58 protein-coding genes (2 of these 58 only partly in view) are annotated in these 54,889 nt (G+C 59.0%); 36 read left to right on the top strand and 22 right to left on the bottom strand.

The window, feature by feature from the left end; genetic code table 11:
* Positions 1-116, bottom strand: partial view of a molybdenum cofactor guanylyltransferase MobA gene (gene mobA / locus ACOZK9_RS08215; RefSeq protein WP_421555609.1) — the beginning only. The gene continues 487 nt to the left of window position 1, outside the view; 116 of the gene's 603 nt are visible here — the first part of the coding sequence; its start codon is at positions 114-116; the stop codon falls past the left edge of the window.
* Between the two features lie 76 nt (positions 117-192).
* Here mobA and moaB point away from each other — a divergent pair, with 76 nt between their 5' ends.
* Both moaB and ACOZK9_RS08205 read left to right on the top strand, forming a co-directional pair.
* Positions 193-732 (top strand): molybdenum cofactor biosynthesis protein B, encoded by a 540-nt coding sequence (gene moaB, locus ACOZK9_RS08210; RefSeq protein ID WP_058411759.1) that lies wholly within the window; start codon positions 193-195, stop codon positions 730-732.
* Positions 725-1,942: a molybdopterin molybdotransferase MoeA gene (locus ACOZK9_RS08205; protein ID WP_421555608.1), complete on the top strand. Its 1,218-nt coding sequence runs from the start codon at positions 725-727 to the stop codon at positions 1,940-1,942. Before moaB ends, ACOZK9_RS08205 begins: the two co-directional genes overlap by 8 nt.
* Before the next feature lie 70 nt (positions 1,943-2,012).
* Here ACOZK9_RS08205 and ACOZK9_RS08200 read toward each other — a convergent pair whose 3' ends face one another.
* Both ACOZK9_RS08200 and fliK read right to left on the bottom strand, forming a co-directional pair.
* Positions 2,013-2,342 (bottom strand): EscU/YscU/HrcU family type III secretion system export apparatus switch protein, encoded by a 330-nt coding sequence (locus ACOZK9_RS08200; RefSeq protein ID WP_058411757.1) that lies wholly within the window; start codon positions 2,340-2,342, stop codon positions 2,013-2,015.
* Positions 2,339-3,916 carry a flagellar hook-length control protein FliK gene (fliK, locus tag ACOZK9_RS08195; protein WP_421555607.1) on the bottom strand — a complete coding sequence of 526 codons (1,578 nt, stop codon included), beginning with the start codon at positions 3,914-3,916 and terminating at the stop codon, positions 2,339-2,341. Before fliK ends, ACOZK9_RS08200 begins: the two co-directional genes overlap by 4 nt.
* Positions 3,917-4,113: 197 nt before the next feature.
* Here fliK and ccmA point away from each other — a divergent pair, with 197 nt between their 5' ends.
* From ccmA to ACOZK9_RS08145, 10 genes are all read left to right on the top strand, one after another.
* Entirely contained in the window at positions 4,114-4,749 is a 636-nt protein-coding gene (gene ccmA / locus ACOZK9_RS08190) for a cytochrome c biogenesis heme-transporting ATPase CcmA (protein ID WP_421555606.1), read from the top strand.
* A complete protein-coding gene (ccmB, locus tag ACOZK9_RS08185; RefSeq protein WP_421555605.1) occupies positions 4,746-5,414 on the top strand; it encodes a heme exporter protein CcmB in 669 nt (222 codons plus the stop codon). Before ccmA ends, ccmB begins: the two co-directional genes overlap by 4 nt.
* Positions 5,415-5,514: 100 nt before the next feature.
* The gene (locus ACOZK9_RS08180) at positions 5,515-6,270 is read left to right on the top strand and encodes a heme ABC transporter permease (RefSeq protein WP_058411753.1); all 756 of its coding nucleotides are present in this window, start codon (positions 5,515-5,517) and stop codon (positions 6,268-6,270) included.
* Positions 6,267-6,443, top strand: coding sequence for a heme exporter protein CcmD (gene ccmD, locus ACOZK9_RS08175; RefSeq protein WP_058411752.1), 177 nt, complete (start codon positions 6,267-6,269; stop codon positions 6,441-6,443). The genes ACOZK9_RS08180 and ccmD overlap by 4 nt, the downstream gene beginning before the upstream one ends.
* The gene (gene ccmE / locus ACOZK9_RS08170) at positions 6,440-6,907 is read left to right on the top strand and encodes a cytochrome c maturation protein CcmE (protein ID WP_099239014.1); all 468 of its coding nucleotides are present in this window, start codon (positions 6,440-6,442) and stop codon (positions 6,905-6,907) included. Before ccmD ends, ccmE begins: the two co-directional genes overlap by 4 nt.
* Before the next feature lie 3 nt (positions 6,908-6,910).
* Positions 6,911-8,899, top strand: coding sequence for a heme lyase CcmF/NrfE family subunit (locus ACOZK9_RS08165; protein ID WP_122252054.1), 1,989 nt, complete (start codon positions 6,911-6,913; stop codon positions 8,897-8,899).
* The gene (locus ACOZK9_RS08160; RefSeq protein ID WP_058411750.1) at positions 8,896-9,432 is read left to right on the top strand and encodes a DsbE family thiol:disulfide interchange protein; all 537 of its coding nucleotides are present in this window, start codon (positions 8,896-8,898) and stop codon (positions 9,430-9,432) included. Before ACOZK9_RS08165 ends, ACOZK9_RS08160 begins: the two co-directional genes overlap by 4 nt.
* On the top strand, positions 9,429-9,902 hold the full coding sequence (locus tag ACOZK9_RS08155; protein ID WP_058411749.1) for a cytochrome c-type biogenesis protein: 474 nt from the start codon (positions 9,429-9,431) through the stop codon (positions 9,900-9,902). The genes ACOZK9_RS08160 and ACOZK9_RS08155 overlap by 4 nt, the downstream gene beginning before the upstream one ends.
* On the top strand, positions 9,895-11,079 hold the full coding sequence (gene ccmI, locus ACOZK9_RS08150; protein ID WP_421555604.1) for a c-type cytochrome biogenesis protein CcmI: 1,185 nt from the start codon (positions 9,895-9,897) through the stop codon (positions 11,077-11,079). The genes ACOZK9_RS08155 and ccmI overlap by 8 nt, the downstream gene beginning before the upstream one ends.
* 16 nt (positions 11,080-11,095) lie before the next feature.
* The gene (locus tag ACOZK9_RS08145; protein ID WP_058411747.1) at positions 11,096-11,488 is read left to right on the top strand and encodes a hypothetical protein; all 393 of its coding nucleotides are present in this window, start codon (positions 11,096-11,098) and stop codon (positions 11,486-11,488) included.
* A gap of 255 nt (positions 11,489-11,743) precedes the next feature.
* Here ACOZK9_RS08145 and ACOZK9_RS08140 read toward each other — a convergent pair whose 3' ends face one another.
* The 4 genes from ACOZK9_RS08140 to ACOZK9_RS08125 are packed head-to-tail and all read right to left on the bottom strand — an operon-like array spanning position 11,744 to position 14,176.
* On the bottom strand, positions 11,744-12,274 hold the full coding sequence (locus ACOZK9_RS08140) for a hypothetical protein (RefSeq protein WP_152747299.1): 531 nt from the start codon (positions 12,272-12,274) through the stop codon (positions 11,744-11,746).
* Positions 12,271-12,999: an alpha/beta hydrolase gene (locus ACOZK9_RS08135; protein WP_152747300.1), complete on the bottom strand. Its 729-nt coding sequence runs from the start codon at positions 12,997-12,999 to the stop codon at positions 12,271-12,273. The genes ACOZK9_RS08140 and ACOZK9_RS08135 overlap by 4 nt, the downstream gene beginning before the upstream one ends.
* A gap of 4 nt (positions 13,000-13,003) precedes the next feature.
* On the bottom strand, positions 13,004-13,501 hold the full coding sequence (locus tag ACOZK9_RS08130; RefSeq protein WP_421555603.1) for a PAAR domain-containing protein: 498 nt from the start codon (positions 13,499-13,501) through the stop codon (positions 13,004-13,006).
* 21 nt (positions 13,502-13,522) lie between these two features.
* Positions 13,523-14,176, bottom strand: coding sequence for a hypothetical protein (locus tag ACOZK9_RS08125; protein ID WP_152747302.1), 654 nt, complete (start codon positions 14,174-14,176; stop codon positions 13,523-13,525).
* Between the two features lie 380 nt (positions 14,177-14,556).
* Between ACOZK9_RS08125 and ACOZK9_RS08120 the strand changes: the two genes are divergently transcribed.
* A complete protein-coding gene (locus ACOZK9_RS08120) occupies positions 14,557-15,147 on the top strand; it encodes a histidine phosphatase family protein (RefSeq protein ID WP_152747303.1) in 591 nt (196 codons plus the stop codon).
* Positions 15,148-15,155: 8 nt separating this feature from the next.
* On the opposite strand, the gene ACOZK9_RS08115 is transcribed toward ACOZK9_RS08120, so the two are convergent.
* Both ACOZK9_RS08115 and ACOZK9_RS08110 read right to left on the bottom strand, forming a co-directional pair.
* Positions 15,156-15,560 (bottom strand): NUDIX hydrolase, encoded by a 405-nt coding sequence (locus ACOZK9_RS08115; protein ID WP_152747304.1) that lies wholly within the window; start codon positions 15,558-15,560, stop codon positions 15,156-15,158.
* 166 nt (positions 15,561-15,726) lie between these two features.
* Positions 15,727-16,002 carry a DUF6124 family protein gene (locus tag ACOZK9_RS08110; protein ID WP_152747305.1) on the bottom strand — a complete coding sequence of 92 codons (276 nt, stop codon included), beginning with the start codon at positions 16,000-16,002 and terminating at the stop codon, positions 15,727-15,729.
* A gap of 265 nt (positions 16,003-16,267) precedes the next feature.
* Here ACOZK9_RS08110 and phnN point away from each other — a divergent pair, with 265 nt between their 5' ends.
* The 3 genes from phnN (at position 16,268) to ACOZK9_RS08095 (ending at position 17,785) form a co-directional block, all read left to right on the top strand.
* The gene (gene phnN / locus ACOZK9_RS08105) at positions 16,268-16,837 is read left to right on the top strand and encodes a phosphonate metabolism protein/1,5-bisphosphokinase (PRPP-forming) PhnN (protein ID WP_421555602.1); all 570 of its coding nucleotides are present in this window, start codon (positions 16,268-16,270) and stop codon (positions 16,835-16,837) included.
* Between the two features lie 343 nt (positions 16,838-17,180).
* Positions 17,181-17,369: a type II toxin-antitoxin system HicA family toxin gene (locus ACOZK9_RS08100; RefSeq protein ID WP_421555601.1), complete on the top strand. Its 189-nt coding sequence runs from the start codon at positions 17,181-17,183 to the stop codon at positions 17,367-17,369.
* Positions 17,370-17,380: 11 nt separating this feature from the next.
* Positions 17,381-17,785, top strand: coding sequence for a type II toxin-antitoxin system HicB family antitoxin (locus tag ACOZK9_RS08095; RefSeq protein ID WP_053130578.1), 405 nt, complete (start codon positions 17,381-17,383; stop codon positions 17,783-17,785).
* A 6-nt stretch (positions 17,786-17,791) separates the two neighbouring features.
* On the opposite strand, the gene ACOZK9_RS08090 is transcribed toward ACOZK9_RS08095, so the two are convergent.
* Positions 17,792-18,988, bottom strand: coding sequence for an MFS transporter (locus ACOZK9_RS08090; protein ID WP_152748473.1), 1,197 nt, complete (start codon positions 18,986-18,988; stop codon positions 17,792-17,794).
* Positions 18,989-19,166: 178 nt separating this feature from the next.
* Here ACOZK9_RS08090 and ACOZK9_RS08085 point away from each other — a divergent pair, with 178 nt between their 5' ends.
* The gene (locus tag ACOZK9_RS08085) at positions 19,167-19,790 is read left to right on the top strand and encodes a DUF5666 domain-containing protein (RefSeq protein ID WP_058411739.1); all 624 of its coding nucleotides are present in this window, start codon (positions 19,167-19,169) and stop codon (positions 19,788-19,790) included.
* A gap of 66 nt (positions 19,791-19,856) precedes the next feature.
* Here ACOZK9_RS08085 and ACOZK9_RS08080 read toward each other — a convergent pair whose 3' ends face one another.
* The 5 genes from ACOZK9_RS08080 to gcl form a co-directional block, all read right to left on the bottom strand.
* Complete coding sequence (locus ACOZK9_RS08080; protein WP_058411738.1) at positions 19,857-20,861, bottom strand: sulfate ABC transporter substrate-binding protein; 1,005 nt, start codon at positions 20,859-20,861, stop codon at positions 19,857-19,859.
* A 105-nt stretch (positions 20,862-20,966) separates the two neighbouring features.
* A complete protein-coding gene (locus ACOZK9_RS08075; RefSeq protein ID WP_058411737.1) occupies positions 20,967-21,791 on the bottom strand; it encodes an ion transporter in 825 nt (274 codons plus the stop codon).
* 103 nt (positions 21,792-21,894) lie between these two features.
* Positions 21,895-22,785 carry a 2-hydroxy-3-oxopropionate reductase gene (locus ACOZK9_RS08070; RefSeq protein WP_152747310.1) on the bottom strand — a complete coding sequence of 297 codons (891 nt, stop codon included), beginning with the start codon at positions 22,783-22,785 and terminating at the stop codon, positions 21,895-21,897.
* Positions 22,786-22,804: 19 nt separating this feature from the next.
* Positions 22,805-23,587 carry a hydroxypyruvate isomerase gene (gene hyi, locus ACOZK9_RS08065; RefSeq protein WP_152751851.1) on the bottom strand — a complete coding sequence of 261 codons (783 nt, stop codon included), beginning with the start codon at positions 23,585-23,587 and terminating at the stop codon, positions 22,805-22,807.
* 10 nt (positions 23,588-23,597) lie between these two features.
* Entirely contained in the window at positions 23,598-25,373 is a 1,776-nt protein-coding gene (gene gcl / locus ACOZK9_RS08060) for a glyoxylate carboligase (RefSeq protein WP_152751853.1), read from the bottom strand.
* Between the two features lie 238 nt (positions 25,374-25,611).
* Between gcl and ACOZK9_RS08055 the strand changes: the two genes are divergently transcribed.
* Positions 25,612-26,052, top strand: a complete 441-nt coding sequence (locus ACOZK9_RS08055) for a GlcG/HbpS family heme-binding protein (protein WP_122251112.1) — start codon at positions 25,612-25,614, stop codon at positions 26,050-26,052.
* A gap of 137 nt (positions 26,053-26,189) precedes the next feature.
* On the opposite strand, the gene ACOZK9_RS08050 is transcribed toward ACOZK9_RS08055, so the two are convergent.
* Together ACOZK9_RS08050 and ACOZK9_RS08045 are read right to left on the bottom strand one after the other, a co-directional pair.
* Positions 26,190-26,648 (bottom strand): REP-associated tyrosine transposase, encoded by a 459-nt coding sequence (locus ACOZK9_RS08050; RefSeq protein WP_152751897.1) that lies wholly within the window; start codon positions 26,646-26,648, stop codon positions 26,190-26,192.
* 210 nt (positions 26,649-26,858) lie between these two features.
* Positions 26,859-27,464: a TetR/AcrR family transcriptional regulator gene (locus tag ACOZK9_RS08045; RefSeq protein WP_421555600.1), complete on the bottom strand. Its 606-nt coding sequence runs from the start codon at positions 27,462-27,464 to the stop codon at positions 26,859-26,861.
* Positions 27,465-27,598: 134 nt separating this feature from the next.
* On the opposite strand from ACOZK9_RS08045, the gene ACOZK9_RS08040 reads away from it, so the two are divergent.
* Complete coding sequence (locus ACOZK9_RS08040; RefSeq protein ID WP_421555599.1) at positions 27,599-28,513, top strand: DUF808 domain-containing protein; 915 nt, start codon at positions 27,599-27,601, stop codon at positions 28,511-28,513.
* Positions 28,514-28,593: 80 nt separating this feature from the next.
* Here the strand turns inward: ACOZK9_RS08040 and ACOZK9_RS08035 are convergent, their stop codons facing one another.
* Positions 28,594-29,382 (bottom strand): MlaA family lipoprotein, encoded by a 789-nt coding sequence (locus ACOZK9_RS08035; protein WP_172979884.1) that lies wholly within the window; start codon positions 29,380-29,382, stop codon positions 28,594-28,596.
* Positions 29,375-30,673 (bottom strand): serine/threonine protein kinase, encoded by a 1,299-nt coding sequence (locus tag ACOZK9_RS08030; RefSeq protein ID WP_152747316.1) that lies wholly within the window; start codon positions 30,671-30,673, stop codon positions 29,375-29,377. The genes ACOZK9_RS08035 and ACOZK9_RS08030 overlap by 8 nt, the downstream gene beginning before the upstream one ends.
* A gap of 235 nt (positions 30,674-30,908) precedes the next feature.
* On the opposite strand from ACOZK9_RS08030, the gene ACOZK9_RS08025 reads away from it, so the two are divergent.
* Positions 30,909-31,277 carry a hypothetical protein gene (locus ACOZK9_RS08025; RefSeq protein ID WP_122251039.1) on the top strand — a complete coding sequence of 123 codons (369 nt, stop codon included), beginning with the start codon at positions 30,909-30,911 and terminating at the stop codon, positions 31,275-31,277.
* 97 nt (positions 31,278-31,374) lie between these two features.
* Here the strand turns inward: ACOZK9_RS08025 and ACOZK9_RS08020 are convergent, their stop codons facing one another.
* Entirely contained in the window at positions 31,375-32,928 is a 1,554-nt protein-coding gene (locus ACOZK9_RS08020) for a glycoside hydrolase family 17 protein (RefSeq protein WP_421555598.1), read from the bottom strand.
* 333 nt (positions 32,929-33,261) lie between these two features.
* Between ACOZK9_RS08020 and ACOZK9_RS08015 the strand changes: the two genes are divergently transcribed.
* The 3 genes from ACOZK9_RS08015 to ACOZK9_RS08005 all read left to right on the top strand — a co-directional run bounded on the left by ACOZK9_RS08015 (position 33,262) and on the right by ACOZK9_RS08005 (position 36,334).
* Positions 33,262-34,113 (top strand): glycine betaine ABC transporter substrate-binding protein, encoded by an 852-nt coding sequence (locus ACOZK9_RS08015; RefSeq protein WP_058411725.1) that lies wholly within the window; start codon positions 33,262-33,264, stop codon positions 34,111-34,113.
* Between the two features lie 254 nt (positions 34,114-34,367).
* The gene (locus ACOZK9_RS08010) at positions 34,368-34,679 is read left to right on the top strand and encodes a DUF485 domain-containing protein (RefSeq protein WP_058411724.1); all 312 of its coding nucleotides are present in this window, start codon (positions 34,368-34,370) and stop codon (positions 34,677-34,679) included.
* Positions 34,676-36,334 (top strand): cation acetate symporter, encoded by a 1,659-nt coding sequence (locus ACOZK9_RS08005; RefSeq protein WP_122250930.1) that lies wholly within the window; start codon positions 34,676-34,678, stop codon positions 36,332-36,334. The genes ACOZK9_RS08010 and ACOZK9_RS08005 overlap by 4 nt, the downstream gene beginning before the upstream one ends.
* 177 nt (positions 36,335-36,511) lie before the next feature.
* Here the strand turns inward: ACOZK9_RS08005 and gltA are convergent, their stop codons facing one another.
* Complete coding sequence (gene gltA / locus ACOZK9_RS08000; RefSeq protein WP_058411722.1) at positions 36,512-37,801, bottom strand: citrate synthase; 1,290 nt, start codon at positions 37,799-37,801, stop codon at positions 36,512-36,514.
* Positions 37,802-38,164: 363 nt separating this feature from the next.
* On the opposite strand from gltA, the gene sdhC reads away from it, so the two are divergent.
* From sdhC to ACOZK9_RS07945, 11 genes are all read left to right on the top strand, one after another.
* Positions 38,165-38,539, top strand: coding sequence for a succinate dehydrogenase, cytochrome b556 subunit (sdhC, locus tag ACOZK9_RS07995; protein WP_058411721.1), 375 nt, complete (start codon positions 38,165-38,167; stop codon positions 38,537-38,539).
* Entirely contained in the window at positions 38,533-38,901 is a 369-nt protein-coding gene (sdhD, locus tag ACOZK9_RS07990) for a succinate dehydrogenase, hydrophobic membrane anchor protein (RefSeq protein ID WP_058411720.1), read from the top strand. The genes sdhC and sdhD overlap by 7 nt, the downstream gene beginning before the upstream one ends.
* 3 nt (positions 38,902-38,904) lie before the next feature.
* Positions 38,905-40,677: a succinate dehydrogenase flavoprotein subunit gene (sdhA, locus tag ACOZK9_RS07985; RefSeq protein ID WP_058411719.1), complete on the top strand. Its 1,773-nt coding sequence runs from the start codon at positions 38,905-38,907 to the stop codon at positions 40,675-40,677.
* An 11-nt stretch (positions 40,678-40,688) separates the two neighbouring features.
* Complete coding sequence (locus tag ACOZK9_RS07980) at positions 40,689-41,393, top strand: succinate dehydrogenase iron-sulfur subunit (RefSeq protein ID WP_034102931.1); 705 nt, start codon at positions 40,689-40,691, stop codon at positions 41,391-41,393.
* Between the two features lie 258 nt (positions 41,394-41,651).
* Positions 41,652-44,483, top strand: a complete 2,832-nt coding sequence (locus ACOZK9_RS07975) for a 2-oxoglutarate dehydrogenase E1 component (protein WP_421555597.1) — start codon at positions 41,652-41,654, stop codon at positions 44,481-44,483.
* Between the two features lie 44 nt (positions 44,484-44,527).
* Complete coding sequence (gene odhB, locus ACOZK9_RS07970; RefSeq protein WP_058411717.1) at positions 44,528-45,751, top strand: 2-oxoglutarate dehydrogenase complex dihydrolipoyllysine-residue succinyltransferase; 1,224 nt, start codon at positions 44,528-44,530, stop codon at positions 45,749-45,751.
* A 109-nt stretch (positions 45,752-45,860) separates the two neighbouring features.
* Positions 45,861-47,297: a dihydrolipoyl dehydrogenase gene (lpdA, locus tag ACOZK9_RS07965; RefSeq protein WP_058411716.1), complete on the top strand. Its 1,437-nt coding sequence runs from the start codon at positions 45,861-45,863 to the stop codon at positions 47,295-47,297.
* 202 nt (positions 47,298-47,499) lie between these two features.
* Complete coding sequence (sucC, locus tag ACOZK9_RS07960) at positions 47,500-48,666, top strand: ADP-forming succinate--CoA ligase subunit beta (RefSeq protein ID WP_058411715.1); 1,167 nt, start codon at positions 47,500-47,502, stop codon at positions 48,664-48,666.
* The gene (sucD, locus tag ACOZK9_RS07955; RefSeq protein ID WP_028621692.1) at positions 48,666-49,547 is read left to right on the top strand and encodes a succinate--CoA ligase subunit alpha; all 882 of its coding nucleotides are present in this window, start codon (positions 48,666-48,668) and stop codon (positions 49,545-49,547) included. The genes sucC and sucD overlap by 1 nt, the downstream gene beginning before the upstream one ends.
* A gap of 377 nt (positions 49,548-49,924) precedes the next feature.
* Complete coding sequence (gene brnQ / locus ACOZK9_RS07950; RefSeq protein ID WP_058411714.1) at positions 49,925-51,238, top strand: branched-chain amino acid transport system II carrier protein; 1,314 nt, start codon at positions 49,925-49,927, stop codon at positions 51,236-51,238.
* A 234-nt stretch (positions 51,239-51,472) separates the two neighbouring features.
* Positions 51,473-52,213, top strand: a complete 741-nt coding sequence (locus ACOZK9_RS07945; RefSeq protein ID WP_058411713.1) for a DUF599 domain-containing protein — start codon at positions 51,473-51,475, stop codon at positions 52,211-52,213.
* Positions 52,214-52,330: 117 nt separating this feature from the next.
* Here the strand turns inward: ACOZK9_RS07945 and ACOZK9_RS07940 are convergent, their stop codons facing one another.
* Entirely contained in the window at positions 52,331-52,591 is a 261-nt protein-coding gene (locus tag ACOZK9_RS07940) for a hypothetical protein (RefSeq protein WP_058411780.1), read from the bottom strand.
* A 312-nt stretch (positions 52,592-52,903) separates the two neighbouring features.
* Between ACOZK9_RS07940 and htpG the strand changes: the two genes are divergently transcribed.
* Together htpG and ACOZK9_RS07930 are read left to right on the top strand one after the other, a co-directional pair.
* The gene (htpG, locus tag ACOZK9_RS07935) at positions 52,904-54,808 is read left to right on the top strand and encodes a molecular chaperone HtpG (protein ID WP_058411779.1); all 1,905 of its coding nucleotides are present in this window, start codon (positions 52,904-52,906) and stop codon (positions 54,806-54,808) included.
* Positions 54,809-54,874: 66 nt separating this feature from the next.
* Positions 54,875-54,889, top strand: the 5' portion of a protein-coding gene (locus ACOZK9_RS07930; RefSeq protein WP_421555596.1) for a dienelactone hydrolase family protein. It continues 714 nt past the right edge of the window; the window shows 15 of its 729 coding nt (coding positions 1-15); it begins with the start codon at positions 54,875-54,877; the stop codon falls past the right edge of the window.

The following is a 54,889-nucleotide window of genomic DNA, read 5'->3' as shown; positions in this document are numbered from 1 at the left end:
ATCAGCGGTTGGCCGTGCCATCGCAGCAAGCCTTTGTCCTGGCCGCCCATGCGTTGGCCACGGCCACCGGCCAGCAGTAAAATCGAACAGGGCAGGTGGGTCGAATCGAAAGACATGGCGGTTTCGCTGCGGCAGGTAAACAGGGGCCTGTGATATAACATCGGGCTGTTCCTTCGACAACCGGACCGAGCCATGAACGCCAAGGCTGATGCGCCCTTTGTACCCCTGAATATTGCTGTACTGACCGTCAGCGACACCCGTACGCTGGACACCGACACCTCCGGCCAGGTGTTCGTCGACCGCCTGACTGCCGCCGGCCATAACTTGGCCGAGCGCGTGTTGCTCAAAGACGACCTCTACAAAATTCGCGCGCAAGTGGCCCACTGGATCGCCGAAGACGTGGTGCAAGTGGTGCTGATTACCGGCGGCACCGGCTTCACCGGCCGCGACAGCACGCCCGAAGCGGTGAGCTGCCTGCTGGACAAACAGGTCGACGGGTTTGGCGAACTGTTCCGCCAGATCTCCGTGGCCGATATTGGCACCTCTACCGTGCAATCGCGTGCCCTCGCTGGCCTGGCCAATGGCACGCTGGTGTGCTGCCTGCCGGGCTCGACCAACGCGGTGCGTACCGGCTGGGACGGCATCCTCGCCGAGCAACTGGATAACCGCCACCGCCCGTGCAACTTCGTACCGCACTTGAAGCAGGCCGAACCCTGCCAGTCCCGTGGGTAAGCCTGGCAAAACCGGCAACTTGCTGCCGGTAGAAGACGCGCTGGCGCAACTGCTGGCGATGGCCGACGCCACGCCGATCAGCGAACAGGACAGCGTGCCGCTGGCGCAAGGTGATGGCCGCGTACTGGCGCAAGACCTGATCTCCACCCTCGACCTGCCGCCGTGGCCCAACAGCGCCATGGACGGTTACGCCGTGCGCCTGGCGGACTGGACCGGCGAGCCGCTGGTGGTGAGCCAGCGCATCTTCGCCGGTCAGGCGCCGCAGCCGTTGGCCGCCGGCACCTGCGCGCGCATTTTTACCGGCGCGCCGGTGCCCGAAGGCGCAGATTGTGTAGAGATGCAGGAAAACGCCGTGGTTCACGCCGATGAGCGCGTGAGTTTTACCGAGCCGTTGCAGGTAGGCCAAAACATCCGCCCCCAAGGCCAGGAAACCACTGCTGGCGAGTTGGTGTTGCAGGCCGGCACGCGCTTGGGGCCAATCGAGCTGGGCTTGGCCGCCTCCCTCGGGCGTGATCGTCTGAGCGTGGTGCGCCGCGTGCGCGTGGCGGTGCTGTCCACCGGCGACGAGTTGATCGAGCCCGGTTTGCCGCTCGGCCCGGGCCAGATCTACAACAGTAACCGCCGCGTGCTGTGCAGTTGGCTGGCGCGCATGGGCTGTGAAGTGATCGATGCCGGGATTCTGCCGGATGACCTCGAAAAAACCCGCACACGGCTGGCGGAGCTGGGCAGTGTCGACTTGATTCTATCGACCGGCGGTGTGTCGGTGGGTGAGGCGGACTTCCTCGGCATCGCGCTGCGCGAAGAGGGCGAGCTGGCCCTGTGGAAGCTCGCGATCAAGCCCGGCAAGCCGCTGACCTTCGGCCATTTCCGGGGTGTGCCGGTGATCGGCCTGCCCGGTAACCCGGCGTCGACGCTGGTGACCTTCGCCTTGTTGGCGCGGCCTTACCTGCTACGCCGCCAAGGCGTGCAAGACGTGGCGCCGCTGCGCTTCGAAGTGCCGGTAGGGTTCACCTGGCCCAAGCCTGGCAACCGCCGCGAATACCTGCGTGCGCGCATCGAGCAGGGCAAGGCGATCATCTATCGCAACCAAAGCTCCGGCGTGCTGCGCAGCGCGGCATGGGCGCAAGGGTTTGTGGAAGTGCTGGAAGGCACGACGCTGGCGCCAGGCGATCGGGTCAACTTCATCCCGCTGAGCGACATCCTCAACTGACCTGCCGGCTTTGGTGGCCGACGGGCTTGTGTGGCAAGCCCGCTCGCCACAGTGGGCGACTTGTTACCGGCTAGTAATCATCCCCGCGTTCGGTCACGTCCCGTTCCACTGGCGCCGCATTCGGGTCGTACCCTGCCGGGAACTTGCCTTTCAGCGTCCAGGCAAACGCAATGATCTCGGCGACTGTGCGGTACAACTCCTCGGGGATGCTGTCGCCCAACTCCATTCGCGCTAGCAGCTTCACCAGCTCGGCGTTCTCATAGATCGGCACTTCATTTTCCCGCGCCAACTTCAAAATCGCTTCAGCCAAGGCATCGTCGCCTTTGGCCGTCAGAGTCGGCGCTTGCTGGCCGTCGTATTTGAGGGCAATTGCCTGGCGCGGCGGGTCAGTGTTGTTCATGCCGTTTCATCCACCCAACGTTGCTCCAGCCCGGTTTTTGGCCCGCGTGGCGGGGTGCCGAGGTGGCAATCGAGGTCACCGACGTTGATGCCCGATGTCACCAGACGCTCGCGCAAACTGCCTAGGTGGCTTTCGATCAAACTGGCCGTGAACGGCCGGGCGGCCCAGAGCTGGCTGGACAGTTTGCCCTGCGTCAATTGCGCCTGAACCTGTAACGGCCCCAACGGCTCCATGTCGAACGCCAGCTCGACGCGCCAGAGCATCTGTTTGGGGTCTTTCTTGTCTTTGCGTTCGGGCGTGTCCTTGTCTGGCACCGGTTCTTCGCGCTGGAACTTGAGCTGCAACGGCACGATGTCCTGCAAGGTGCGCATCGGGATTTCCAACTGCCAGGTGCTTTGCAGCCGACCATCGGCGGTCAAGCCGGTTTGTTCCAGGCTCGACAACTGATGGCTCTGCAACCGCGAGATCGCCCCTGCGGCCAGGCGCAGCAGGTTTTCCAGGTCGCCTTCGCCTTCAAGGCGCGCCACCAGCCGTGCCGGCAGCGGGAAACCTGCGGGGGCTTGCCGGGCGCCGATTTGGCCGAGGGTATTCAGCGGATTGCGCACAAAATTCGGCATCACTTGGGCCAGGGTATTGGCGGCGAGGATGGCATTGAGGTTGGTGCCGGCGGGCAGCGCAGGCAGCAAGTCGGCGACCAGCCGCAGCAGGGCGCCTTTCATGTCCAGCGGGGGTATTTGCGGGTTTTGCCCGACCAGCAATTTGGCTTCAAGAAACGCACCGCTGTTCTGTACCAACTGTGCCAGCACCTTGGGGTTGCTGACTTGTGCCAGGTCGGGCAAGGCCGCGAGCAAGCGGTCGGCCGCAGCACGCAGGTCGGTGGACGTACTGTCATCGCCAGGCAGGTTTTGCAAGGCGTTAAACACCACATCCAGTGAGCCTTGGCGACTTTGCTGGGTCGAGAGCTGCTGGGTGACGGCCAATTGATCCTGGCGCCCGCTCAGCGGCACAAAATTCAAGGTCTGTGCGCTCTGCACCACCGCGCTGAGCAAACTGCCGACCCGCAGTGGCTGCGGGCTTTCCACGGTCAGGCTCGCACCGGCCAGGGCGTTATTGAGCACTGTCACCAGCGAGCGGTAGACCGCCGGTTGCGCCGTGCCCTGAGGCAGCATTTGCGTGGTCAGCACCTTGCCTTGCAACAGCGTGCCCACCGGCATTTGCGTGGTGTCGATGCGGGTGAGGGCGGCCACGTTGGCGCTCAAGGCTTGCTGCAGCGAGAGGGTCAGGTTGCCGGTGGGCGTTTGGCTAACGGCCACGTTACTGCCCAACGGCAACGGCTGCGCGCTGCTCGCTTGGACCAATGTCTGGCGGCCCCCTTCGAGGGTCAACTTGAGCAACAACTGAAATGCATCGCCGCCTTGTTTAAGCGCAATCACCTCGGCGTTTGCGGTTTTGCCAGGGTCGATCAGCCCGGTCTGCGGCTCAAGCAGTTTCAGCAACTCGCCGCTGGCGGGCAGCGGCGCAGGCCCGGTGGCCGGGGCAGGCGGCAGCGTAGGAAGGTTGATCTCACCGGTCATCGTGCGCGTCGTCTCTGGGAAATTGCGCTCTTTAGAGCAGGGCATCGCATGTATAATGCCGCTCCTGTGCGACGAGAGCGGTAAAAACCTCACAACTATTTGATCCAGCTCTCTAAAATCGGTCGCCAAAGCCGGTATTGTGCATCTCTATAACGGCTGCTACACCGCCGACTTGAACCGTAAAGGCCCTCGATCTTTTGACCAGCCCTCTTCTTGAAGCCGTAGCGCTTGCCTGTGAACGCGACCTGCGGATGCTCTTCGAACACCTCGAACTGCGCTTGGCGGGCGGCGACATGGTGCAAATCAGCGGCCCGAACGGCAGTGGCAAGACCAGCCTGTTGCGGCTGCTGGCCGGTTTGATGCAGCCGACCGCCGGTGAAGTACGCCTCAACGGTAAACCCCTCACCGAACAACGCAGCACACTGGCGCGCAACCTTGTGTGGATCGGCCACGCCGCCGGCCTCAAGGACGTGCTGACGCCTGAAGAAAACCTCGTTTGGCTCAGCGCCCTGCATCACCCGGCTGGCCGCGACGCTATCTGGCAGGCGCTGGCCGCGGTCGGCCTCCAGGGTTTTGAAGACCAGCCCTGTCACACCTTGTCTGCCGGCCAACAGCGCCGCGTGGCCCTGGCCCGTTTGTACTTGCCCGGCCCGCCGCTGTGGATTCTCGACGAGCCGTTCACCGCCCTCGACAAACACGGCGTCGCCCAACTTGAAGAACACCTGGCCCGGCACTGCGAGCAGGGCGGCCTGGTGGTGCTCACCACCCATCACACCTTGGCGCGCATGCCCGCCGGTTACCGTGACCTCGATTTGGGCCGGTGGTCGCTGTGAGTGTGTTTGCCCTGCTGGTGGCCCGCGAAGCACGGTTGTTGTGCCGTCGCCCGGCCGAACTGGCCAACCCTTTGGTGTTCTTTGCCATCGTTATTGCGCTGTTCCCGTTGGCAGTCGGCCCCGAGACCAAACTGTTGCAAACCTTGTCTCCAGGGCTGGTGTGGGTCGCCGCGCTGTTATCGGTGCTGCTCTCGCTGGACGGGCTGTTTCGCAGTGATTTCGAAGACGGTTCCCTCGAACAGTGGGTCCTTTCGCCGCACCCGCTGCCACTTCTGGTACTGGCCAAGGTGCTGGCACACTGGGCGTTCTCCGGCTTGGCGCTGGTGTTGCTCTCACCGTTGCTGGCGATGATGCTAGGGTTGCCGACCGAATGCTTGCCGGTGTTGCTGTTGTCATTGTTGCTCGGCACGCCGACGCTCAGCCTGTTGGGCGCAGTGGGCGCGGCGCTGACCGTGGGTTTGAAGCGCGGCGGCCTGTTGCTGGCGCTGCTGATTCTGCCTTTGTACATCCCGGTGTTGATTTTGGGCAGCGGAGCTATGCAAGCCGCGCTCATGGGCATGCCGGCGACCGGTTACCTCTTGTGGCTTGGCAGCCTGGCCGCCCTGGCGGTAACCCTGACACCCTTTGCTATAGCCGCCGGCCTGAAGATCAGCGTCGGCGAATGAATGAGGTCTGGTTAAGCGTTGTAACTTTAACCCGCTCTTCAACATAAGAAACACCCTAAGCTTGCCGCCAAGACGGCAAGCACCCGTGATGGAAACAGCAATGAACTGGACCTGGTTTCACAAGCTCGGCTCGCCCAAGTGGTTTTACGGCATCAGCGGCAAGCTGCTGCCGTGGTTGAGCCTGGCCGCCTTATTGCTGATCGGCATCGGCCTGGTCTGGGGCCTGGCCTTCGCGCCGCCGGACTACCAGCAAGGCAACAGCTTTCGCATCATCTATATCCACGTTCCTGCCGCGATGCTGGCGCAGTCCTGCTACGTGATGCTAGCGGTGTGCGGCGTTGTCGGCCTGGTGTGGAAGATGAAGCTGGCGGACGTCGCCCTGCAATGCGCCGCACCGGTCGGCGCGTGGATGACCGCCGTGGCGCTGGTCACCGGCGCGATCTGGGGCAAACCGACCTGGGGTTCGTGGTGGGTGTGGGATGCGCGCCTGACCTCAATGCTGATTCTGCTGTTCCTGTACTTCGGCCTGATCGCGTTGGGCAATGCGATCAGTAACCGCGACAGCGCCGCCAAGGCCTGCGCGGTGCTGGCAATCGTCGGCGTGATCAACATCCCGATCATCAAATACTCGGTGGAGTGGTGGAACACGCTGCACCAGGGCGCCACCTTCAGCCTTACCGAAAAACCGGCTATGCCCGTCGAAATGTGGGCGCCGCTGCTGGTGATGGTGCTGGGGTTCTACTGCTTCTTCGGCGCCGTGCTGTTGATGCGCATGCGCCTTGAAATACTCAAGCGTGAAGCCCGCGCCAGTTGGGTCAAGGCACACGTGCAGGAAAGCCTGGGAGCGCGTGGATGAGTTTTGCGTCTTTCAGTGACTTTATCGCCATGGGCCATCACGGCCTGTATGTCTGGACGGCTTATGGCATCTGCCTGGCAGTGCTGGCCCTCAACGTCGCCGCGCCGATCCTGGCCCGCAAGCGTTACCTGCAACAAGAGGCGCGTCGTCTGCGCCGGGAGACCGAAAAGTGAATCCGCTGCGTAGAAAGCGTCTGTTGATCATCCTCGCCATTCTCGCCGGGGTGAGCCTTGCCGTGGGCCTGGCGATGAGCGCCCTGCGAGAGAACATCAACCTGTTCTACACCCCGACCCAAATCGCCAACGGCGAAGCCCCGCAGGGCAAGCGCATTCGCGCCGGTGGCATGGTCGAGAAGGGTTCACTGCAACGCTCCGGCGACTCCCTCGACGTCACCTTCGTCGTCACCGACTTCAGCAAGTCTGTAACCATCACCTATCGCGGCATTCTCCCGGACCTGTTCCGCGAAGGTCAGGGCATCGTCGCGCTGGGCAAGCTGAATGCCGATGGCGTGGTAGTGGCCGATGAAGTGCTGGCCAAACACGACGAAAAATACATGCCGCCGGAAGTCACCAAAGCCCTGAAAGACAGCGGCCAGTCGGCACCTTCTACTCCTGCATCCCCAGCCAGGGAGGGCTGAGCCATGACCTCTGCACTGTTTATTCCGGAGCTGGGCCAGTTGGCGATGATCCTCGCCCTGTGTTTCGCCGTCGTCCAGGCCGTGGTCCCGTTGCTCGGCGCCTGGCGCGGCGACCGACTGTGGATGAGCCTCGCGCAGCCGGCCGCCTGGGGCCAATTTGCGTTCCTGGTGTTCGCGTTTGGTTGCCTGACCTACGCCTTCATGACCGACGACTTTTCCGTCGCCTATGTGGCCAATAACTCCAACAGCGCGCTGCCTTGGTACTACAAGTTCAGCGCCGTGTGGGGCGCGCACGAAGGGTCGTTGCTGCTGTGGGCGTTGATCCTCGGTGGCTGGACCTTCGCCGTGTCGGTGTTCTCGCGCCAACTGCCGCAAGTCATGCTGGCGCGGGTGCTGGCGGTGATGGGCATGATCAGCATCGGCTTCCTGCTGTTCCTGATCATGACCTCCAACCCGTTCACGCGCATCCTGCCGCAGATACCGGTCAACGGACATGACCTTAACCCGCTGCTGCAAGACATTGGCCTGATCGTGCACCCGCCGATGCTCTACATGGGTTATGTGGGTTTCTCGGTAGCCTTTGCCTTCGCCATCGCTGCCTTGCTCGGCGGGCGCCTTGATGCCGCATGGGCGCGCTGGTCGCGGCCGTGGACCATCGTCGCCTGGGCCTTCCTCGGTATCGGCATCACGCTGGGCTCATGGTGGGCCTATTACGAACTTGGCTGGGGCGGCTGGTGGTTCTGGGACCCGGTGGAAAATGCCTCCTTTATGCCGTGGCTGGTCGGCACCGCGCTGATTCACTCGCTGGCCGTCACCGAAAAACGCGGCGTGTTCAAAAGCTGGACAGTGCTGCTGGCCATCGCGGCGTTTTCCCTCAGCCTGCTCGGTACTTTCCTCGTGCGTTCGGGGGTTTTGACTTCGGTGCATGCGTTTGCCTCCGACCCGGCGCGCGGCGTATTCATCCTGATTTTCCTGCTGTTCGTGGTCGGCGGCTCGCTCACGCTGTTCGCCCTGCGCGCGCCAGTGGTCAAGAGCCATGTGGGCTTCAACCTGTGGTCGCGGGAAACCCTGTTGCTGGGCAATAACCTGGTGCTGGTGGTGGCGGCGTCGATGATCCTGCTCGGCACGCTGTATCCGCTGGTACTGGATGCCCTCAGCGGCGCCAAGCTGTCGGTTGGCCCGCCGTACTTCAACGCGTTGTTTATTCCGTTGATGGGCCTGTTGATGGTGGTGATGGCCGTGGGCATGCTGGTGCGCTGGAAAGACACCCCGGTGAAATGGCTGGCGGGCATGCTGATGCCGGTGCTGCTGGGCAGTGTGGCCTTGGCGGTGATCGCAGGCTTTGCCTACGGTGACTTCAACTGGGCGGTACTCGCGACCTTCCTGCTCGCCGCCTGGGTCATGCTCGCCGGCCTGCGCGACATCGTCGACAAAACCCGCCACAAAGGCCTGATCAAAGGGTTACCAAGCCTGACCCGCAGCTACTGGGGCATGCAAGTCGCGCATATTGGCATCGCCGTGTGCGCGCTTGGCGTGGTGCTTTCCAGCCAGAACAGCGCCGAGCGCGACCTGCGCCTGGCACCGGGCGAGTCGATGGACCTGGCCGGTTACCACTTCATCTTCGAAGGCGCCAAGCACTTCGAAGGCCCAAACTTTACGTCGGACAAAGGCACTGTTCGCGTCGTCCGCAACGGCAAGGAAGTGGCGGTGCTGCACCCGGAAAAACGCCTGTACACCGTGCAGAGTTCAATGATGACCGAAGCCGGCATCGACGCCGGTTTCACCCGTGACCTCTACGTAGCGCTGGGTGAACCGCTGGGCGACGGCGCGTGGGCGGTGCGTGTGCATGTAAAACCGTTCGTGCGCTGGATCTGGTTCGGCGGTTTGCTCACCGGTTTCGGTGGTTTGCTGGCGGCGATGGACCGGCGTTATCGGGTCAAGGTCAAGAGCCGGGTGCGTGAAGCCCTCGGCCTTTCAGGAGCACCGGCATGAAGCGTTGGTTGATGGTGATGCCGCTGGCAGTGTTTCTGGTGGTGGCGGTGTTCCTGTATCGCGGCCTTTATCTGGACCCGGCAGAGCTGCCGTCGGCGATGATCGGCAAGCCATTCCCGGCGTTCGCGCTGCCGACTGTGCAGGGCGACAAAACCCTGACTCAAGCGGACCTGTTGGGCAAACCGGCATTGGTCAACGTGTGGGCGACCTGGTGCATCTCGTGCCGCGTCGAACACCCGGTGCTCAACGCGCTGGCCGAGAAAGGCGTGCTGATCTACGGCATCAACTACAAGGACGACAATGCAGCGGCGCGCAAATGGCTGGCGGAATTTCACAACCCGTACCAGTTGGACATTCGCGATGAAGACGGCAACCTTGGCCTCAACCTCGGTGTGTACGGCGCTCCGGAAACCTTCTTCATCGACGCCAAAGGCGTGATCCGCGACAAGTATGTCGGCGTGATCGACGAAGTGGTCTGGCGTGAACAACTCGCCGCCAAGTACCAGGCGCTGGTCGATGAGGCCAAACCATGAAGCGCCTGTTAGCCGCTGCGGTTCTGGCGCTGGGCTTGGCCAGTGTGGCCCACGCCGCCATCGACACCTACGAATTCGCCAACGACGCCGAGCGCGAGCGCTTTCGCGAGCTGACCAAAGAGCTGCGCTGCCCCAAGTGCCAGAACCAGGACATCGCCGACTCCAACGCACCCATCGCCGCCGACCTGCGCAAAGAGATTTTCCGCATGCTGGGGGAGGGCAAGGACAACCAGCAGATCATCGACTTCATGGTCGACCGCTACGGTGATTTTGTGCGCTACAAACCGGCGCTCACCGGCAAGACCGCGCTGCTCTGGTTCGGCCCCGCCGGGCTGTTGCTGGCCGGTATTGTCGTCATGGCCGTGATCGTCCGCCGTCGCCGCGCCGCGCCTACCGATGGCTCCGACGCGCTATCCGCTGAAGAGCGTAAACGCCTCGACCAATTGCTGGACACCCAGACTGATGATTGATTTTTGGCTCGCAGCCGGCTTGCTGCTCCTGATTGCCCTGAGTTTTCTGTTGATCCCTGTGTTGCGCGGCCGCCGTGCCCAGCGTGAAGAGGACCGCACCGCGCTGAACGTGGCGCTTTACCAGGAACGCGTGGCCGAGCTGCAAGTGCAGCAGGACGAAGGCGTACTGAATACCACGCAACTCGACACTGGCCGCGCCGAAGCTGCGCGTGAATTGTTGGCCGACACTGAAGGTGTGGAAAAACCTCGTGAATCGCGCCTGGGCAAACCGCTACCGTTTTTGGCGGCGTTTCTGGTGCCGATTTTGGGCGTTGCGCTGTACCTGCACTACGGGGCCATCGACAAGGTCGAACTGACCCGCGAATTTTCCCAGCCGCCGGTGTCCATGCAAGACATGACCCGCCGCCTGGAACGCGCCGCCGCCGCGCAACCGGACTCGCCGGAAGGCCTCTACTTTCTCGGCCGCGCCTACATGGCGCAGGACCGCTCCGCCGATGCCGCGAAAATCTTCGAACGCACCGTCGCGTTAGCCGGGCGCCAGCCGGAACTGCTCGGCCAGTGGGCGCAGGCGCAGTACTTTGCCGACAATAAACAGTGGTCGCCCAAAGTGCACGCGTTGACCGATGAAGCCTTGAAGCTCGACCCCAAAGAAGTCACCAGCCTGGGCCTGCTCGGCATCGCCGCCTTTGAAGGCCAGCGTTACCAGGAAGCCATCGACTACTGGAACCGCTTGTTGGCCCAACTGGCGCCGGAAGATAACTCGCGCGTCGCGCTGCAAGGCGGCATCGACCGCGCGGCCGAAAAGCTCAAGGAAAACGGCGGCAGCGTCGCGCAAAAAGCCGTGATCAAAGTGCGCGTAGACCTGTCCAGCGAGGTAAAAGCCAACGCCCTGCCGAGTGACAGCGTGTTCATCTTTGCCCGCGCGGTAAACGGCCCACCTGCGCCGTTAGCGGCCAAGCGCGTCAGCGTCGCCGAGCTGCCCATCACCGTCGAACTCGGTGATAGCGACGCGATGATGCCGCAGTTGAAACTGTCGAACTTCGCCGAAGTCCAACTGGTTGCGCGCCTATCCCGGGCAGGTCAACCGACCGCTGGCGAGTGGATCGGCCGCAGCCAACCCTTGGCCAGCACCACCACTGCCACGCAGCAGCTGACCATCGACCGTCCGGATAAATAAATTCGAGGAAACGCCCATGACCGCACTCGCACGAATCACCCTGCTCAGCCTGGTATTGGGCCTGAGCGCCTGTGCGGTCCACCGACCTCCCGCGCCCACCGGCCCGACCATCCCGCCGTCCGGCCCGTCGACCCAGCCGAGCACCCAACCCTCGGCCCCGGTCACCCCGCCACCGAAAGCATTGCCAAGTTCGTCGCCAACCTTCGCCCCGCCACCGGGCGCCGCCAGCCACTGGGACGGCAAGATGCAGGTGTACGTGCTGGAAGAACAGCCCGACACCTTCTACCGCCAGCGCACGTATTACCGCTGGAGCAACGGCTGGAGCCGCTCGATCAGCCCGAACGGCCCGTGGGAAGAGACCAACGTGCAAGGCGTGCCGCCGGGGTTGAGCAAGCAGTACGCGCAATGACAAAAGGCGACCTTCGGGTCGCCTTTTTTTGGCCTTGAAATACAACCCTTCAAACACCCCAGGGCAACTGTGGAGCGCAGCTATTATTGTTCCCATGCTCTGCGTGGGAATACACCCCGTGACGCTCCGCGTCACCTTGCGTAGTCCTACGCAAGTAACGCCGGCAAAAAGTAATAGAGCATATTCAGGCGAAATTATTGCTTCCGGAAAAGTAGCGGTCATTAAGCAATTAATGGGGGTGTTCAGCCGCACTGCTTATTTTTTTAGATGTGTAATCAGTTCTGCGGTAGGAATATACACAGTATTGGTGTAATAAGCTTTGAATCCATAAGCAGTGATGTACACCTGGCAGGGGATGCTCTGTTGTCCCGCTAACAGATTCTCCAATACGGCGCCCGAGGTGATTGAGGTTGGGATAGGTACCTCTCGCTCTTCGGTCGCATTGAATGATAGCGAAGACCGGAAGTAAAATTTCCCAGTGTTATTGGGTGTGGCATCAGCTTCCAGGAGGCCTACGCCTCGCGCTTTAATTGTATGGTTTACATCGAAATTTTTATCGTGATTCAACGTGCATACAAGTTTAGGCGTATTCTGGTTCTTTTTTTCATAGAGGGTGAAGACTTTGCTCAGGTTTTGATCTGATTCCAGCGTCACGTAAAGTAGCGAGTCTTCACGGCGTTCAAACCCTTTAAATGTTAATGATGCCGGCGGTATGTTTGGTGTCCGAGCGCATGCGCTGAAAATCAGTGCAGTGGCGAATATTAGTAACTTTTTAAGTTTAATCATTTTATATTTTTCACGTACGCTTCATAAAGGAAGTCCAGAGCACATTTTGTACCCTGGATCGGTGCAACCATCATGTGACTCGCAAACGCGTGATGTATGTTTACTGTGGTATTGATCGCTGGGCCTTGGCTCACAATCCAGCGTTCTCCAAAGTTTGCAACGTGGTCTGACGCATCTGGCTTCACTGGGTTAGCGCGGATATTGATCCACATGTCAGCCACTGGAGCTGGTTCAGAGTAGTAGATATCAGAACCTAACCACACCAAAAATCCTTTTCCTACAGGGTCTAAGGTTATTAGAAGTGCGATTTTGTAACCTTCATCAGACAGCATCTTTGAGAGGTGAGCGCCATTCCACGCGCCTAGGCTGTGTCCGACTATATAGATAGGGCACGACTTGCTAGGAATGAGATTGGTGATGTGTTCTTTAATGTCGCGCCCCCCACGCGCTTCATTATATCCCCATACGTATTTTGTGTATTTTTCGGAAAGTTGTGCGACTGCCATCCTTTTTGACATCAGCAAGTCGACATCATCGATGTTGTGAAAAGCACCTTGAGAGTAATAGCTTTCTTGGTCTCCAGCGCCACCAATGTAAAAAATAATAGGTTTAGTCGCAGGTACAGGTACGATTTTTATTTGTGGATCGTTCACCGCTGTCAATGTGTGCGTTGCCGCCAGACTTGCAGTGTTGCCATTAGGTAAAATTATTTTCTCTGCTTCCATGCTCTCAATCTTCCAAAAATAATTTGATACTTTCAGCCAGATGCGAACTCACTACATGGGTGTAGCCCAGCGCATCACTGACGCCATGTTCAATGCTACCGTTAGCGCGCTGGATACAGTAAGCATGTTTGGGCATGGGTTCACCCGTAGCTTCGTCGACCAATTTTATCTTGTCGCTGAAGTGTACCGGCATCGACGATAACCCACTGAAGGGCGCTGGCACAAAGGTGTCACCGATAATGATGGTGCTGGCGCCTGCCGTTACAGTGTTGCCATGAGCGCCAACGCTGCCGACGGTGGCGGCATTGAAACCATTGATAAAAACAGTTGAAGATACGCCGCTGGTAATCGGGCTTCCGCAAGCTGAAGTGTCGTTTAAGCGGGCAGCGCCCAAGCCTTCGAAGATCACATCTGATGAGCCGGTTACCAGCGAATTGGTACCGTGACCCGGAACTGGGCACGCTGTAGGGTCTGTGATGCGCGCAGCAGGTTTGCCACTCATGAGAACGTCCTTTTCAGCTATTCACAGGGGGGAGAAGAGGTCAATCGGGATTTCTGAAAGTCGCCAGCTTTCATCCATGAGGTTGTACATAGCTCGATGGTTTTCTTGGGTCGGACTGCAGTCCTCAAGTGCTCGCCATGCGATCTCAACGCAGTTATCCATGGCGTAAGTTGAGTAATCATCGAGCTGGTTTAGCCACTCGTTGTAATTGGGCATGCCAACGCTGCGGTAGGCATCAAGCAGTATCTGCGCGACTTCCTCACCCCAATGCAAAAATCGACCGGGGGTCCACGGGCCGGTCTGTGTGTGGACAAACCAACCAAGGCTCTTTAATCCACCACTTTCGAGGTACAGGGAGCCACCCTGTGAACTCAGTCCGCAGCACAGAAAGACGCTGAGCCAGCCCTGGTGGGCGTGAATAACATCAGTGGGATCGAATCGGGCTAAAGGGATGACGCGGTAGCCGCTGGTTAGCATTGAGCGGGCGACTAGCTCGGCGTCCAATCGCGACACGAATGCTTGTACGGCATTACCCTTACCGCAGGGTGTGCAAAGAATCTCGACTGGCGCGCGGGCTGGGGTATCGCTGCTTCCCACTATACGAACCAACCCGTAAAGGCGGAGCGAGCTCTTCAAACCGCTTGGGTGTTGTACCACAGGTGCCAGCGTCGGCATGGCACTTCGTGAGGAGTCCATTAACTAATAACGTCCGTGTAATTTCAGGCGATGTCTGCACCGGATGGTGCGTGGGTTCAATTACTTTTTCCGGGTGTAGCGAGCTGTACGCAGGTTGGTCGACCAGGGAATGGAAACCCGGCAGGGCCTAAGCCCTCCCATGCACAGCCCGCCATAACGCGAGCACGATAATGCCGCTTGCGCGGCACTGTGCGCCATTCTAACCCGGGCGATCAAGCCCGATCGCTGATGAGCAGCGACTGCGAAAGGCTAACGGTGACTTATAGCAACTGCAAGCCACAGAGTTCGTAGGAAAAGTCGCGGAAGCACCAAGACTTTGTTATCTGTATTCCTCTTTCCCTTTTAACGAGACGGGCTTCATGGACCTCTATGTCGTACGCCACGGTGAAACCTGGGCTAATGCCGAGCACCGCTATCTAGGCGCACTCGATCCGGAACTGACCGAACGGGGCAGGGAACAAGCCTTCTCGCTCAGCAAGAAACTACCCTGCGGAATCGATGTAATGATCGTCTCCCCACGCTTACGGGCGCAGCAAACCGCGCAGATTCTTAACCATGACTTGAACCTTGAATCACTGACGATGGACGGCTTTCGCGAGCGTGACGTTGGCGTATTTGAAGGGCTGAATCAGGCAGAAGCAAAGGCAATGCATCCGCTGCTATGGGTGCAAAACATCACGCGGCAATGGACGGTTGGGCCAACAGGTGGCGAGTCGATTGCGCAGGTGGTCGCCCGAGTGCACCAAGGTCTGGTCGAACTGGCGGGGCTCTATCCAAAGTCCGTCGTGTTGTTAGTGGCCCATGGCTTTGTAGCAAAGGTGATTCGCGCGTTAGGGCGAGCTGACTTTTCGGATTTTTTTAATTGGCAGCTTTCAAATGGAGAGATGCTGGTTTTAGAGGACTTCAGCGTTGCAGCGCCCCCGCTCATATCTCCTTTGGAAAGTCACTAAGAAACGGCTCATCTTACTCGAGTCCTCAAAAAGGCCATCGCGCCCTGAAAAATCGGGTGCCACTCCTGGGTGAGTTCGCTGCTCAATGGATGCCAGAAAAATCGAAACTGATGGCCTCCATCATCCTTGGTGAAATGGACCCAGCTCTCTGGAAGGTCTGCCGAGATCTGGCACTGGTGAAATGCCCAAGTGTCCCCTGTGATCTCTGCATGCCAGGTTCCTAATTCCCGAATGAAGTTGCCGGTTATTCCCGCTTCTTCATGCAACTCGCGAATAGCGGCGGCGGCTGTGGTTTCGCCGCTTTCTACACTGCCTTTGACCAGTTGGAAGCCAGCCAGGGGATGTTCGAAAACCAGAATTTCCAAAGATTGCTTGGTTCGAAGGACTACAGGGCAAGCCTTGACGATGCTCATTGAGTGTTGTCTTCCATACTTTTTGGCTCCCGCTAAGTTTACGCGTGCCCTTAGAGTCTCGGTGGCGAGGGGCTTGCTCCCGATGGCGGTGGTTCAGTGGGTGAATATCCAGCTGACACACCGCCATCGGGAGCAAGCCCCCTCCCACAGGGGATCTGCTCAGCCGTCAGGCTACTGGGCACTCCCGATTCAGCGCTTCATTCACCAACAACTGTGCAATCTCAATCATCTGCACCACCGCCAGCACTTGCTTGCGACCTGAGCCAGCCAGATGCTCGGCGCAGTCGTAAGCACACACAGTCGCCGATTCAAGCATCTCGCTGGCGTTGCTTAATGCAGCTTCGGTGCTGAGGCCGGGGCGGACGGTGAAGATTGTTTGAGGTGGAGATTGTGGGGTGATTTCCGAGGTGGACGACAGTGGGTCAGGCGTTACTTTTTTCATACGGATGCTCCGGGAGTGATGAAAAAAGCGCCCACTAAAGGCTATGGGCGCTTATACGCCTGGAGAGTTCGGGCTTCCACACCCGTTCGCTGATTTTGCAGCGACCCGCGAAGGTTAGCGGCGAGGTTGATCAGACGCAACCTGAAATCGGTGTAGGGCAGATCTTCACGCCCATCTTCCGGTTTATGCTGGATACTGAGGCCAAAAGCCGCGAACGGCTTTTTGTAATGCAACACATCTGGCACCAGGCGAAGAGGAATTTTTAATGGCAGGCAGGTTGATCTATCTCATCGGACCCTCGGGTTCGGGCAAGGACAGCCTGCTGGATGCCGCACGCCCGCGCTTGGCCGAGCGTGGCTGCCGCATCGTGCGCCGCGTGATCACCCGCTCGGCGGAAGCTGCCGGCGAAGCGGCCCAAGGCGTGAGCCCGGAGCAGTTTGCCGCGATGCAGGCCGAGGGCGCGTTTGCTCTCAGTTGGCACGCGAATGGGTTGGCCTATGGCATTCCCAAGGTCATCGACGCGTGGCTGGCGGCGGGTGACGACGTGCTGGTCAATGGCTCGCGCGCGCACTTGGCGCAGACTCGTGAGCGTTACCCCACATTGCTGGTGTTGCTGCTGACAGTGGATCAAGGCGTGTTGCGCGAGCGCTTGATAGCCCGCGGGCGCGAGTCGTTGGCGGACATCGACGCGCGCCTGGCGCGTAATGCGCGGTTCACGGCTGAGGTGGCCGCGGGCAACGGTTGCGAATTATTGGTGCTGGATAATTCCGGCCCGCTTGAGCATACGGTCGAGCGCTTGCTGTGCTGGCTTCACGCACACTCGGCGTGCACCTGAAGTGTTCTCATACTCCTATGCCAAACCGGCTCGCTAACGCTTTACGGCCTTTGGGCGTGACGCCCAACGCACGGCTGTCCATGTCCTGAGTCAGCCAATCACGCGTAATCGCATTCTGCAGGCTGCCGCGCCCAACGCAAACAGGCGTATTTCCCGTTTTCACACGGCTGTGCAGAGCCAGTAAACCTTACAGATCCCTCGCAAACGCTCGCGCCTTCTTGGAAGTAAGTCAGCTGGTTTCCAATATTCCGCAATACACCCGTCAATCCGCTTTCGCTATCCTGTGCTTGAATTAATATAACTCTAGGGTTACTTTTATTCAGGCCAAGCCAAGGAGGCTGAGGTGCAAAGCAGGTTATTGATCAAGGAGCTGCAAGAGGCGGGTTGGGTACTGGATCGGGTCACGTGCAGTCATCGTATTTTTACTCACCGCTATAACCCGTACACGATCCCGGTGCCGCATCCGAAAAAAGACCTGCCCATGGGCACCGTCAGCAGCATCAGGAAACGCGCCGGGCTGCTTCAGTTTTAAGGAGAGCATTCATGCAATACCCAATCTGTATTGAATGGGGCGATGACTTCACCGCCACCGGTATTCAGATCCCCGACATCCCAGGCGCAGTTACCGCCGGGGACAGTTTTGAAGAGGCCTATAACGCGGCGGTCGAAGTCGCGCACATCCTGTTGCAAGAAATAGCCGCCGAAGGCGGGGTGATTCCGATGCCAACGTCAGTGGCCAATCATCATGCCCACGAAGACTACGCCGGGATGGGCTGGGGGATGTTGGAGTTGGACATCTCGCCCTATCTGGGCAAGACCGAGAAGGTCAATGTGACCTTGCCCGGTTATGTCATCCAGCGAATCGACCGTTATGTGCGCGAGCACAAGGTCAAAAGCCGCTCGTCATTTCTGGCGGATGCGGCCTTGGAGAAGTTGGTGCGCTCTTGACGGCAATCAGGCGGTGGCGACCGATGTTTGCCGCGACGCACTCATGAACCGCAACAACGCAATCAACGGCAGGGCACTGCCTATCAGCACCACGCCCAGCCAGCCGCCGTGTTGATACACGCTGCTGGCAATCGCCGAGCCGAAGGCTCCGCCGATGAAGATGCTGGTCATGTACAGCGCGTTCAGGCGGCTGCGGCTGTTGGCGTCCAGGGTGTAAATGGCGCGTTGGCCGAGGACCATGTTCATCTGCACGCAAAAGTCCAACACCACGCCGGTGACCGCCAGGCCGATCACGCTGTACAGCGGGTGCACGAAGGCAGGTAGAAAGCTCAACGCGGCAAACAGCATGGCCAGCAGCGAGGCGCGGTGAGTGTGGCCAGCGTCCGCGAGGCGGCCGGCGACAGGCGCGGCGATGGCGCCCAAGGCACCGACCAGGGCAAACAGTGCGATTTGGCTTTGGCTCAGGCCGTGGTTGCGCGCCAGTTCCAAAGGCGCTGCGGTCCAGAACAGGCTGAAGGCGGCGAACATGCAGCCCTGATAGAACGCGCGTTGGCGCAGTATCGGTTGCTCCCGCAGCAGCGTGCCCAGCGAGCGCAGCAGTTGGCCGTAGCTGGCGCTGTGGTCAGGCTGTCGCTTGGGGATGGTCAGCAGCAGTACCACGCTGATAAACGCCATCAACGCGGCGGCGGCCATGAACATCGCGCGCCAGCCGAAGTGGTCGGCCACAAGGCTCGACACCGGCCTTGCCAGCAGGATACCGAGCAGCAGGCCGCCCATGATGCTGCCGACCACGCGGCCACGCGATTCGGCAGGGGCCAGGTGGGCGGCCAGCGGAATCAGAATTTGCACCGAGACGGAACTGAAACCGATCAGCAGCGACACAAGCAGGAACAGGTTCGGTTGCTCGGTGAACGCTGCGCCCAGCAGGCTGGCGATGGCCACTACGGTGGTGGTGATCATCAGCCTGCGGTTTTCCAGCAGGTCGCCCAGTGGCACCAAAAAGAACAAGCCCAGCGCGTAGCCGATTTGCGTCAGCGATACGATCAGGCTGGCCATCGCCGGGGTGAGGCCAATGTCTGGCGCGATCAGCTCGATAATCGGTTGGGCGTAGTAGATGTTGGCAACAATGGCGCCGCAACAGAACGCAAACAGCATCACCATGCCTCGGGTCATGGTGCTTGTAGCAGGTGGAGTAGCGTTCATGGTGTTCTCGTTAAAGCGAAGGAAGGTGGCGTGCGAGATTAAAGACAACGCCGCAGCGGGAGTAGGGCGCCAGCATCGATAACATTCATGCCGGGAATTAATGACTGAAACGTTAATTGTTGAGTCGAACGCCAATGATACATTCAGGCACAACTGCCGAAACAGGAAATCTACGTTCATGAAAATCACGCTGAACAAGATGCTTATGGCTTCAACCCTCGCCGCGGCCATGGCGATGGGCTTGGCCAATGCCGCCAATGCCGCCGACGCCCCGCGCGTCGGCGTACGCGGCGCCATCACCGCGATGGACGGCGACGCGATGCACGTCAAGGTCAACAGCGGTGAACAAGTCACCGTGCACCTGACCAAAGACACCCAAGTGCGCGCCGTCACCTTGGCCAGGATCGATGAGATCAAGCCTGGCAGCTACATCGGTTCCGCCGCCATGCCCAACGCCGACGGCACCCTGACTGCGCTCGAAGTACACGTATTTCCACCGGCCATGGCCGGCACGGGTGACGGGCATCGCGCATTCGACTTGAAAGAAGGCAGCAGCATGACCAACGGCACCGTCGGCGACCTGGTGGTCAGCAACGGGCGCACGTTGACCGTCAAATACAAAGGCGGCGAGCAGAAGATCGTGGTGCCGGAGGATGTGCCGATCGTCAACCTTGAACCTGGGGATCGCAGCTTGCTCAAACCGGGGGTGAAGGTGGTGATGTTTGCGGCGCAAGGCGCGGACGGGACCATCACCGCTGAAGCTATTTCGGCCGGTAAAGACGGCGTAACACCGCCGATGTAACGGCAACACCCAAAGCCAAATGTGGCCAAGTGTGGGAGGGAGCAAGCCCCCTCTCACAGTTTGAGCTTACTGACCGCTGTAAATCTGATCAAAAACCCCGCCATCATTGAAGTGGGTTTTCTGCACGGTGCGCCAGTCACCAAAGGTCTTCTCGACCGACAGGAAGTCGACTTTCGGGAAGCGGTCGGTGTACTTGGCCAACACCTTGGGGTCACGCGGGCGCAGGTAGTTGTTGGCTGCGATTTCCTGGCCTTCCGGCGACCAGAGGTATTTCAGGTAGTCTTCGGCGGCCACGCGGGTGCCTTTTTTCTCGACCACTTTGTCGACCACCGACACTGGCGGCTCGGCTTCGGCGGAGACACTTGGGTAGATCACTTCGAACTGGTCACGGCCGAACTCACGCGCGATCATTTCCGCTTCGTTTTCAAAAGTCACCAGCACGTCGCCGATCTGGTTGGTCATGAACGTGGTGGTGGCTGCGCGGCCGCCGGTATCCAGCACGGGCGCGTGCTTGAACAGCTCGCCAACAAATTTCTTGGCTTTGTCTTCGTCGCCACCGTTCTTCAGCACATAGCCCCACGCCGACAGGTAGGTGTAGCGGCCGTTACCCGAGGTTTTCGGGTTAGGCACGATCACTTGCACGCCATCTTTAAGCAGGTCCGGCCAGTCTTTCAGGGCTTTGGGGTTGCCCTTGCGCACGATAAACACGGTGGCCGAGGTGAACGGTGCGCTGTTGTTCGGCAGGCGCGTGACCCAGTTGTCGGGCACCAGTTTGCCGTTGTCTGCCAAGGCATTGATGTCGGTGGCCATGTTCATGGTGATGACGTCAGCCGGCAGGCCGTCGATCACCGAGCGGGCTTGCTTGCTGGAGCCGCCGAAGGACATCTGCAAGGTCAGTTTGTCGTCCGGGTGCTCGGCTTCCCAGTGTTTCTGGAAGGCGGCGTTGTAGTCTTTGTAGAAATCGCGCATCACGTCATAAGAGACGTTGAGCAGGGTGACCGGTGCAGCCTGAACGGCACCGGCCAAGGCCAGGCCGGCGGCCAAGAGAGACGCGCTGAGGATTTTTTTCACTGCTCATTCCTTGTTGTTCGGGAAGGTTGTCGATTGCGTGGGGGCAATTTGCCAGCGACTATAGCCGGGCCTGCATAGACGCTTAAAGATTAAAACGAACTGTGCTTATTCCAATTTTGGGAAAAGATTATTGCCGCAGCGTGAGCAAAACGCCGCGTTGGGCTCATGGTTGTTCTTTTTGCACACCGGGCAGTCGTGCTGCAGTTGTTCGCCGCGCATCGCGCTCGCCAGTTCGGCGGTGAATATGCCAGTAGGCACGGCGATGATCGAATAGCCGGTAATCATCACCAGCGACGAAATCACCTGGCCCAGCGGGGTTTTCGGCACGATGTCGCCAAAGCCTACGGTGGTCAGCGTGACGATGGCCCAATAGATGCCCTTGGGAATACTGGTAAACCCGTGTGCCGGGCCTTCAATCACGTACATCAGGGTGCCGAATACGGTCACCAGCGTGCACACGCTGACCAGAAACACCACGATCTTCTGCTTGCTGCCGCGCAGCGCCGCCATCAGGTAATTGGCTTGTTTGAGATACGGGCTGAGCTTGAGCACGCGGAAAATTCGCAGCATCCGAATGATGCGGATGATCAGCAGGTACTGCGCGTCGCTGTAATACAGCGCGAGGATACCGGGCACGATGGCCAGCAAATCCACCAGCCCATAAAAGCTGAAGGCGTAGCGCAACGGTTTAGGCGAGCAATACAGGCGCAACCCGTACTCGATGGCAAAAATGATGGTGAAGCCCCACTCGATGTAGGCCAGCACGTTCGCGTAGTTGTCGTGGACGGTTTGGATGCTGTCGAGGATTACGATCACCAGGCTTGCGAGGATGATCAGTAACAGGGTGCTGTCGAAGCGCCGCCCGGCGGCAGTATCGCTCTGGAATACCATGACGTAGAGCCGCTGACGCCAGTCGTTGTTGCTGCGCATAAATCCCGCCCGAATCGAATGTCGAGCAAGCCTAGGGGGATTCGAACGGGCTGTCCACGCGGGCTGCCACGTCGACAGCCAAACAGGACCCAATGTGGGAGGGTTATTGATCGCGAATCGAAAAATTCGCCATATGCTCCAGCCCCTTGATCAGCGCGGAATGGTCCCAGTTGCCGCCGCCAATCGCCGCGCAGGTGCTGAACACTTGCTGGGTGCTGGCGGTGTTCGGCAAATTGATCCCCAGTTCCTTGGCGCCAGCCAATGCCAGGTTCAAGTCCTTCTGGTGCAGGTTGATACGAAAGCCCGGGTCGAAGGTGCCGTTGATCATGCGCTCGCCGTGTACGTCGAGGATCTTCGACGAAGCGAAGCCGCCCATCAGCGCTTCACGCACCTTGGCCGGGTCGGCGCCGTTCTTCGCGGCGAACAACAGCGCTTCGGCGACTGCCTGAATGTTCAGTGCGACGATGATTTGGTTGGCGACCTTGGCGGTCTGCCCGTCGCCATTGCCGCCGACCAAGGTGATGTTTTTGCCCATACTTTGAAACAGCGGCAGGGCGCGTTCAAACGTCTGCGGCGTGCCCCCGACCATGATGCTCAAGGTGCCGGCCCTGGCGCCGACTTCACCACCGGACACCGGCGCATCCAGGTACTGCGCGCCGGTTTGGATGATTCTGGCGGCAAATGTTTTGGTGGCGGTGGGCGAGATCGAACTCATGTCGATCACCACCTTGTTCGGTGCCAGGCCTGCGGCCACACCCTCGGCGCGGAACAGCACGTCATCGACCTGCGGGGTGTCGGGCACCATCACAATGATGAACTCGGCTTGCTGCGCGACCTGCTGTGGGCTGGCCAGCGCCACGGCGCCAGCATCAAGCAATGCTTGCGCAGCCTTGCCGTGGTGTTCGGACAGAAACAGTTGGTGACCGGCTTTTTGCAGGTTCGCCGCCATGGGTTCGCCCATGATTCCGGTGCCGATAAATCCGATGTTAGCCATGTTCAATATCCTCGTGGGTCTACTGTGGGAGGTGGCTGTTGAGCCAACCCAAACCGGCTTCGGTGGTGGTCAACGGCTTGTATTCACAGCCGACCCAACCGGCATAACCGATGCGGTCCAAATGGTCGAACAGGAAGCGGTAGTTGATCTCGCCAGTGCCTGGTTCATTGCGCCCTGGGTTGTCGGCCAGTTGAATGTGGTTGATCGCGCCCAAGTGCGCCGCCAGGGTGCGGGCCAGGTCGCCTTCCATGATTTGCATGTGATAGATGTCGTATTGCAGGAACAGGTTGGTGCTGCCGACCTGTTCGCGAATCGCCAGGGCTTGCGCGGTGTTGTTCAGATAAAAGCCCGGAATATCGCGGGTGTTGATCATCTCCATCACCAGCTTGATGCCCGCTGCTTGCAGCGCGTGCGCAGCATATTTGAGGTTGGCGACGAAGGTTTTTTGCAGGGTTGCGTCATCCACATCGGCGGGACAAATGCCCGCCAGGCAGTTGATCTGCGTATTGCCCAGCACGTGCGCGTAGGCGATGGCCAGCGTGACCCCGGCGCGGAATTCCTCGACGCGGTCGGGGTGGCACGCCAGGCCGCGTTCGCCTTTGGCCCAGTCACCGGCCGGCAAGTTGAACAGCACTTGTGTGAGGCCGTTGGCGTCCAGTTGCGCTTTGATCTCGGCGGCGCTGAATTCATACGGGAACAGGTATTCGACACCTTCGAAATTTGCGTCGGCGGCCGCTTTGAAACGGGCAAGAAAGTCCTGTTCGGTAAACAGCATGGACAGGTTGGCGGCAAAGCGCGGCATAGGGCTCTCCTTAATCGAGCAGTGAAATGGCAGTGGGCGCGTCGTTGCCCACCAGCGCCAGGTCTTCGAATTCGTTGACGGCGTTGATCTCGGTGCCCATCGAAATATTGGTCACGCGCTCCAGAATAATCTCTACGATCACCGGAACCTTGAATGCTTCGAGCATGTGCTGAGCCTTGCGCAACGCCGGTGCGATCTCGCCCGGCTCGAACACACGCAGCGCCTTGCAGCCGAGGCCTTCGGCGACCGCCACGTGGTCCACGCCATAGCCATTCATTTGCGGCGCGTTGAGGTTGTCGAACGCCAACTGCACGCAGTAGTCCATTGCAAACCCGCGCTGGGCCTGGCGGATCAGCCCAAGGTATGCATTGTTCACCACCACGTGGATGTACGGCAGCTTGAACTGCGCGCCCACGGCCAGTTCTTCGATCATGAACTGGAAGTCATAGTCGCCCGACAGCGCGACCACTTGGCGCGTCGGGTCGGCCTTGACCACGCCGAGCGCCGCGGGAATGGTCCAGCCCAACGGCCCGGCCTGGCCGCAGTTGATCCAGTGTCGGGGCTTGTACACATGCAGAAACTGCGCGCCGGCAATCTGCGACAGGCCTATGGTGCTGACATAGCAGGTGTCTTTGCCGAACACTTGGTTCATCTCTTCGTACACCCGTTGCGGCTTGACTGGCACGTTGTCGAAGTGGGTCTTGCGCTGCAGCGTCGCTTTGCGCTGCTGGCAGTCATGCAACCAGGCGCTGCGGTCCTTGAGTAAGCCTGCGGCTTTCCACTCGCGGGCCACCTCGATGAACATTGTCAGCGCGGCGCCAGCGTCGGAGACGATGCCCAAGTCCGGGGTAAATACGCGGCCAATCTGCGTCGGCTCGATGTCGACATGAATGAACCTTCGGCCTTCGGTGTACACCTCCACCGAACCGGTGTGGCGGTTGGCCCAACGGTTACCAATGCCCAGCACTACGTCCGACTTGAGCAATGTGGCGTTGCCGTACCGGTGCGAGGTTTGCAGCCCGACCATGCCCACCATTAGCGGGTGATCGTCGGGGATCGTGCCCCAGCCCATCAACGTTGGGATCACCGGTATGCCGGTCAATTCGGCGAACGCCACCAGCAGTTCGCTGGCGTCAGCATTGATCACGCCGCCGCCGCTCACCAGCAAGGGGCGTTCCGCCTGGTCCAGCAGCGCCAGGGCTTTTTCGACCTGAATGCGCGTGGCCAGTGGCTTGGCCAGAGGCAGCGGTTGGTAGGCGTCAATGTCGAATTCGATCTCGGCCATCTGCACGTCGAATGGCAAGTCGATCAGCACCGGCCCAGGGCGGCCGGAGCGCATTTCATAGAAGGCTTTCTGGAACGCGTACGGCACCTGGCCGGGCTCCATCACCGTGCTCGCCCATTTGGTCACCGGCTTGACGATGCTGGTGATGTCGACGGCCTGGAAGTCTTCCTTGTGCATCCGCGCCCGCGGCGCTTGCCCGGTGATGCACAGGATAGGAATCGAGTCGGCCCACGCGCTGTAAAGACCCGTGACCATGTCGGTACCCGCCGGGCCTGACGTGCCGATGCACACGCCGATATTACCGGCCTTGGTGCGCGTATAGCCCTCGGCCATGTGCGAGGCGCCTTCAACGTGGCGAGCAAGCACGTGATCGATGCCACCGACCTTTTGCAATGCCGAATACAGCGGGTTGATTGCTGCGCCCGGGATGCCGAAGGCGGTATCGACACCTTCACGCCGCATCACCAGGACGGCGGCTTCGATTGCTCTCATTTTAGTCATTGTATTGGCGCCTCTTTGTTTTTGTAATTGTATACAATATTTTCTGTATTGAGTGTATTCATGGGCGGAGGCACAGGTCAATGCATTTTATTCAACGGTGTCTGCGTGAGATACAGGGTGATTTAAGCTATTTTTTAAAGATTTTTGGTCGATATAAGAAAATATCGTATACAAATTATAAAAATATTGTGTTCTATTTACTGAGTTGAGTATCTCCATAAAAATCAGGACCACACCCATGAGCGCTTTAACCTTGACACTCGCCACCCACTTGACCAGTCAGGCCCTTACCGCAGGGCGTGGTCTTTCGGCTGCACCGCTGACCATTGCGGTACTCGACAGCGGCGGGCACTTGATCACCTTGCAACGCGAAGACGGTGCCAGCCTGCTGCGCCCTTACATCGCCATCGGCAAGGCCTGGGGCGCGATTGCGTTGGGCAAGGGCTCGCGACTGCTGGCACTCGACGCGCAGCAACGCCCGGCGTTTATCGCGGCGCTCAACAGCCTGGGGCAGGGCAGCGTGGTGCCTGCGCCGGGAGGGGTGTTGATTCGGGACCAGGACGGCCGGGTGCTGGGCGCGATGGGAATCAGCGGGGACACGTCGGATATTGACGAGCAGTGCGCGATTACAGCGATCGAGGGGGTGGGGTTGTTGGCGGATGCCGGGCTGCCGGTCTGATGGTTGGGTGAATGGCAGGGCCTCATCGCGAGCAAGCCCGCTCCCACAGTGGATCAGCGTCGGACACACAATGTATGAACACTGCAGCCCACTGTGGGAGCGGGCTTGCTCGCGATGGGCGCAACGCGGTCTCTGTTCTACACCCAAACCGCGTCCCATAGCGGGTAGTCGCCGATGCGCTTTACCAGCCCTGCGCGCAATGGATTGGCCACCACGTACCTGGCCATTTTTACCAGATCATCTTCCTTGCGCAGTGCTCGGTCATGAAAACTGGTTTGCCACAGTCGACCTTTACGCCCTGTGGCGCCGTTCACGCTTCGTGTGCTCTTGGACTTCACCTTGCACATCAAGTCGCTCAGTGAGCCCTTTTGTAGCTCGATCAGCCAGTGGAAGTGATCGGGCATGATGACCCACGCCAGTGAGTGGGCCAGCCCTTGATGTTGAGCGATTCGAAATTGAGAGACCACTAATCGACCGAGATGAAAATCAGTGAATATTGGCACCCTTTCGTGGAGGTTGGTCGTGATGAGGTAGGTGCGGTTGTGTTCGCTGAACCGGCCAATACGCAGGCGGTGTGAAGCGGGGAGGTCAGCCATTCCTTGGCCTCTCTTCAGTGGGTGTTCTGAGAGGCTAGATGAGGGAGCCTGAGGTTGATCTACGGGCTTTGGGCAGGATGTGTCTGAACGCGCGCTATCGCGAGCAAGCCCGCTCCCACAGGGGATTTGCAGTGTTCATACAATGTGTGTCTAACGCTGATCCACTGTGGGAGCGGGCTTGCTCGCGATTAGTGCAGGCAGCGCGGTCTATCAGTCCGGCTCACAGCCTTTGAGCACCAACCGGATAATCGTCTGCGCCGCCGCCTCGTAATCGGCTTCATCGAGCTTGGCCTTGCCGGTCACCGCGGAAATCTGCCAGTCAAAATCCGCGTAGGTCTGGGTCGCGGCCCAGATGCTGAACATCAAGTGATTGGGGTCAATCGTCGCGATCAGGCCGCGATCCACCCAGTGCTGGATGCAGTTGATGTTGTGTTTGGCTTGGGCGTTGAGCTGCTCGACCTGCTCGGCGCTCAAGTGCGGCGCGCCGTGCATGATTTCGCTGGCGAATACCTTGGAGGCAAACGGCAGGTCGCGCGAGATGCGGATTTTCGAGCGGATGTAATTGCTCAACACCACCGAAGGCTCACCCGCAGGGTTAAACGGCGTGGACGCCGCCAGGATCGGCTCGATAATGCTTTCGAGCACCTCGCGGTAGAGGTTGTCCTTGGACTTGAAGTAGTAATAGACGTTGGGCTTGGGCAGCCCGGCCTTGGCGGCGATGTCGCTGGTTTTGGTCGCGGCGAAGCCCTTGTCGGCAAACTCCTCGCTGGCCGCCCGCAAAATCTTTTCTTTGTTGCGCTCGCGAATGGTGCTCATAGACCAGCAGTTTCCTTGCCAAGACAGGCGGTTGCGCATGGTAGCACCGGCTTTGCGCCAGCCTCAACAATGTGCCCGCAAAGCGCTGGGCCGCGCTATGCTCGCCCCCTCTCTCCCTAATGGAAGCCCGATTCATGGCAGGAAGCAGCTTGTTGGTTTTGATCGACGATATCGCCGCGGTACTCGACGACGTTGCACTGATGACAAAAGTGGCGGCAAAAAAGACCGCCGGTGTGCTGGGCGACGATCTTGCGCTTAACGCCCAGCAGGTTTCCGGAGTGCGTGCCGAACGCGAAATTCCGGTGGTGTGGGCGGTCGCCAAGGGCTCGTTTATCAACAAGCTGATTCTGGTGCCCACCGCTTTGTTGATCAGTGCGTTTGCACCGTGGGCGGTAACACCGCTGTTGATGCTTGGTGGGGCATATTTGTGTTTCGAGGGCTTTGAAAAGCTCGCGCATAAATTCCTCCACAGCAAAACCGACGTTGAGGCTGAACATGCCGAGGTGGTGAAAGCTGTCGCCGACCCTGCGACCGACCTGGTGGCCTTCGAGAAGGATAAAATCAAGGGGGCGGTCCGTACGGACTTCATCCTCTCTGCCGAGATCATCGCCATCACGCTCGGCACCGTGGCTGATGCACCCCTGATGCAGCAGGTCATCGTGCTGTCTGGCATCGCGATTGTCATGACCATCGGCGTTTACGGCCTGGTGGCCGGTATCGTCAAGCTGGATGACTTGGGCCTGTGGCTGACCGAAAAACCAGGCCAAGCGGCGCGCAGCATCGGCGGGGCGATTTTGCGCGTAGCGCCCTACATGATGAAAAGCTTGTCGGTGATTGGCACAGCGGCGATGTTTATGGTCGGCGGCGGCATTCTGACTCACGGTGTGCCGGCGGTGCATCACTGGATCGAGGCGGTGAGCCAGAGCACCGGTGGCTTGGCGTGGCTGATGCCTACGCTGCTCAATGCGGTGGCGGGGATAATTGCGGGGGCCATTGTGTTGGCCGTGGTTCAGGTAATTGGCAAGGTATGGCGAGCTGCAAAGCGCTGACGGGTTCGCATCGTCGGCACATAAAGTCGTCGCCATAAAAAAAGGCCATTCAATCGAATGGCCTTTTTTTGTCACGGTGGTTACTCGGCGATCTGCAACTTGCGCGACTCGGTGTAAATGTAGCGGACCTTTTCATACTCGAACGGCGAGTTCATCTGGCCGTAGCGGAAGCTGGTCTGGTAGCGCTTGTCGACGGCGCGCAAAGCCCAGATTTCCGGGTGGTTTTCGCTGACTTTGGACACGTTCAGGAAGTTGATCTGCGACTCTGCACTGTAATCGACGAGCAGGCCGCCGGTGTCGCGCAGGTTCGATGGGCCGAAGATCGGCAGCATCACATAGGCGCCGCCAGGTACGCCGTAGAAACCCAACGTTTGGCCGAAGTCTTCGCTCTGGCGCGGCAGGCCCATGGCGGTGGCCGGGTCCCACAGGCCGGCGATGCCGATAGTGGTGTTAAGCAACAGGCGCCCGGTGGTTTCCAGCGAGCGGTGGCCCTTGAGTTGCAACAGGCTGTTCACCAGGTTCGGCACGTCGCCCAAATTGTTGAAAAAGTTGCTCACGCCGGTGCGCAGGAAGCTCGGTGTGATATAGCGGTAACCATCCACCACTGGCAGGAACACCCACTGGTCGAAGCGGTAGTTGAAGTGGTACACGCGGCGGTTCCACGACTCCAGCGGGTCATAGACGTTGAGCGCCGTCAGTGACGAACGTTCGAACTCACGCTGGTCCAGGCCCGGGTTGAACTTGAGCTTGGTCAACGGCTCTTTGAAACCGTCGTTATCGACCTTGACCGGTTCGTGCGCCTTGCTGTTGTCGGCATTGGCGACGCCCGCACACATCAGGGCGGCGAGCAGCAGAAGATATTTAGCCACGGAAGAACTCCAGCATGGCGTCGGCGTTGACGCGGTAATTAAGGTTGCCGCAGTGGCCGCCCAGCGGGTAGACGGTCAAGCGATCGCCGAAGGTTTTACGCAGAAAACCCAAGTCGCCAGGGCCGAGGATCACGTCGTCGGCGTTGTGCATCACGGCGATTTTCGGGCTGGTGTGCAGGTAATCCTTGAGGGCATACAGGCTCACCTGATCGACCAGTTGCAGCAGGCTGCCGCCGTCGGAGCGCGCGCGCCACATCGGGATTACTTGTTCGGTCAGGTAGCAGTCGAAGTCACATTGCAGCGCGCGTTTGAGGAACGGCGTGAGGCTGGTGCCTTCGGTGATCGGGTATTTGGGCGGGATGATCAGGCCGCGACGGTTGATCAGGTCCGAAGTGAAGGCAATGTCGGCCGCCGAGAAGCGGAACGAAGTACCGATCAGCATGGCCATCTGTTCATTGGTCAGGTGCTGCTTGGAGTTCTGGAAGTCGTAGAGCAGGGCGTCGTTGAGGTCGATGTAACCCTTTTGCTGGAAGTAACGCGTTAGCTTGTTCAGCACCAGCTCATAAAAGGTGGTGGTGTTGTTGATGCCCTTGACCTCGGTTTGCACCAGCTTGTCGAGGTTGGTGATCGAGGTATAGAGGTTGACCGGCGGGTTCAGCAGCAACACTTTCTTGAAGTTGAAGCTGCGACGGGTCTCGTCGAGTTTGCTCACAAACGCCGCGTCCAGAGCGCCCAGGCTGTAACCGGTGAGGTAGAAGTCGGTCACCGGCAGTGAGGCGTTCTGCGCGCGCACGGCTTGCATCACGCGGTACATGTCTTCGGCGTCTTCCTGGGTGATACCCGGCGTGGCGAAGCGCGAGGCGGCGCTGATGAAGTCGAAGCTGGTCGGCGACGACAGTTGCACCACGTGGTAGCCGGCCTGGTAATAGAGTTTTTTCAGGTATTCGTTGATGCTGCTATCAAACCGCGCACCGGTACCGGCGATCAGGAAGATCAGCGGCGCGGCGTGGTCTTGCTTGGCGATGCGGTAGGTGAGTTTTTTCACCGCCCAGAAGTTGTCCGGCAGGCTGAACTCGCGCTCGGGGCGCATGTTCAGCGTGTAGTCGGACTGGTTGATCTCGTCGTCCGTCGGCAATTTAGGCCGAAGGTCAGGCGGCGTGGTGGCGATGGTCGCTTCGAACGGGTTGGTCAAAGGGAAGCCATAGGTGGCTTGGTCTATATCGACGGCCAGTGCTGACGCACTCAAAAAAAGGCTGCCCAGTAAGGCAGCGCAGCGCAAGGAACGGAGCATGACTTAATCCCTAAGAGGAAACGTGCTGAATGAAGTTCGCAGGCTATGACCACCGCGTTGCCACCGAAGTGCCAGCTTTCGGCACGAAAAATCGGAAAATAACGTCGGAATCGGGGTAATAGTTGCGAGACGATACACTTTGTGACGCTTGGATGAATACTTATCTGTGCAGACACCTTGCTAAAGGCGGCCGTGGGATTAAGCTGAGCGCCGTTTTGCCTATCGGAGTGCCCCAATGTCCCGCCGCTTGCCGTTGATTTTGCTGCTTATTGCCCTGCCGTTATGGCTGGCCGCCAGTTATGGCGCACGTTACGGTTTTATGGAGGACAGCCAGTGGGTGGGCATCTGTGCCGATGATGCGAGCCGCTGGGAATGCCAACTGCGTTCAAGCCTTGGGCTGATGATTCACTTCAACGTGTTGGGCTGGGCTGCGTTGGCCACGTCGGTGCTCGCGTTTTTTGTGCCGGGCCGTGTGGGCTGGGGCTTGGCGGTGCTGGGTTTGGTGTTCGGGTTGCCGGCGTTGGCGTTGTATAACACCACATTTGCGGTGTTTGCGGTGGTGATTGCGGGGTTGCGGTTGGTCAGGAAGCCGCGGGTTGCCTGACAGGGACAATCGCGAGCAAGCCCGCTCCCACAGTTGACCGAGTGCACACTCTGGAATGCATTCAAGTGTGGGAGCGGGCTTGCTCGCGATAGCGGTTCTAAACCTTGCGCACCCGCAAGCAACGCCACAACGCCACCACCATCAACCCGCTGACCAGCGCCCAACCCCACGCCTGCTGGTTCAGCAAGCCTTCACGGTAAAGCTGCGGCGCAATGCCTGCGCCGATGATGAAGGTCAGTAGCGCAATCTCCCGACGTGGCCCGTGCACCGGGCGCACCAGGTACACCAGCGCCGGCAGCAGCAACGCGGCACTTGGGAAGCTGCGATAACGCGGGTCAAACACCAGCGCCAGCATCATCACTGCACCGGCAAACCCGGCGATTGCGACCAGCCAGCCGGCGCGCTGTTCAAGCCAGTTGAACGCGCGCTGGCGCCAACCTTCGCGGGCGCTCAATGCCAGTGCAGCATGCGCCAGCACCAACAGGTTCAACACTATTAGCAACCCGGCCCACACCCATTCATCGTTGGAGCGTGCGGTCACGCGGGTCAGTTCGGCCCAGGTGCCGATGGAGCAGGCTGCGACAGCGCCGAGCAATGGCAACAGCCACGCTGAGCGAGTGCTGCGCACGCGGCCACCGAGCACCAGGGTGCCGAGCAGGATGATTGCGCCGGTGCCCAACCACAGCGGCCAGTACGGCACATTGGTCACCGGGCCGGCGAGGATGCCCTTGTCCTGGCGGTCTGCATCAAACAAACCCCAGTACCCGCCGACCGCGCCTTCACTGGCGCGTTTCCACGGTTGGTCAAAGGCTTCGATCAGGTTGTAATGCCAGCCATTCGCTTCAGCCATGGCCACAAAGCCGCGCATGAACCTGGCTTCGTTGACCCGGCTCGGCACTGCGGTTTCGCGCTGGCGGCCTTCGCTGGGCCAGCCGGTCTCGCCGATCAGCACGTCTTTGGGCGCAAATTTGTTGCCGAAGGTCTGGCGTACGTCGCCCACATGCTTGAGCGCCTGGTCGATGCCCGACGGGTCATCTTCCCAGTAGGGCAGCAGGTGGATGGTCAAAAAGTCCACCGCCGGGGCGATTTCCGGGTGTTTCAGCCAGAACTCCCACACGTCGGCATAGGTGACCGGCTGCTTGATCTGGCTTTTGACCTTGTGAATCAACGTCACCAGTTGTTTGGCGGTGACTTCTTTGCGCAACAGGGCTTCGTTGCCGACGATGACCGAGGTCACCACGTCAGGGTTGGCGTTGGCGGAGACGATCAACAGGTCGACTTCCTTTTCGGTCATCACCGGGTCACTGCTGACCCAGGCGCCGATCATCAACTTCAACCCGTGCTTGCGCGCCAGGCCCGGCAAGGCTTCCAGGCCGGTCATGGAGTAGGTGCGGATGCATTCAAAGCGAGTCGCCAGCAGCGCCAGGTCGGCGTCCATGCGCTCGGGGCGCAGTGTGAACGGCTGGTCGAACGGCGACTGGTCCTTGTCGAACGGCGTATAAGAGGCGCACTGCATTTTGTGGCTGGCGCTGGCGACGTCCGGCAACACCACTGGCCGGCCGAGGCCATACCAATAGCCCACAAGGGCCAGCAAGCCGAGGATCAAGGCGAAACAATAGGGCAGGGCAGGGAAGCGTGCAGTCGCGGGCATGGTCGGCTTATCTGGAGGAGCAAAGGCGCGCATCTTACCCGGATTTAGCCGGTTCCAGTGGGGCTGCATGATTTTGACATGCAAAGTTCGGGCGGGATTCTGTTGCGATGGCCTGTAAATCGTCGCTGCTGGCGATGTGATGTCGTTACTGGCTGACCAGAGGTCGCAGTCAGAGCAGGACTAACGCCCCGGCAGGTTGATGATCAAAGAGTCAGCACGCAACTGATGCCGCCGCAACCGGATCGATGCGCGTGAAGGGTGCGCGGCGCACCACCGAACAACAGGTTGACGTCGCCCGGCATCCGTCGGGCGCAGCACTTTCGGGGAAGTAATATGAAGATGCGACGACTCTTGGGCGCAGCTGCCACTCTGGTAGTTGCGATGGGCTCCACACTGGCCAGCGCCGACAGCAAAACCCTGAGCATCGGCTACGTAGATGGCTGGTCCGACAGCGTTGCCACCACGCATGTGGCGGCAGAGGTGATCAAGCAAAAGCTCGGTTATGACGTGAAACTGCAAGCCGTGGCCACCGGGATCATGTGGCAGGGCGTGGCCACCGGCAAGCTCGATGCGATGCTCTCGGCCTGGCTGCCCGTGACCCACGGTGAGTACTGGGCCAAGAACAAGGACAAGGTGGTCGACTACGGCCCCAACTTCAAGGATGCGAAAATTGGCTTGATCGTGCCGGAGTACGTCAAAGCCAAGTCCATCGAAGACCTCAAGACCGACACCACCTTCAAGAACAAAATCGTCGGCATCGACGCCGGTTCAGGCGTAATGCTCAAGACCGACGAGGCGATCAAAGCCTACGGCCTGGACTACAAACTGCAAGCCAGCTCAGGCGCCGCGATGATCGCCGAACTGACCCGTGCCGAAGACAAGCAAGACTCCATTGCGGTGACCGGTTGGGTGCCCCACTGGATGTTCGCCAAGTGGAAACTGCGTTTCCTCGACGATCCGAAAGGCATTTATGGTGCTGCTGAAACCGTTAACAGCATTGGCAGCAAGGGCCTTGAGAAGAAAGCGCCGGAAGTCGTAGCCTTCCTGAAGAAATTCCAGTGGGCCTCCAAGGATGAAATCGGCGAAGTCATGCTCGCCATTCAAGACGGCGCCAAGCCTGAAGCCGCGGCCAAAGACTGGGTCGCCAAGCACCCTGAGCGCGTGGCCGAGTGGACCGCTAAATAACACGCCGATGTAACCCTGTGGGAGGGGGTTGCTGACGATGGCGATGCGTCAGTCAAAGATGTTTCAACTGGCACATCGCTACCGGTAGCAAGCCCCTTCCCACATTGAGTTTGACCTCCCCGCAAATGTTTCTGCGCTCCGCCAAACCCTCGCTACACTCCCTCTACTACTAAGGTCGTCTGGAACGTGTTCCGCAGCCGCATACAGTGGATACGTTCCAATAATAAAAAAGCTGTGCTGCGAGGATAAAAACAATGAACGACAGCATTTACCTCTCGATTCAAAACAGCCCGCGCTTCAAGGAGCTGGTGAAAAAAAGAGAACGGTTCGCCTGGATTCTCTCGGCGACCATGCTTGGGCTTTACTCCGCTTTCATTCTGTTAATTGCCTACGGGCCTCAAGTGCTGGGGGCCAAGCTCAGCCCTGGTTCGTCTGTTACCTGGGGCATCCCGATCGGGGTAGGGCTGATTGTTTCGGCCTTCATCCTCACCGGCATCTACGTACGACGCGCCAATGGCGAATTTGACGACCTGAACAATGCGATTCTCAAGGAGGCTGCGCAATGATCCGGCGTCTATTGGCGGTACTCGGCGCTTCGGTCTTTGCGCCCGCTGTTTGGGCGGCGGAAGCATTGACCGGTGAAGTGCAAAAACAACCGTTGAACATTTCAGCGATCGTTATGTTCGTGGCCTTTGTCGGCGCGACCCTGTGCATCACTTACTGGGCGTCCAAGCGCAACAAATCGGCGGCTGACTACTATGCAGCCGGCGGCAAGATCACCGGTTTCCAGAACGGCCTGGCGATTGCCGGCGACTATATGTCGGCGGCGTCTTTCCTGGGTATTTCCGCGCTGGTGTACACCTCCGGCTACGACGGCCTGATCTACTCGATCGGCTTTTTGGTGGGTTGGCCGATCATTCTGTTCCTGATCGCCGAGCGCCTGCGTAACCTGGGCAAGTACACGTTTGCCGACGTGGCCTCCTACCGTTTGGGGCAAACCCAGATCCGCAGCCTGTCGGCGTGTGGCTCGCTGGTGGTCGTGGCGTTCTACCTGATCGCGCAGATGGTCGGTGCGGGCAAGCTGATCCAACTGCTGTTCGGCCTGGACTACCACGTAGCGGTCATCCTGGTGGGCATCCTGATGTGCATGTACGTGCTGTTCGGCGGCATGCTGGCAACCACGTGGGTGCAGATCATCAAGGCAGTGCTACTGCTGTCCGGTGCCTCGTTCATGGCGCTGATGGTGATGAAGCACGTCAACTTCGACTTCAACATGCTGTTTTCCGAGGCGATCAAGGTTCACCCTAAAGGTGAGGCGATCATGAGCCCCGGTGGCCTGGTGAAAGACCCGATTTCGGCATTCTCCCTGGGCCTGGCACTGATGTTCGGTACCGCCGGCCTGCCGCACATCCTGATGCGTTTCTTCACCGTAAGCGACGCCAAGGAAGCGCGTAAGAGCGTGCTGTATGCCACAGGCTTCATCGGCTACTTCTACATCCTGACGTTTATCATCGGCTTTGGCGCGATCCTGCTGGTCAGCACCAACCCTGCGTTCAAGGATGCGGCTGGCGCGTTGCTCGGCGGTAACAACATGGCGGCGGTGCACCTGGCCGACGCGGTAGGCGGCAGTCTGTTCCTGGGCTTCATCTCGGCCGTGGCGTTTGCCACCATCCTCGCGGTGGTTGCCGGTTTGACCCTCGCCGGTGCTTCGGCGGTGTCGCATGACCTGTACGCCAGCGTGATCAAGAAAGGCAAGGCTAACGACAAGGACGAGATTCGCGTATCGAAGATCACTACCGTGGCCTTGGGTGTATTAGCCATCGGCCTGGGTATCCTGTTCGAAAGCCAGAACATCGCGTTCATGGTTGGCCTGGCGTTCTCGATTGCTGCGAGCTGTAACTTCCCGGTGCTGCTGCTTTCCATGTACTGGAAAAACCTCACCACCCGTGGCGCGATGATTGGCGGCTGGCTGGGCTTGATCAGTGCCGTTGGCCTGATGGTGCTTGGCCCGACCATCTGGGTCTCGATCCTGCACCATGAAAAAGCCATCTTCCCGTACGAGTACCCGGCGCTGTTCTCGATGATCATTGCGTTCGTCGGCATCTGGTTCTTCTCCATCACCGACAAGTCGGCGGCGGCGGTGAAAGAGCGTGCGCTGTACTTCCCGCAGTTTGTGCGTTCGCAAACGGGGTTGGGGGCGAGTGGGGCGGTGAATCATTGAGGCAGTTGCAAGCTTTAAGCTACAAGCTGCAAGTTAGAAGCAGTGTTGTATAGAGAAATACCCCTGTCGTGAGGCAGGGGTATTTTTTTGCTTGTAGCTAACAGCTTGAAGCTTGCAGCTCACTAAATCCCGGGCAAAAAAACGGCCTCATAAAGAGGCCGTTTTATTTGGCTGGGTTTAGTGCCGATCTTCCAGCTTGGTAATGTCACGCGACTCGTAGCCGGTGTACAACTGGCGCGGGCGGCCAATCTTGTACGGGCTGGAGAGCATTTCTTTCCAGTGGGAGATCCAGCCCACGGTCCGCGCCAGGGCGAAGATCACGGTGAACATGCTGGTTGGAATGCCGATCGCCTTGAGGATGATCCCCGAGTAGAAGTCGACGTTCGGGTACAGCGAGCGTTCGATGAAGTACGGGTCGGTCAGGGCGATCTCTTCCAGGCGCATGGCCAGTTCGAGTTGCGGATCGTTCTTGATGCCCAGTTCCTTCAACACTTCGTCGCAGGTCTGCTTCATGACAGTGGCGCGTGGGTCGCGGTTTTTGTAAACCCGGTGACCGAAGCCCATCAGTTTGAACGGATCGTTCTTGTCCTTGGCCTTGGCGATGAAGGCGTCGATGTTCGAGACATCGCCGATTTCATCGAGCATGGTCAATACGGCTTCGTTCGCACCGCCGTGAGCAGGGCCCCACAGTGCGGCGATACCGGCGGCGATACAGGCAAACGGGTTGGCACCCGAAGAGCCCGCCAGGCGCACGGTAGAGGTGGAAGCATTCTGTTCGTGGTCGGCGTGCAGGATGAAGATCTTGTCCATCGCCTTGGCCAGCACCGGGCTGATCGGTTTGATCTCGCACGGGGTGTTGAACATCATGTGCAGGAAGTTTTCCGCGTACGTCAGGTCGTTGCGCGGGTACATCATGGGTTGGCCCATGGAGTACTTGTAAACCATTGCGGCCAGGGTCGGCATCTTGGCAACCAGGCGGATCGCGGAAATTTCGCGATGCTGCGGGTTATTGATGTCCAGGGAGTCGTGATAGAAGGCCGACAAGGCGCCGACTACGCCGCACATGACGGCCATCGGGTGGGCGTCGCGACGGAAGCCGTTGAAGAAGGTCTTCAACTGCTCGTGAACCATGGTGTGGTTCTTCACGGTGCTGACGAACTGGGCTTTCTGCTCAACCGTTGGCAGTTCGCCATTCAGCAGCAGGTAGCAGGTTTCGAGGTAGTCCGAGTGCTCGGCCAGTTGCTCGATCGGGTAACCGCGGTGAAGCAGAATGCCATTATCGCCATCGATATAGGTGATCTTCGACTCGCAAGAGGCGGTCGACATGAAGCCTGGGTCGAATGTGAAACGGCCCGTGGCCGTCAGACCCCGTACGTCTATAACATCGGGACCAACGGTGCCGGTTAAAATGGGCAGCTCGACGGGGGCTGCGCCCTCGATGATCAACTGCGCTTTTTTGTCAGCCATGTGGCCTCCTATTTATGCTTCAAATCATCAGACAGACCCCCCACGCAGGGCCCGCACCACTATAGTGAGATAAATTCAGATGTCAATTTGCCTAAAGTCTTGCCCCAGAAGGCTTTAACCGTACTTTTTCCTCGAAATTAACTGCCGTTTACGCCTTTTGTCCTGTCAGCGCAATCCGCTATTAGGGTGAGGAGCGCGCGTTGTCATTAGTAACCTAACTGTCTATACTCGGCCACCGACCGCCAAGGGCTTTTGGGCTTGCTTTCATTGGGGGTCGCACTCCCTGGGTGGTGCTACCTGACCAGTGCACTCCCCGACAACTTTGCCCTGATTGTTAGGGGCTCTTAAGTGTGAAAAAAAGCCGTGAATAGCCAACGACCTGTAAACCTAGACCTAAGGACCATCAAACTCCCCATCACCGGCGTTACGTCGTTCCTGCACCGTGTTTCCGGCATCATCCTGTTTCTTGGCCTGGGCATCATGCTTTACGCATTGAGCAAATCCCTGGGTTCCGAGGAAGGTTTCGCCGAGGTGAAGGCATGCTTGACCAGCCCGCTGGCCAAGTTCGTAGCATGGGGCCTCCTCTCCTCTCTGCTGTATCACCTGGTAGCCGGCGTGCGCCACTTGATTATGGACATGGGCATTGGTGAGACGCTGGAAGGCGGCCGCCTGGGCTCGAAAATCATCATCGCCATTTCCGTGGTGCTGATCGTTCTGGCAGGAGTTTGGATATGGTAACCAGCGTTACGAACCTTTCGCGTTCGGGCCTCTACGACTGGATGGCGCAGCGTGTGTCTGCGGTTGTTCTCGCGGCTTATTTCATTTTTCTGATCGGGTACCTCGTCGCACACCCAGGCATCAGCTTTGAGCAATGGCATGGCCTGTTTGCTCATAACGCGATGCGAATCTTCAGTCTGCTGGCACTGGTGGCTCTGGGCGCTCACGCCTGGGTCGGCATGTGGACCATCGCGACCGACTACCTGACGCCGATGGCGCTGGGCAAGTCCGCGACCGCAGTACGTTTCCTCTTTCAGGCAGTCTGCGGCGTTGCGATGTTCGCTTACTTCGTCTGGGGTGTGCAGATTCTTTGGGGTATCTGATTCATGGCTAACATTCCAACTATTTCATTCGACGCCATCATTATTGGTGGTGGCGGTGCTGGCATGCGCGCAGCGCTGCAGCTGGCCCAGGGCGGTCACAAGACTGCCGTGATCACCAAGGTGTTCCCAACGCGTTCCCACACGGTGTCGGCTCAAGGTGGCATCACCTGCGCCATCGCTTCCGCCGACCCGAACGATGACTGGCGCTGGCACATGTACGATACCGTCAAGGGTTCCGACTACATCGGTGACCAGGACGCTATCGAATACATGTGTCAGGAAGGCCCGGCCGCCGTGTTCGAGCTGGACCACATGGGTCTGCCGTTCTCGCGTACCGAACAAGGCCGTATCTACCAGCGCCCATTCGGCGGCCAGTCGAAGGATTACGGTAAAGGCGGGCAGGCTGCCCGTACCTGCGCCGCTTCCGACCGTACCGGCCACGCGCTGCTGCACACGCTTTATCAGGGCAACCTGAAAGCCGGCACCACCTTCCTGAACGAGTACTACGCGGTTGACCTCGTCAAGAACGCGCAAGGCGAGTTCGTCGGTGTGATCGCGATCTGCATCGAAACCGGTGAAACCACCTACATCCGCGCCAAGGCTACCGTGCTGGCGACTGGCGGTGCAGGGCGTATCTACGCGTCGACCACCAACGCCCTGATCAACACCGGTGACGGCGTCGGCATGGCATTGCGTGCCGGCGTACCGGTGCAAGACATTGAAATGTGGCAGTTCCACCCGACCGGCATCGCCGGCGCCGGTGTACTGGTGACCGAAGGTTGCCGTGGTGAAGGTGGTTACCTGATCAACAAGCACGGCGAGCGTTTCATGGAGCGTTATGCGCCGAACGCGAAAGACCTTGCCGGTCGTGACGTTGTAGCCCGTTCGATGGTTAAAGAGATCATCGCCGGCAACGGCTGTGGCCCGAACGGCGACCACGTACTGCTGAAGCTCGATCACCTGGGCGAAGAAGTGCTGCACAGCCGCCTGCCAGGTATCTGTGAGCTGTCCAAGACCTTTGCTCACGTTGACCCGGTGGTTGCTCCGGTTCCGGTTGTACCGACTTGCCACTACATGATGGGCGGTGTTCCGACCAACATTCATGGCCAGGCGATCACCCAGAACGCCGAAGGCGTGGACGAGATCATTCATGGTCTGTTCGCGGTAGGCGAAGTAGCCTGCGTATCGGTACACGGCGCCAACCGTCTGGGCGGCAACTCGCTGCTCGACCTGGTGGTATTCGGCCGCGCTGCCGGCCTGCACCTGGAAAAAGCGCTGACTGACGGCATCGAATACGATGACGCTACCGACGCCAACATCGAAGCGGCTCTGGCGCGTCTGAACGCTCTGAACGAGCGCACCGATGGCGAAGACGTGGCAACCCTGCGTCGCGAGCTGCAAAGCTGCATGCAGAACTACTTCGGTGTGTTCCGTACCGGCGAGTACATGCAGAAGGGCATCGCCCAGTTGGCCGACCTGCGTACGCGCATCGCCAACGTCAAGATCAACGACAAGAGCCAGGCGTTCAACACCGCTCGTATCGAAGCCCTTGAGCTGCAAAACCTGCTGGAAGTGGCTGAAGCCACGGCGATCGCCGCTGAGGTTCGTAAAGAGTCCCGTGGTGCGCACGCGCGTGAAGACTTTGAAGATCGCGATGACGAAAACTGGTTGTGCCACACCCTGTTCTTCCCGGGTGACAAGCGCGTAACCAAGCGTGCCGTGAATTTCTCGCCGAAGACGGTTCCGACGTTTGAACCGAAAATTCGGACTTACTAAGGGTGGCTGCCATGTTGAAAGTCAGTGTTTACCGTTACAACCCTGATCAGGACGCTGCGCCGTTCATGCAGGAGTTCCAGGTCGATACCGGTGGTAAAGACCTGATGGTGCTGGACGTACTGGCACTGATCAAAGAGCAGGACGAGGGTTTCTCTTATCGTCGCTCTTGCCGCGAGGGTGTTTGCGGCTCCGATGGCATGAACATCAACGGTAAAAACGGCCTGGCGTGCATCACGCCGCTGTCCGCCGTGGTTAAAGGCAACAAGCTGATCGTTCGTCCTCTGCCAGGTTTGCCGGTTATCCGTGACCTCGTCGTCGATATGAGCATCTTCTACAAGCAATACGAGAAAGTTAAGCCGTTCCTGCAGAATGACACGCCGGCCCCGGCCATCGAGCGTCTGCAGTCGCCTGAAGAGCGTGAAAAGCTCGACGGTCTGTACGAGTGCATTCTGTGCGCTTGCTGCTCGACCTCGTGCCCATCCTTCTGGTGGAACCCGGACAAGTTCCTGGGCCCGGCCGCTCTGCTGCAAGCGTACCGCTTCCTGGCAGACAGCCGCGACACCAAGACGTCCGAGCGTCTGGCTTCACTGGATGACCCGTTCAGCGTATTCCGCTGCCGCGGGATCATGAACTGCGTCAACGTATGTCCCAAAGGCCTGAACCCGACTAAGGCCATTGGTCATATTCGTAACATGCTGCTGCAAAACGGCGTGTAAGCGACGTAACAAGGCAGGACCGTTGTGCCCGTAAATGCTGCGGCGCAGGCTTCAACCGGCGCCGTAGTTTTAACTTGAGCAGCGACTTACAAAGCCGCGGCTCTTATTTTGAAGAAATGAGACAAGCAGGGGCATTCGGGTTGGTACCCGAACTATCAGCGTGATCCTAAGTGGCTTGTTTTGGTCGCTGCACTTGGCCTTTTGCAAGCAAACTCGGTGTTTTCGCCGGTGGTGTCCCCAAATCGAGGGTGACCAAGCATGCAAGAAAGCGTGATGCAGCGCATGTGGAACAGCGGCTATCTTTCAGGTGGTAACGCTGCCTATGTGGAAGAGCTTTATGAGCTCTACCTGCACGACCCTAACGCTGTGCCAGAAGAATGGCGCACCAAATTTCAGACGTTGTCTTCAGACGGCAACGCTGCCACCGATGTATCGCATGCAACAATTCGCGATCAATTTGTGCTGCTGGCAAAGAACCAGCGCCGCGCTCAACCGGTTTCTGCCGGTAGCGTGAGCAGTGAGCATGAAAAGAAGCAAGTTGAAGTACTGCGACTGATCCAGGCCTACCGGATGCGTGGCCACCAGGCGGCCCAGCTTGACCCGCTGGGGCTCTGGCAGCGTCCTGCACCTGCTGACCTGTCGATCAATCATTACGGCTTGACCAATGCCGATCTTGATACGACCTTCCGTGCCGGCGACCTGTTCATCGGCAAAGAGGAAGCGAGCCTACGCGAAATTCACGAAGCGTTGCAGCAGACATATTGCCGCACCATCGGCGCTGAATTTACGCACATCACCGATTCCGAGCAGCGCCACTGGTTCCAGCACCGCCTTGAAGGCGTGCGTGGCCGCCCGGTGTTGTCCGCCGATGTGCGCAGCCACCTGCTGGAGCGCGTGACTGCAGCCGAAGGTCTCGAGAAATACCTGGGCACCAAATACCCGGGCACCAAGCGTTTCGGCCTGGAAGGCGGCGAGAGCCTGATTCCGATGCTCGACGAGCTGATCCAGCGTTCCGGTTCCTACGGCACCAAGGAAGTCGTGATCGGCATGGCTCACCGTGGTCGTCTGAACGTGTTGGTTAACACTTTCGGCAAGAACCCGCGCGAGCTGTTCGACGAGTTCGAAGGCAAGAAGAAGGTCGAGCTGGGTTCCGGTGACGTTAAATATCACCAGGGCTTCTCGTCCAACGTGATGACCACCGGCGGTGAAGTTCACCTGGCCATGGCGTTCAACCCGTCCCACCTGGAAATCGTTTCGCCAGTGGTCGAGGGTTCGGTACGTGCGCGCCAGGACCGTCGCAACGACACCACCGGTGAAAAAGTTCTGCCGATTTCGATCCACGGTGACGCGGCATTTGCCGGTCAGGGCGTGGTTCTGGAAACGTTCCAGATGTCGCAGACTCGCGGCTTCAAGACCGGTGGTACGGTTCACATCGTTATCAACAACCAGGTCGGCTTCACCATCAGCAACCCACTGGACGCGCGCTCTACCGAGTACGCGACCGACGTTGCGAAGATGATCCAGGCGCCGATCCTGCACGTTAACGGTGATGATCCGGAAGCCGTGTTGTTCGTGACCCAGTTGGCCATTGACTACCGCATGCAGTTCAAGCGTGACGTGGTGATCGACCTGGTTTGCTACCGCCGTCGCGGTCACAACGAAGCGGATGAGCCAAGCGGCACCCAGCCGATGATGTACCAGCAGATCGCCAAGCAGCGCACCACCCGTGAGCTGTACGCCGAAAGCCTGACCAAGGCCGGTGTAGTCGACGACGCGCGTGTTCAAGAGAAGATCGACGAATACCGCAACGCGCTGGATAACGGCCTGCACGTAGTAAAAAGCCTGGTTAAAGAGCCGAACAAAGAGCTGTTCGTTGACTGGCGCCCGTACCTGGGCCACGCCTGGACTGCACGTCACGACACTACGTTCGACCTGAAAACCTTGCAGGAACTGTCTGCCAAGCTGCTGGAAATTCCAGACGGCTTTGTCGTACAGCGCCAGGTTGCGAAGATCTACGAAGACCGTCAGAAGATGCAAGCCGGCGGCCTGCCGATCAACTGGGGTTACGCCGAAACCATGGCGTACGCGACCCTGGCGTTCGAAGGTCACCCGATTCGCATGACCGGCCAGGACATCGGCCGCGGCACGTTCTCGCACCGTCACGCGGTGTTGCACAACCAGAAAGACGCGGGCACCTACATTCCGCTGCAAAACCTGTACGCAGGCCAGCCACGTTTCGACCTGTACGATTCGTTCCTGTCCGAAGAAGCCGTACTGGCGTTCGAATACGGCTACTCGACCACCACGCCGCAGGCGCTGGTGATCTGGGAAGCCCAGTTCGGCGACTTTGCCAACGGTGCCCAAGTGGTTATTGACCAATTCATCACCAGCGGCGAGCACAAGTGGGGCCGTCTGTGCGGTCTGACCATGTTGCTGCCACACGGTTATGAAGGTCAGGGGCCGGAGCACTCCTCGGCCCGTCTTGAGCGTTACCTGCAGCTGTGCGCCGAGCACAACATTCAGGTGTGTGTGCCGACTACCCCGGCCCAGATCTACCACTTGCTGCGTCGCCAGGTGATCCGCCCGCTGCGCAAGCCGCTGGTCGTGCTGACGCCGAAGTCGCTGTTGCGTCATAAACTGGCCATCTCGACCCTGGAAGATCTGGCCGACGGTTCGTTCCAGACCGTTATTCCAGAAATCGACACGCTGGACGCCGCCAAGGTCACTCGCCTGATCCTGTGCAGCGGCAAGGTTTACTACGACTTGCTGGAAAAACGCCGTGCCGAAGGCCGCGAAGACATCGCCATCGTGCGTATCGAGCAGCTTTACCCGTTCCCGGAAGACGACCTGATGGAGGCCATCGCGCCTTACACCAACCTCACGAATGCCGTGTGGTGTCAGGAAGAACCGATGAACCAGGGCGCGTGGTACAGCAGCCAGCATCACCTGCGTCGCAGCATCGGTAACCACAAAATAGGCCTTGGCCTGGAGTACGCCGGTCGTGATGCTTCTGCTGCACCTGCGTGTGGTTATGCGTCGATGCACGCCGAACAGCAGGAAAAACTGCTGAAAGATGCTTTCACTGTTTAACGCCTTCGCGCTGACTGAAACCGAATTTTAAGGACCCACAGATAATGGCTATCGAAATCAAAGCCCCGTCATTCCCGGAATCGGTTGCCGATGGCACCGTTGCCACCTGGCACAAGAAACCAGGCGACGCCGTAAAGCGTGATGACCTGATCGTCGACATCGAGACCGACAAAGTCGTTCTGGAAGTGTTGGCCGAAGCTGACGGCGTGCTGGGCGCGATCGTTGCCGAAGAGGGCGCTACCGTCCTGTCGAACCAGGTGCTGGGCTCGATCGAAGCGGGCGGCGCTGCTGCTGCCGCTCCGGCCGCAGCTGCACCGGCTGCCGCTGCTGCACCAGCTGCTGCACCGGCGGCGGCTGGCGAAGACCCAATCGCTGCACCGGCTGCTCGTCAACTGGCCGACGAAAACGGCATCAACCTGGCCTCCATCAAAGGCACCGGCAAAGACGGCCGTGTGACCAAGGAAGACGTGGTTGCTGCGGTTGAAGCCAAGAAAGCCGCGCCGGCTGCCGCACCTGCCAAGCCTGCCGCCCCGGCTGCCGCTGCACCTGTGTTCGCTGCAGGCGACCGCACCGAGAAGCGCGTGCCGATGACTCGCGTACGTGCCACCGTGGCCAAGCGCCTGGTTGAAGCACAGTCGAACATGGCGATGCTGACCACCTTCAACGAAGTCGACATGACTGAAGTGATGGCCCTGCGTTCGAAGTACAAGGACCTGTTCGAGAAGTCCCACAATGGCGTGCGCCTGGGCTTCATGTCGTTCTTCGTCAAAGCGGCTACCGAAGCGCTGAAGCGTTACCCGGCAGTCAACGCCTCGATCGACGGCACCGACATCGTTTACCACGGCTATGCTGACGTCGGCGTTGCCGTGTCGAGCGACCGTGGCCTGGTAGTACCGGTGCTGCGTAACGCCGAGCTGATGAGCCTGGCTGAAATCGAAGGCGGCATTGCCGGCTTCGGCAAAAAAGCCCGTGACGGCAAGCTGACCATCGACGAGATGACCGGCGGTACCTTCACCATCACTAACGGTGGTACCTTCGGTTCGATGATGTCGACCCCGATCGTCAACCCGCCACAAGCTGCGATCCTCGGCATGCACAACATCCTCCAGCGTCCGATGGCGATCAACGGCCAAGTCGTGATCCGCCCGATGATGTACCTGGCGCTGTCGTACGATCACCGCCTGATCGATGGTAAAGAAGCCGTGACGTTCCTGGTGACCATCAAGAACCTGCTGGAAGACCCGGCTCGTCTTCTTCTGGATATCTAAAAAGCAGCTGCAAGTTTCAAGCTGCAAGCTCCAGGCCCAAAGCGGGCGAGCGGTGCTTTCAACTTGTGGCTTGCAGCTTGTAGCTTGCAGCTAAAAAGGGAACCTTTTTATGACACAGAAATTTGACGTTGTAGTGATTGGTGCAGGTCCTGGCGGCTATGTTGCCGCCATCAAGGCCGCACAACTGGGCCTCTCGACTGCTTGCATCGAAAAATACACCGACAAGGAAGGCAAACTGGCACTGGGCGGTACTTGCCTGAACGTTGGTTGCATTCCTTCCAAGGCGCTGCTGGACAGCTCCTGGAAATTCCACGAAGCCCAGGACGGTTTCGCGATTCACGGCATCAACCATGCTGGCGTGACCATGGACGTGCCGGCAATGATCGGCCGTAAAGCCAACATCGTTAAAGGCCTGACTTCCGGCGTTGCGACCTTGTTCAAGGCCAATGGCGTGACTTCCCTGCAAGGCCACGGCAAGCTGCTGGCCGGCAAGAAAGTCGAGCTGACCAAGCCTGACGGTTCGGTAGAAATCATTGAAGCCGAAAACGTGATCCTGGCGTCTGGCTCGCGCCCAATCGACATTCCGCCAGCGCCAGTTGACCACAACGTCATCGTTGATTCGACCGGTGCCCTGGAGTTCCAGGCTATTCCTAAACGTCTGGGCGTGATCGGCGCTGGCGTGATCGGCCTGGAGTTGGGTTCGGTCTGGTCGCGTCTTGGCTCCGAAGTGACTGTGCTGGAAGCCCTGGACACGTTCCTGCTGGCTGCCGACACCGCGGTTTCCAAAGAAGCGTTTAAAACCCTGACCAAGCAAGGTCTGGACATCAAGTTGGGCGCTCGTGTTACCGGTTCCAAGGTCAATGGCGAAGAAGTCGTTGTGACCTACACCGATAAAGAGGGTGAAAAAACCATCACTTTCGACAAGCTGATCGTTGCTGTTGGCCGCCGCCCGGTGACCACCGAACTGTTGGCTTCCGACAGCGGTGTGAACATTGATGAGCGCGGCTTCGTCTTCGTTGACGATCATTGCGCTACCAGCGTCCCGGGCGTCTATGCCATCGGTGACGTGGTTCGCGGCATGATGCTGGCGCACAAGGCTTCCGAAGAAGGCGTGATGGTTGTTGAGCGCATCAAGGGCCACAAAACCCAGATGAACTACGACCTGATCCCGTCGGTCATTTACACGCACCCGGAAATCGCATGGGTCGGCAAGAACGAACAGCAGTTGAAAGCTGAAGGCGTAGAAGTTAACGTCGGCACCTTCCCGTTTGCCGCTTCTGGCCGTGCCATGGCAGCCAACGACACCGGTGGTTTTGTCAAAGTCATCGCTGATGCCAAGACTGACCGCGTATTGGGCGTACACGTAATTGGCCCAAGCGCTGCAGAACTGGTTCAGCAGGGCGCAATCGGTATGGAATTCGGCACCAGCGCCGAAGACCTGGGCATGATGGTTTTCTCCCATCCAACCCTGTCCGAAGCGTTGCACGAAGCAGCGTTGGCAGTGAATGGCGGCGCCATCCACATCGCCAACCGCAAGAAGCGCTAAGCGAGATAATAAGAAACCACGGCGGTTGCCCGTCGTGAGCCTTGCGAGCGAGACTCACCGCGGAATATCCGTTGGACGCAGTCTTGCGCAGCTTTGCAGGCCTTAGGCCCTTGAAGTTGCGCAAGCAGCAGTCACAGGTGGCGCGGCACTCATAATGAGCGCAGCGCCGAATGCGCAGTACCTAACGAAGACGGTAAAAAGCATGAATCTTCACGAGTATCAGGGTAAGCAGCTGTTCGCTGAATACGGCCTGCCAGTATCCCAGGGCTACGCAGTAGACACCCCGGAAGCAGCAGCAGAAGCGTGCGACAAAATCGGCGGCACCGAGTGGGTTGTCAAAGCCCAGGTTCACGCTGGTGGTCGCGGTAAAGCGGGCGGCGTTAAGCTGGTTCGCAGCAAAGAAGACGCCAAAGCTTTCGCACAGCAGTGGCTGGGCAAGCGTCTGGTGACTTACCAGACTGATGCCAATGGCCAACCAGTCACCAAGATCCTGGTTGAATCGTGCACTGATATCGCTAAAGAGCTGTACCTGGGCGCTGTCGTTGACCGTTCAAGCCGTCGCATCGTGTTCATGGCTTCCACCGAAGGTGGCGTGGACATCGAGAAAATCGCTCACGACACCCCGGAAAAAATTCTCAAGGCCACTATCGATCCACTGGTTGGCGCTCAGCCATTCCAGGGTCGCGAGCTGGCTTTCCAGTTGGGCCTGGAAGGCAAACAAGTTACTCAGTTCGCCAAGATCTTCGTAGGTCTGGCCAAACTGTTCCAGGATCACGATCTGGCCCTGCTGGAAGTGAACCCGCTGGTGATCAAGGCTGACGGCGATCTGCATTGCCTCGACGCGAAGATCAACATCGACGCCAACGCCATGTACCGTCAGCCAAAGCTGAAGACTTTCCACGATCCGTCGCAAGACGATCCGCGCGAAGCGCACGCTGCCAAGTTCGAACTGAACTACGTAGCCCTGGAAGGTAACATCGGTTGCATGGTCAACGGTGCTGGCCTGGCCATGGGTACCATGGACATCGTCAACCTGCATGGCGGCAAACCAGCCAACTTCCTCGACGTGGGCGGCGGTGCTACCAAAGAACGCGTTACCGAAGCGTTCAAGATCATCCTGTCCGACTCCAACGTCGCTGCAGTACTGGTCAACATTTTCGGCGGCATCGTTCGTTGCGACATGATTGCCGAAGGCATCATCGGTGCAGTGAAAGAAGTCGGCGTTAAAATCCCGGTTGTTGTTCGCCTTGAAGGTAACAACGCTGAACTGGGCGCTAAAGTACTGGCAGAAAGCGGTTTGAACATCATCGCAGCTACCAGCCTGACCGACGCTGCTCAACAAGTTGTCAAAGCTGCGGAGGGCAAGTAATGAGCGTCCTGATCAATAAAGACACCAAAGTTATCTGCCAGGGTATTACCGGTTCGCAAGGTAGTTTCCACACCCAGCAAGCCATCGAATACGGCACCAAGATGGTTGGCGGCGTAACCCCTGGTAAAGGCGGCACCGAGCACCTGGGTCTGCCAGTGTTCAACACCGTGAAAGACGCTGTTGCTCAAACTGGCGCTACTGCCAGCGTGATCTACGTACCGGCTCCTTTCTGCAAGGATTCGATCCTGGAAGCCGCTTTTGCCGGCATCAAGCTGATCGTTTGCATCACCGAAGGCATTCCTACCCTGGACATGCTGGACGCTAAAGTTAAATGCGACGAGCTGGGCGTTGTCCTGATCGGCCCTAACTGCCCAGGCGTGATCACCCCAGGCGAATGCAAGATCGGCATCATGCCAGGTCATATTCACTTGCCAGGCAAAGTCGGTATCGTTTCGCGTTCCGGTACCCTGACCTACGAAGCTGTGAAGCAGACCACTGACGCCGGTTTCGGTCAGTCGACCTGCGTCGGCATCGGCGGTGACCCGATCCCGGGTTCGAACTTCATCGACATCCTGAAGCTGTTCCAGGAAGACCCGAAGACCGAAGCGATCGTGATGATCGGTGAGATCGGCGGTTCGGCTGAAGAAGAAGCGGCTGCCTACATCAAGGCACACGTGACCAAGCCGGTTGTTTCCTACATCGCTGGTGTGACTGCCCCTGCGGGCAAGCGCATGGGCCATGCTGGCGCAATCATCTCTGGCGGCAAGGGCACTGCAGACGAGAAGTTTGCTGCCCTGGAAGACGCAGGCGTTAAAACCGTGCGTTCGCTGGCAGACATCGGCAAGGCGTTGTCCGAGCTGACCGGTTGGGCTGTCAAGTAAGCCTCGCGCTTAGCTGACGCTTCACCAGCAAAGGCCACCTTCGGGTGGCCTTTGTGCTTTAGAGGCAGCTATAAGCGGCAAGCTTTAAGCTGCAAGAGAAAAGCATGCGGTCTTGCTTGCCGCTTGTAGCTTGTAGCTTGCCGCTTGTTGCTGCTTTTATAAGAATGCGACATCTTGATGTCGCTTATCGGACAGTCCGCCCCGCAACAGTGCGTTTGTCGGCCCAATTCTGTACTCTTGCCGCCTCTTTGTGCGCGCGCGTCCCAAAAGGAAGCCTCGCGCCAGAACCGTCGAGCCCTATCCGGGTCGGCAGTATTTCCCTCATCCACAGGGAATCCCTCTCTAAATTCCGATTCAGTAGTGTGGTATTTCCTCAAATGAAAGTGTTGAAAAGCCAGGACATCCTGGCGTTAGGCTTTATGACCTTTGCGCTGTTCGTGGGCGCCGGCAACATCATCTTCCCGCCTATTGTTGGTTTGCAGTCCGGGCCGCATGTCTGGATGGCGGCGCTGGGCTTTCTGATCACCGCAGTCGGCCTGCCGGTGGTCACTGTGATCGCCCTGGCCAAAGTCGGCGGTGGCATGGATGCGTTGAGCAGCCCGATCGGCAAGGTCGCCGGTGGCCTGCTCGCAGCGGCGGCGTATTTGGCGGTCGGCCCGCTGTTCGCGACGCCGCGCACGGCGACGGTTTCGTTTGAAGTCGGCCTGGCGCCGCTGACCGGCGAAAGCCCGCTGGCGCTGTTCCTCTACAGTTCGGTGTACTTCCTGGTGGTGTTTTTTGTGTCCTTGTACCCCGGCCGACTGTTGGACACCGTAGGGCGGTTTCTGGCGCCGCTGAAAATCATCGCGCTGGCCATTCTCGGCATCGCCGCGTTTGCGTTGCCGGCCGGTGAAGTAGGCATCGCGACCCCCGAATACGTTGCTGCACCGTTCTCGCAAGGCTTCATCAATGGCTACCTGACCATGGATACCTTGGGCGCACTGGTGTTCGGCATCGTCATCGTCAACGCGATTCGCTCGCGGGGCGTCGAGTCGCCGAAGCTGATCACGCGCTACGCAATCATTGCCGGGCTGATTGCTGGCGTGGGCTTGGCGCTGGTGTACGTCAGCCTGTTCCGTCTGGGTTCGGGCAGCCACGCTGTTGCTGCCGGTGCAGCGAATGGCGCAGCCGTGCTGCACGCTTACGTGCAATACACCTTCGGCTCGCTGGGCAGTGGGTTTTTGGCGGTGCTGATCTCGCTGGCGTGCCTGGTTACCGCCGTGGGCCTGACCTGCGCCTGCGCAGAATACTTCAGCAAAGTTCTGCCGCTGTCGTACAAAACGCTGGTGGTGATACTCGCGCTGTTTTCGCTGTTTGTGTCCAACCTGGGCCTGACCAAGCTGATTGCCTTTTCGATCCCGGTGCTGACAGCGATCTACCCGCCGTGCATCGTGTTGGTGGCCCTGAGCTTCTGCAAGGGCTTCTGGCAAGAACAGGGCCGCATTGTTGGCCCGGTGATGCTGGTGTCGTTCATTTTCGGCTGCATCGACGCGCTAAAGGGCGCCGGCCTGGCGGGTTGGATGCCTGAGCAGTTGACCGACTTGCCGCTGAGCGAGCAAGGTTTGGCATGGCTGGTGCCGTCGGTGATGACCCTGGTAGTCGCCGTAGTGATTGACCGTATGCTCGGCAAGCGCAGCGAAGCCATCGCCTGATACACCGCTTAAGGTTGCACCGAAATGCCCCGTATCAATCAATACGGGGCATTTTTTATGCTTATAAGATACATCTCCCCAGCGTTGGAACACGATCCAGTGTGTGCGGGCTTGCTCGCGATTGTAATGAGCAATGCAATACTTCAGGCATTCCCCGGCGCCTGCTTTGGGGCTGCTTCGCAACCCATCGCGAGCAAGCCCGCTCCCACAGGGAACCACTCTATAAGGACCTGCATGTCGTTCGTCGAAACCAATCAAGTCCACCTGCTGGCCGCCCTCTGGTTCGTGCTGTGCTGGGGCGGTTACACCCGTTACGCCACCTGGAGAGCCCGTGACACCGCGTGCCTGGCCAGCGTGCTGCACCTGTACCGCGAAGACTGGATGCGCCGCATGCTGCTGCGCGATAACCGTATCGCCGACGCCAGCGTGATCGGTAACCTGGAGCGCAACGCCTCGTTCTTCGCCTCCAGCACCTTGATCATCCTTGCCGGTATCCTCACCGTACTCGGCGCTTCCGAGCGCGCGGTGTCACTGCTGGCGGACATCCCGATGGTGCAGCAGGCTTCCCAAGGCATGTCGGAAATCAAGCTGTTGTGCCTGGCGATGGTCTTTGTTTACGCGTTCTTCACGTTCAGTTGGTGCATGCGCCAATACAACTTCGCGGCGGTGCTGGTGGGCTCGGCGCCAATGATTGGTGAGCGGCATGTGTCGGAGCAGGAGCGCAAGGCGTTTGCGCTGCGGGCGGCGCGGGTGATTTCGATGGCGGCCAACCAGTTCAACTTTGGCCTGCGTGCTTATTACTTCGGCATGACCATGCTGGCGTGGTTTGTCAGCCCTTGGTTGTTCATGCTGATGAGCAGCGGGGTAGTGGTGGTGCTGTATCGCCGGGAGTTTCATTCCGACGTACTGCAGGTGATGGTTTACACCCCCACCGATATGTCGGTGCCGGAGGCGTCTAAGGAATCGCTGTCTTAACGCTTAATGGGGGTAAAACGACTCCAACTTTTTGCCCGCACAAAAAACGCAGGCAAAGTAAAGCCCGCTATGTAAGCGGGCTTTCTTTTTTGCAACTGCGTGCTTCAAACCAAACTATTAAGGCTTGGCTGGAGCTGCTGGTGCTTCTGCAGGTGCGGCTTCTTTTGCTGCGGCTTCGTTCGATTCAGCCTGAGCTTTAGCAGCGTCGGCGTTTTCTTTCGCAGCGTCGTTTACTTTGTCCTGAGCCTTGGCCATGTCTTTCTGAGCTTGCTCAGAATGCGCGGCTGCGTCTTGGGCTTTGTCTTCGGATTTTTTATCGCAGGCAGCGAGACCGAGGGCAGCGGCCAACATCATGGAAACAGCTAAAGTTTTACGCATGGGGTGTTTCTCCTTATTGAAGATATCTAGTGGCCTTTCGAGCATGGGTGCTCAGCATTAGTTCCTTTTATTCCATAGATATATAAACAAAGAGTTTCGAGGAACTTTCAGTCGCAACGCAAACGCCTCAAATCCCCCCGGCACCAGCCTGTAGCGGCCTCGCGTTTGAGCGATTGCCATTGCTGGCGCCCATTTCAAGATTGAGCAGTCATCGCGCCCTTGAAATCCTCGCCTTAGCCCCCAACTTTGAAGACAACCCGCCGCCAACCCTCAAGGGCGCGGCCACTGCCATCCAATTGGAGTTTGATGACCATGAGTGTGGAAACTCAAAAGGAAACCCTGGGCTTCCAGACCGAGGTGAAGCAACTGCTGCACCTCATGATCCATTCGCTGTATTCCAACAAGGAAATTTTCCTTCGCGAATTGATCTCGAACGCCTCTGACGCCGTCGACAAATTACGTTTCGAAGCCTTGTCCAAGCCTGAGTTGCTGGAAGGTGGCGCCGAGCTGAAAATCCGTGTGAGCTTCGACAAAGACGCCAAAACCGTCACCCTCGAAGACAACGGTATCGGCATGAGCCGCGAAGACGCGATCACCCACTTGGGCACCATCGCTAAATCCGGCACGGCCGATTTCATGAAAAACCTGTCGGGCGACCAGAAGAAAGACTCGCACCTGATCGGCCAATTCGGTGTGGGCTTCTACTCGGCTTTCATCGTTGCCGACAAAGTTGAAGTGTTCAGCCGCCGTGCGGGCCTCGACGCCAGCGAAGGTGTGCACTGGTCTTCCAAAGGCGAGGGCGAGTTTGAAATCGCCACCGTCGAAAAGGCTGATCGCGGTACGCGTATCGTGTTGCACCTGAAGGCCGCCGAAGACGAATTCGCCGACGGCTGGCGCCTGCGCAACATCGTCAAGAAGTACTCCGACCACATCGCGCTGCCGATCGAGTTGCCTAAAGAGCAGGCGGCGGCAGAAGGCGAAGAGGCTCCAGCCCAGGAATGGGAAGTGGTCAACCGTGCCAGCGCGCTGTGGACCCGCCCTCGTACCGAGGTTAAAGACGAGGAATACCAAGAGTTCTACAAACACATTGCTCACGACTATGAAAACCCGCTGAGCTGGAGCCACAACAAGGTCGAGGGCAAGCTGGAATACAGCTCGCTGCTCTACGTACCGGCGCGTGCTCCGTTCGACCTGTACCAGCGTGAAGCGCCTAAAGGCCTGAAGCTGTACGTGCAGCGTGTGTTCGTGATGGACCAGGCGGAATCGTTCCTGCCGTTGTACCTGCGTTTTATCAAGGGTGTGGTCGACTCCAACGACCTGTCGCTGAACGTGTCGCGGGAAATCCTGCAGAAAGACCCGATCATCGACTCCATGAAGTCGGCGCTGACCAAGCGCGTGCTCGACATGTTGGAAAAACTCGCGAAGAACGAGCCTGAGCAATACAAGGGCTTCTGGAAAAACTTCGGCCAGGTCATGAAAGAAGGCCCGGCGGAAGATTTTGCCAACAAGGAAAAAATCGCCGGCTTGCTGCGCTTTGCCTCGACTCAAGGCACCGACGCGGAGCAAAACGTGTCGCTGGCCGAGTACCTGGCCCGTGCCAAGGAAGGTCAGGACAAGATCTACTACCTGACCGGCGAGAAGTACGAAGCGGTCAAAGACAGCCCGCACCTTGAGGTCTTCCGCAAGAAAGGCATCGAAGTACTGCTGCTGACCGACCGTATTGATGAGTGGCTGATGAGCTACCTCAGCGAGTTCGACGGCAAGACCTTCGTCGACGTGGCCCGTGGTGACTTGGACCTGGGTAACCTGGACTCCGAAGAAGAGAAGAAAGAAGCCGAAGAAGTCGCCAAGGCCAAAGAAGGCCTGGTTGAGCGAATCAAGACTGCTTTGGGCGATGCCGTCAGCGAAGTGCGGGTTTCCCACCGTCTGACCGACTCTCCGGCGATTTTGGCCATCGGCGAGCAGGACATGGGCATGCAGATGCGTCAGATCCTCGAAGCCAGCGGCCAGAAGGTTCCGGATTCCAAGCCCATCTTCGAATTCAACCCGGCTCACCCGCTGATCGAGAAACTCGACGGCGAGCAAAGTGAAGAGCGTTTTGGCGACCTGTCGCACATCCTCTTTGACCAGGCCGCACTGGCCGCCGGTGACAGCTTGAAGGACCCGGCCGCTTATGTGCGCCGACTGAACAAGCTGTTGGTTGAACTGTCGGTTTAACACCGTTGTGGAAAAACCCGCCTTGGCGGGTTTTTTCGTTTCAGCCCACTGCAACTGGAGTAAATGATGAGCCAAGTCACT

Source organism: Pseudomonas kitaguniensis (genome assembly GCF_049199985.1).
GTDB classification, from domain to species: Bacteria; Pseudomonadota; Gammaproteobacteria; order Pseudomonadales; family Pseudomonadaceae; genus Aquipseudomonas; species Aquipseudomonas kitaguniensis.
The sequence above is the reverse complement of the archived record's forward strand: the minus strand, read 5'-3'. Positions and strand labels throughout refer to the sequence as shown.

Coding starts and splice junctions, on each gene's coding strand:
- ACOZK9_RS08025 (WP_122251039.1), top strand. CDS start 30,909: ATGTCCCGCCGCTTGCCGTTGATTTTGCTGCTTATTGCCCTGCCGTTA.
- sucC (WP_058411715.1), top strand. CDS start 47,500: ATGAATCTTCACGAGTATCAGGGTAAGCAGCTGTTCGCTGAATACGGC.
- sdhA (WP_058411719.1), top strand. CDS start 38,905: ATGGCTAACATTCCAACTATTTCATTCGACGCCATCATTATTGGTGGT.
- odhB (WP_058411717.1), top strand. CDS start 44,528: ATGGCTATCGAAATCAAAGCCCCGTCATTCCCGGAATCGGTTGCCGAT.
- ccmI (WP_421555604.1), top strand. CDS start 9,895: ATGATTGATTTTTGGCTCGCAGCCGGCTTGCTGCTCCTGATTGCCCTG.
- ACOZK9_RS08140 (WP_152747299.1), bottom strand. CDS start 12,274: ATGATTAAACTTAAAAAGTTACTAATATTCGCCACTGCACTGATTTTC.
- sdhD (WP_058411720.1), top strand. CDS start 38,533: ATGGTAACCAGCGTTACGAACCTTTCGCGTTCGGGCCTCTACGACTGG.
- ACOZK9_RS08050 (WP_152751897.1), bottom strand. CDS start 26,648: ATGGCTGACCTCCCCGCTTCACACCGCCTGCGTATTGGCCGGTTCAGC.
- moaB (WP_058411759.1), top strand. CDS start 193: ATGAACGCCAAGGCTGATGCGCCCTTTGTACCCCTGAATATTGCTGTA.
- gcl (WP_152751853.1), bottom strand. CDS start 25,373: ATGACTAAAATGAGAGCAATCGAAGCCGCCGTCCTGGTGATGCGGCGT.
- ACOZK9_RS08165 (WP_122252054.1), top strand. CDS start 6,911: ATGACCTCTGCACTGTTTATTCCGGAGCTGGGCCAGTTGGCGATGATC.
- gltA (WP_058411722.1), bottom strand. CDS start 37,801: ATGGCTGACAAAAAAGCGCAGTTGATCATCGAGGGCGCAGCCCCCGTC.
- ACOZK9_RS08090 (WP_152748473.1), bottom strand. CDS start 18,988: ATGAACGCTACTCCACCTGCTACAAGCACCATGACCCGAGGCATGGTG.
- ACOZK9_RS08045 (WP_421555600.1), bottom strand. CDS start 27,464: ATGAGCACCATTCGCGAGCGCAACAAAGAAAAGATTTTGCGGGCGGCC.
- ACOZK9_RS08005 (WP_122250930.1), top strand. CDS start 34,676: ATGATCCGGCGTCTATTGGCGGTACTCGGCGCTTCGGTCTTTGCGCCC.
- ACOZK9_RS07940 (WP_058411780.1), bottom strand. CDS start 52,591: ATGCGTAAAACTTTAGCTGTTTCCATGATGTTGGCCGCTGCCCTCGGT.
- sucD (WP_028621692.1), top strand. CDS start 48,666: ATGAGCGTCCTGATCAATAAAGACACCAAAGTTATCTGCCAGGGTATT.
- ACOZK9_RS08010 (WP_058411724.1), top strand. CDS start 34,368: ATGAACGACAGCATTTACCTCTCGATTCAAAACAGCCCGCGCTTCAAG.
- ACOZK9_RS07975 (WP_421555597.1), top strand. CDS start 41,652: ATGCAAGAAAGCGTGATGCAGCGCATGTGGAACAGCGGCTATCTTTCA.
- ACOZK9_RS08015 (WP_058411725.1), top strand. CDS start 33,262: ATGAAGATGCGACGACTCTTGGGCGCAGCTGCCACTCTGGTAGTTGCG.
- ACOZK9_RS08055 (WP_122251112.1), top strand. CDS start 25,612: ATGAGCGCTTTAACCTTGACACTCGCCACCCACTTGACCAGTCAGGCC.
- phnN (WP_421555602.1), top strand. CDS start 16,268: ATGGCAGGCAGGTTGATCTATCTCATCGGACCCTCGGGTTCGGGCAAG.
- ACOZK9_RS08085 (WP_058411739.1), top strand. CDS start 19,167: ATGAAAATCACGCTGAACAAGATGCTTATGGCTTCAACCCTCGCCGCG.
- ACOZK9_RS08125 (WP_152747302.1), bottom strand. CDS start 14,176: ATGCCGACGCTGGCACCTGTGGTACAACACCCAAGCGGTTTGAAGAGC.
- ACOZK9_RS07980 (WP_034102931.1), top strand. CDS start 40,689: ATGTTGAAAGTCAGTGTTTACCGTTACAACCCTGATCAGGACGCTGCG.
- ACOZK9_RS08160 (WP_058411750.1), top strand. CDS start 8,896: ATGAAGCGTTGGTTGATGGTGATGCCGCTGGCAGTGTTTCTGGTGGTG.
- ACOZK9_RS08200 (WP_058411757.1), bottom strand. CDS start 2,342: ATGAACAACACTGACCCGCCGCGCCAGGCAATTGCCCTCAAATACGAC.
- ACOZK9_RS08115 (WP_152747304.1), bottom strand. CDS start 15,560: ATGAGCATCGTCAAGGCTTGCCCTGTAGTCCTTCGAACCAAGCAATCT.
- ACOZK9_RS08135 (WP_152747300.1), bottom strand. CDS start 12,999: ATGGAAGCAGAGAAAATAATTTTACCTAATGGCAACACTGCAAGTCTG.
- ACOZK9_RS08155 (WP_058411749.1), top strand. CDS start 9,429: ATGAAGCGCCTGTTAGCCGCTGCGGTTCTGGCGCTGGGCTTGGCCAGT.
- ACOZK9_RS08120 (WP_152747303.1), top strand. CDS start 14,557: ATGGACCTCTATGTCGTACGCCACGGTGAAACCTGGGCTAATGCCGAG.
- ACOZK9_RS08075 (WP_058411737.1), bottom strand. CDS start 21,791: ATGCGCAGCAACAACGACTGGCGTCAGCGGCTCTACGTCATGGTATTC.
- htpG (WP_058411779.1), top strand. CDS start 52,904: ATGAGTGTGGAAACTCAAAAGGAAACCCTGGGCTTCCAGACCGAGGTG.
- ACOZK9_RS08020 (WP_421555598.1), bottom strand. CDS start 32,928: ATGCCCGCGACTGCACGCTTCCCTGCCCTGCCCTATTGTTTCGCCTTG.
- hyi (WP_152751851.1), bottom strand. CDS start 23,587: ATGCCGCGCTTTGCCGCCAACCTGTCCATGCTGTTTACCGAACAGGAC.
- ACOZK9_RS08070 (WP_152747310.1), bottom strand. CDS start 22,785: ATGGCTAACATCGGATTTATCGGCACCGGAATCATGGGCGAACCCATG.
- brnQ (WP_058411714.1), top strand. CDS start 49,925: ATGAAAGTGTTGAAAAGCCAGGACATCCTGGCGTTAGGCTTTATGACC.
- ACOZK9_RS08180 (WP_058411753.1), top strand. CDS start 5,515: ATGAACTGGACCTGGTTTCACAAGCTCGGCTCGCCCAAGTGGTTTTAC.
- ACOZK9_RS08145 (WP_058411747.1), top strand. CDS start 11,096: ATGACCGCACTCGCACGAATCACCCTGCTCAGCCTGGTATTGGGCCTG.
- lpdA (WP_058411716.1), top strand. CDS start 45,861: ATGACACAGAAATTTGACGTTGTAGTGATTGGTGCAGGTCCTGGCGGC.
- ACOZK9_RS07945 (WP_058411713.1), top strand. CDS start 51,473: ATGTCGTTCGTCGAAACCAATCAAGTCCACCTGCTGGCCGCCCTCTGG.
- ACOZK9_RS08030 (WP_152747316.1), bottom strand. CDS start 30,673: ATGCTCCGTTCCTTGCGCTGCGCTGCCTTACTGGGCAGCCTTTTTTTG.
- ACOZK9_RS08130 (WP_421555603.1), bottom strand. CDS start 13,501: ATGAGTGGCAAACCTGCTGCGCGCATCACAGACCCTACAGCGTGCCCA.
- ACOZK9_RS08040 (WP_421555599.1), top strand. CDS start 27,599: ATGGCAGGAAGCAGCTTGTTGGTTTTGATCGACGATATCGCCGCGGTA.
- ccmD (WP_058411752.1), top strand. CDS start 6,267: ATGAGTTTTGCGTCTTTCAGTGACTTTATCGCCATGGGCCATCACGGC.
- fliK (WP_421555607.1), bottom strand. CDS start 3,916: ATGACCGGTGAGATCAACCTTCCTACGCTGCCGCCTGCCCCGGCCACC.
- ACOZK9_RS08095 (WP_053130578.1), top strand. CDS start 17,381: ATGCAATACCCAATCTGTATTGAATGGGGCGATGACTTCACCGCCACC.
- ACOZK9_RS08110 (WP_152747305.1), bottom strand. CDS start 16,002: ATGAAAAAAGTAACGCCTGACCCACTGTCGTCCACCTCGGAAATCACC.